The sequence below is a fragment of the Methylobacterium thuringiense genome, assembly GCF_022179645.1.
GTDB classification, from domain to species: Bacteria; Pseudomonadota; Alphaproteobacteria; order Rhizobiales; family Beijerinckiaceae; genus Methylobacterium; species Methylobacterium thuringiense.
In genome coordinates, this window is sequence record NZ_BPRA01000020.1 from 1 (window position 1) to 54,837 (window position 54,837).

Below are 54,837 nucleotides of genomic sequence, written 5' to 3' on the forward strand. Positions count from 1 at the left end.
GTTTTGACACAGCCAGGGTCGTAAGCCGGAGCGGAGAAATCGTCCGCTTCCATGCATTGCCGCCCCTAAGCGGACCGGAAAAATGCGCACAACCGGGTCGTTTGCCTCGATGTCCAACCGAGACACGCCGAGCCCGGCGCCGGCGCAGAACATCGCCGTCCGGCCTTGGCCCAATCCTCTCGCGTCCCGGCGGACAAGCACACCTCAATCGTGCGTCATCATCTCCCGGGCCAACTCCGATGTCGTCAACGGTGCCACCACGCGCTCGGCCGAGGATGGACCGGCAACGCTCCGGTCGATGAAAGCAGTCCGGCTGTCGATGGCAGCGGCGAAGACGGTCAAGGCGACAAACCCGGCGGCGGCGGCGAGTTGCCAGTCGCGCGCCGGCCGATGAGCCTGCAAAGACATCGTGCGCATGGCAAAAAATCCTTTTCGTTCAGTCATTCTCTACTGCGAGAGACTATGGGAAGCTGAACCGCGCGCAATTCGAGCCTCGTTTACCGAGCCTTCGCGGATGGCGAAGGCGGCGGCGGCCGAGATCGCGGCGCGCTTCCCTCGAGCGTCGTCCTGTGCACAAGGAACAGCCAAGCCTAATCGCCGGTTGAACCCGGTCGCTCGAACCCTGGCGTCCCGATCCCATCATGCCGTCGCCGTCACTTCCCCCGCCCGACCGCACCGGCGAGGCGACCTCCGTCCTGTGGACGCTGGCGCTCGGCGCAGCTCTGATCGCCGTGGCGGCGAGCCCGAGACGGTTGCAGGTGCAGAGCGACTCCGACGTCCGGCCGGAGCGGCGTGAAAAGAACGGTGGCGCGCATTCGCATGAGGGGCGGACCGCGCGTTGGGTCGCGGCGACGCAGACGGATCGCGGGCGAGGCGCCAAGGACCCGACCGAAATTCCCGCCTCCGGCTGGAAGGACATCGCCTTCCGGGTGTTTCAAGAGTTCAACAAGGACCGCGTGCTCTCGGTCGCCGCCGGGGTCACGTTCTACACGCTGCTGTCGCTGTTCCCGGCCATCGCCGCGCTCGTCACCTGCTACGGCTTGGTCTCCGATGCGAACACCATCAACGAGCATCTCGCGGCGATGCAGGGCGTGCTGCCGGACAGCGCCATCGAGATCGTCGGAGGACAGGTGAAGCGCATCGCGGCCAAGGGCGGCGGCACCCTGGGGCTGACCTTCTTCACCAGCCTGCTGCTCTCGGTGTGGAGCGCGAACGCCGCCATGAAGGCGATGTTCGATGCGCTGAACGTGGTCTACGAGGAGGAGGAGAAACGCAACATCTTCTGGCTGAACCTGCGCTCGCTGACCTTCACCATCGGCGCGCTGATGTTCGTGATCGTCGCCCTCTCCGCGATCGTCGTCCTGCCGCTGGTGTTCAACTTCTTCGGCCTGGGCGACGGCGCCTGGGCGATCGCGGCCCTGCGCTGGCCGGCGCTCCTCGTCGTCATCCTTGGCGCGCTCACCGTGCTGTATCGCTACGGCCCGAGCCGCGAGCCGGCGCGCTGGCGCTGGGTCGGCCTCGGTGGGGCGGTGGCCGGCCTGCTCTGGATCGTCGCCTCGATCCTGTTCTCCTGGTACGTCGCGAGCTTCGGTTCCTACAACGAGACCTACGGGTCGCTGGGCGCCGTCATCGCCTTCATGACCTGGATCTGGATCTCGGCGACGATCGTGTTGCTCGGCGGCGAGATCAACGCGGAGATCGAGCACCAGACCGGGCACGATTCCACGACGGGCCGCGAGCGCGCGCTGGGCGAGCGGGAGGCCCGCATGGCAGACACCGTCGGTGCGGCAGCCTGAAGCGGCCCTCGTTCGATCGGCCCAGCGACCCCATATCCCGACAACGCAAACATGGGAGGAACGGCATGCCCGAATCCGATACGATCAGCCCGCCGGAGGCACGCAGCGACGCGGAATGGCGCAAGGCCCTCAGCCCCGAACAGTACCGCGTGCTGCGCGAGCACGGGACCGAGCGCGCCGGGACGAGTTGTCTGAACGCGGAGAAGCGGGCCGGCACCTTCACCTGCGTCGGCTGCGGCGCGCCGCTCTTCGAGACCGGCACCAAGTACGAATCCGGCAGCGGCTGGCCGAGCTTCTTCGCGCCCCTCGAAGGTGCCGTCGACACGACGGTCGACCGCAGCCACGGGATGGCGCGTACCGAGGTCCATTGCGCGCGCTGCCAGGGTCATCTCGGACACGTCTTCGATGACGGGCCTGCACCGACCGGACTGCGCTACTGCATGAACGGAGTGTCCCTGCACTTCGAGCCGGCGGATTGATCCGGCCGGGGCTCGAACGGCCGTTCCATGGGGACGGCAGGGTTAATGCCTCGCCAACAAAGAGTGAACCGTCTTGATTTCGACGGCGTTTCGCTTAGCGGTGAAGGGCATAGAGACGCCGAGCGGTTTCACGTCCCGGGTTCGCGACGACGGCACGATGCCGGCGGTGCGGTCGCGGCAAACGGATCCAAGCCTGTTCGCCCGCCGCGAAAGCGACGGTCGACCGGGATCGTGATGTCGAACCGCTCGACGTCGAACCCCGCGGGGAGGTTGAGCGTATGAGTATCGTCCGGCGTTATCTGGTTGCCCCGTCGCTCGTGCGACTGATCCGAAAAGAGCGCGGCGGCGCCCGGATCACCGAGGGTTATTTCGCTCCGCAGGCTGGCCGGACGTCCTACGTCCGGATCGACGGGCAGGATTGCCACCTCGTGCTCGTCACGACGGACGGCGAGGGCCGGGCGAAGGAGGAACGTACCGAGGTCCCGCGCGCCCATGGCGACGCGCTGCTCGACGTCTGCTCCGGCAAGGCCGCCTACGAGCGGACCACCATTCCGTTGGGCGGTCGCGACGTGCAGATCGACCGCTACGTCACACCGCCCGGCCTCGATATCGCCAGCGTCACCTTCGACGACGAAGCCGGTGCGAAGGCTTTCCTCGCCCCGGCCTGGTTCAGTACCGACGTCTCGACCGAGGCGGGCTACGACCGCCACGCCGTCGCGATCAAGGGCGTGCCGGCCTCGCCGGAAATCGGGCTGAACAACGCGGCTCTCAACGCCGTGCTCGACCTGATCGAGCCGCGCTTCGGCTTCGGCAACACCGTGCGTCGGCCGCCCGTCACCGAAGCGCCGGCAATCGCTCCGGCCCCCGCTCCCGCTCCGAGCGCGCCGGCGCCCGCACCTGTGGCGGAGGCTCCTCCTCCGGCGCCGCCCGAGCCTGTCGCCGAAACGCCGCCGGCCGCGGCCGAGCCCGCCAAGCCGTCGCCGGCTTCGGTGGAGATGAAGCCCGCCCCCGCGCCAGCCGAAGACAAGGGCGACGCGCGGATCGACGACGTGATCGAGAGCCTCTCACAGGCCCTCAGCGCGGCCATTCAACAGCCCAAGGAACCGGCCAAGGACGACGAGAACGGCAGCTCGTTCGAACGCTGGACCGTGCGGCCGCGCCGTACGAACCAGCAGACCTGATCTTTCGAGATCAGGGTCCCGTCGTCGCTCGAGAGGGGCCGGCAGCGCATGATGCGCTGACGGCCCCTCTCGCGTTCACCGAATCACGACCTGCGTGCCGCCATAGGCCTGCGTCAGAGCGTAGAGCGCCGCAGCGTTGCCCGGCGCGAGGCGGATGCAACCGTGGCTCGCCTGACGACCGAGATGCCCGACGGCATAGGTACCGTGGATCGCGTAGCCGCCCCGGAAGAACATCGAGTAAGGCATCGGTGAGTTGTGGTACTTCCTCGAGTAGTGCATCCGCGCCATGTGACCGACGCGGTAATTGCCGCTCGGCGTGACGAAGCCCCTGCGCGCCGTGGATACGGCCCAGTCGTGTGCCAGAACGCCGTTGACGTAGACCCTCATGCGCTGGCTCGACTTGCTGATCTGGGCGACAACGCCGGCCTCGGCGGGCGCTGCGGTGACGAAGACGAGCGCGCACAGCGAGAGGGCGGCCAGAATGGCCCTGTTCAAAAAGCGCGAGAAGGTCACGGGATAACTCCGCGTTAAGCAGTCGCCGCCCTCGAAGCTCTTGTAACGACGAGAAAATCTTCGCCGCAGCGAGAAACTCGGCCGCACAAGTACTCGTGCCACCAGCACGTGTGGCGGAAAAGAGGCGCCGCCACATTCTCGACAACTTTCTTGCAAGCAGAGCGCAGTCGAACTACCGACATGCCGTTGAGCAGTAACGGCAAACCCGCTAGCGTCGGCGTAGGGCCCATCAGAGGCCGATTAGGTCTAGTGTTAACGGCGAGGAAACATGGCCCAGTCGATGACGCATGCCCCGGGCGCTGCCGCTCCCGCCGGGCACCACACCCCGTGGTATAGGGTCCTCTATATCCAGGTGCTGATCGCCATCGCGCTGGGCGTATTGCTCGGCTGGCTCCACCCCGAATGGGGCAAGTCGGTGAAGTGGATGGGCGATGCCTTCATCGCTCTCATCAAGATGATGATCGCGCCGATCATCTTCTGTACCATCGTCCACGGCATCGCCTCGATCGGTGACCTCAAGAAGGTCGGCCGCGTCGGCCTGAAGGCGCTGATCTACTTCGAGGTCGTGTCGAGCGTCGCGCTGCTGATCGGCATCCTCGTCGGTGAGATCGTCCGGCCCGGCGCCGGCTTCGGCGCCGACATCAGCAAGCTCGATGCGAAGGCCGTCGAGGGCTACGCCAGCAAGGCCGCCGCCGACTCGACCATCGCCCACCTTCTCGGCATCATCCCCAAGAGCTTCTTCGAGGCGCTCGCCGGCGGCGATCTGCTGCAGGTGCTTCTGGTCTCGATCCTCACCGGCGTCGTCCTCACCGGGATGGGCGCCAAGGGCGAGAGCATCACCCACGGCATCGACGCGGCGGGGCAGGTGTTCTTCCGCATCATCGGCATCATCGTGAAGCTCGCGCCGATCGGCGCCTTCGGCGCGATGGCCTTCACGGTCGGCCAGTACGGCATCGGCAAGGTCATCGATCTCGCCTGGCTGGTGGGCACCTTCTACACCACGTCGCTGCTGTTCATCTTCGTCGTGCTGGGCGGGATCGCGGCCTTCTCCGGCTTCTCGATCTTCAAGTTCCTCGCCTTCATCAAGGACGAGCTGCTGATCGTGCTCGGCACCTCCTCCTCCGAGACGGTGCTGCCGCACATGATGACCAAGATGAAGCGCCTCGGCGCCTCGGATTCGGTCGTCGGGCTCGTCATCCCGACGGGCTATTCGTTCAATCTCGACGGCACCAACATCTACATGACGCTCACCACGCTGTTCCTGGCGCAAGCCGTGGGTGCGGACCTGACCTTCGGCCAGTATGCGACGATCTTCCTCGTCGCGATGCTGACCTCGAAGGGTGCCTCGGGCGTCACCGGCGCGGGCTTCATCACCCTGGCCGCGACGCTCGCTGCAATCCCCGGCAATCCGGTGCCGGTCGCGGCGATGACCCTGGTGCTCGGCGTCGACAAGTTCATGTCGGAGTGCCGCGCGCTGACAAACCTCATCGGCAACGGCGTCGCCACGGTGGTGGTGTCGCGCTGGGAGGGCGAACTCGACCGCGAAAAGCTGCGTCAGGTGATGGCGCACCCGATCGCCATCGGCACCGACATCTCGGACCACTCGCCGGATGCCCCCTCGCAGGTCGGCACCGACGGGCCGCGGATCGTCGCCGCCCAGTAGCCACGCCGCCATGGAGCGGGTGCGCATCGGCATCGATTTCGGCGGCACAAAGATCGCCGGGATCGTGCTGGCGGCGGATGGGCGGACGCTTGCCGCGCGCCGCATCCCGACGCCGCGCGGCGACTATGCCGGGTCGCTCGGCGCCATCGCCGGCCTGGTGGCCAGCCTCGAAACCGAGGCGGGGATCGCCGGCGGCAGTGTCGGCATCGGCATGCCCGGCGCGGTCTCGCCGGCCACGGGTCTCATCAAGAACGCCAACTCGACCTGGCTGATCGGCACGCCATTCGAGGCCGACCTGACGCAAGCGCTTGGTCGGCCGGTGCGGATCGAGAACGACGCGAACTGCCTCGCCGTCTCCGAAGCCAATGACGGGGCCGGCGCCGGCGCGCATCTCGTCTGGGCCGCGATCCTTGGGACCGGCATCGGCTCGGGCATCGCCATCGACGGGCGTCCGCTCTCCGGCCGAGGGAGGGTCAGCGGTGAATGGGGCCACAACCCCCTGCCCTGGCCCCGCGACGACGAGCGTCCCGGTCCCGCCTGCTATTGCGGCCGCCACGGCTGCATCGAGACTTGGCTTTCCGGTCCGGCGCTGGCCGCCGACCACAGGCGCCGCACGGCGCAAGCCCTGACCGGGGAGGCGATCGTCGCGGCGATGCGCACCGGTGATCCCGATGCGAAAGGCACCTTCGCGGTCCTGCTCGACCGGATGGGCCGGGGCATCGCCCATGTCGTGAACATCCTCGATCCGGACGTGATCGTGCTTGGCGGCGGCCTCTCGACGGTGCCGGAGCTCGTCGCCGGCCTGCCCGCGGCGATCGGTCCGCACGTCTTCTCCGACGTGTTCGACACGCCGGTCCGGGCGAGCCTGCACGGCGACGCCTCGGGCGTGCGCGGTGCGGCCTGGCTCTGGGACGCGCCCATCTGAGGGCTGCATGGGAGCGTTCCATGTGCGCTCCCTACACAGGGAGGCCGGCCGCTTGTATGGGGGAGCCCGATCCCGCCCCTTAGCCTTCTCGCGTTCGAGGTATCGATGACGACGCTCACCAGCCTGGATTCCGACGCGCTGCGCAGCCTGCACGACACGACGCGCGCCGAGTACGAGGCCTTCAAGGCGCGCGGGCTCAAGCTCGACATGACCCGCGGAAAACCCTCGCCCGAGCAGCTCGACCTCTCGAACCCGATGCTGACCCTGCCCGGCAACGGCGACTTCTTCGCCGAGGGCAACGTCGACGCCCGCAATTACGGCGGCCTGCAGGGCCTGCCCGAGACCCGCGCGCTGTTCTCGCAGATGGTGCAGGCGCCGGCCGAGCAGATCGTCGTCGGCGACAATTCGAGCCTCGCGCTCATGCACGGCACCATCGCCTCGGCCATGCTGAAGGGCGTGCCGGGCTCGACGGCGCCCTGGGGCCAGGGTGCTCCGACCTTCCTCTGCCCCGTCCCCGGCTACGACCGCCACTTCGCGATCTGCGAAGAGTTCGGCATTCGCATGATCCCGGTGCCGATGACCGGCCACGGACCTGACATGGACGCGGTCGAGCGCCTTGTCGCCGATCCGGCCGTGAAGGGCATCTGGTGCGTGCCGAAATACTCGAACCCGTCGGGCGAGACCTATTCGGAGGAGACCTCGCGCCGTCTCGCCGCGATGGAGACCGCCGCGCCGGACTTCCGGATCATGTGGGACAACGCCTATTCGGTCCATCACCTCACCCAGGACCACCACACCGTCCCCGATATCCTGGCGCTCTGCACTGATGCCGGAAACCCGGACCGGGCCTTCATCTTCGCCTCGACCTCGAAGGTGACGCTCGCCGGCGCGGGCCTCGCCTTCTTCGCGAGCTCGCCCGAGAACGTGCGCTGGTACCTGGAGCGCGCCGCCTTCCGCACGATCGGCCCGGACAAGCTCAACCAGCTCCGCCACGTCCGCTTCCTCAAGGACAATGCCGGACTCGAGAAGCACATGGCGGCGCAGGCCGCGATCATCGCGCCGAAATTCGAGGCGTTGCTCGAGACTCTCGAGGCGAAACTCGGTGGCACGGGCGCCGCCGAATGGCTGCGCCCGGAAGGCGGCTACTTCGTCACCGTCGACGCCGTCGAGGGTACGGCCAAGCGGATCGTGACGCTCGCCAAGGATGCCGGCATCGCCCTGACGCCGGCCGGCGCGACCTCGCCTTATGGTCGCGATCCGCACGACCGGACGTTGCGCCTCGCGCCGACCTTCCCATCCCTGTCGGACGTGCGCGCCGCCTCGGAGGGCATCGCGCTCTGCATCCTGCTCGCGGCAATCGAGAAGCGGGCGGGCGATGCGCCCGGCGCGAGCCGCTAAATCCGAGGCGGACCAAGCCGGCTCGGCACGCTCCCGGCAACCGAGCCTCGCTTGCATCGCCTGCGGCGCACCTTAAACGGGTATCATCGGGGCGGCACGGACGGGTCTTCGCATGCGCAGCTTTCGGCCTGCGGCGACGTCCTCGTGCGGCGCGGTCCTCGTGCTGCTGTGCGTGCAGGCCTCACCGGCCGCGGCACAATGCGACCGGTCCGCGTTCCGGATCGTCCTGGACGTCGGCCACAGCCCCGAATCGCCCGGCGCCACGAGTGCCCGCGGCGTCGACGAGTACCGCTTCAATCTGAGCCTCGCCGGGGTGATCGAGACGCACCTCGTCCGGCAGGGCTACGCCGAGACAACGCGGATGCTGTCCGACGGTGGTAGGGCGGGGCTTGGAATGCGGGCGGCCAAGGCGAACGCGCTCGCGCCCAGCCTCTTTCTCTCGGTGCACCACGATTCCGTGCAGAAGGCCTATTTGAAGACCTGGATGGTCGAGGGTACCGAGCGAAAGTTCAGTGACCGCTTCAAGGGGTGGTCGCTGTTCGTGTCGCAGGCCAACGGACGTTTCCGCGAGAGCGCTGCTTTCGCGCAGATGCTCGCGGACCGGCTGCTCGCCGCCGGCCTGCCCTTCACCCGCCATCACGCGGAAAAGCTCCGTGGCGAGAGCCGTCCCTTTCTGGACGCCGAGCGCGGAATCTACCGCTTCGACGAGCTCGCCGTGCTGAAGGCGACGGAAGCGCCAGCCGTGTTGATGGAAGCCGGCCTCATCATCAACCGCGACGAAGAGCTGTTGCTTTCAGCTCCAGAGCGCCAGGACCGGATCGCTGCGGCCATCACCGCTGCCGTCGATGACTTCTGTTCGGCGCAGGCCGGACCGTAATGACGGCTCAGAGACCGGACCAGAAAGCGCTTGCCAACGGTTCGCGTCGAACATAAAGATATCTTTATGTCTAACACGGGCCAGGATACGATTGCGTCGATCCCGTTCGCGGAAGCGGTCGGCATGCTGCGCGCCGTCGCCGAAGAGACGCGGCTGCGGATCCTTGCCCTGCTCGCCGACGGCGAATTGTCGGTCACCGACCTCACCGATATCCTGGGCCAGTCCCAGCCGCGCATCTCGCGCCATCTGAAGCTTCTCGTCGAGGCCGGGCTGGTCGAGCGCCATCGCGAGGGCGCCTGGGCGTTCTTCCGGTTGCGCGAGGGCCGTGCCGGCCTGATCGACCCGATGATCGCCGGACTCGATCGCAAGAATGCTCCACTTTCCGAGGACCGGGCTCGGCTGGAGGCCGTCCGCGAACAGCGCGCCGAGTCGGCGCAGGCCTTCTTCGCGCGGCTCGCTCCAAAATGGGACCGTCTGCGCTCGCTCCACGTGCCCGAGGCGACGGTGGAGGCCGCTGTGCGCGATGCGCTCGGTGATCGCCCGATCCGCAGCCTCGTCGATCTCGGCACCGGGACCGGCCGCATGCTCGGGCTGCTCGCGCCGCTGGCGACGCGCGCGACCGGGCTGGATTCCAGTCATGCGATGCTCTCGGTGGCGCGGGCCAACCTGGAGCAGGCGGGTCTCGCCAAGGTCGACCTGCGCCAGGGCGACATCCATGCGCCGCCGTTCGGCCGCGGCGGGTTCGATCTCGTCGTCGTGCATCAGGTGCTGCACTACCTCGACGATCCGGCGCGCGCGCTCCGCGAAGCCGTGCGGCTCGTGGCACCGGGCGGGCGCCTGCTCGTGGTCGATTTCGCGCCGCACGGCCTCGAACATCTGCGCGAGGCTCAAGCCCACCGCCGCCTCGGCTTCGCGGCCGACCAAGTCACCAACTGGCTCGTCGAGTCCGGCCTCGACCGTGTCGAGCACCGCGACATCGCGCCGACCGACGGCACCGAGCACCCGCTGACCGTGACCCTCTGGCTCGCCGAGGACACGGCCGTCACCGCACTCAATTCCGAACGCGCCGTCGCCTGAAAGGGCGAGCCTGCGCTATCCTTCCCGCCTCGTCTGAACCAGAGACATAGAGGACGATACGATGCCCGACGCCAACTCCCACCGCGCCAGCCGCGACGGCTTCCGCCCGATCCGCGTCTCGATCGAGTTCTTCCCGCCGAAGACCGACGAGATGGAAAAGATTCTGTGGTCGTCGATCGAGCGGCTCGCGCCGCTGCAGCCGAAATTCGTCTCGGTCACCTACGGTGCCGGCGGCTCGACGCGCGAGCGCACGCACAACACCGTCGCGCGCATGGTCAAGGAGACCAGCCTCAAGCCGGCCGCGCACCTCACCTGCGTCAACGCCACCAAGGAAGAGATCGACGAGGTCGTGCAGTCCTATTGGGATGCCGGCGTCCGCCACATCGTGGCGCTCCGCGGCGATCCGGCCGACGGCGTCGGCGCGACCTACAAGCCGCATCCGGGCGGATACGCCCAATCCTGCGATCTCGTCGCCGGCATCAAGAAGATCGGCGACTTCAAGGTCGCGGTCTCGGCCTATCCCGAGATGCACCCAGAGGCCGCCTCGATGGACGCGGACATCGACGCGCTGAAGGCGAAGGTCGATGCCGGCGCCGACCAGGCCATCACCCAGTTCTTCTTCGAGAACGACATCTACCTGCGCTACCTCGACAAGGTCCGTGCGGCCGGGATCACGATTCCGATCATCCCGGGCATCCTGCCGGTGCAGAACTTCAAGCAGGCCGCGAATTTCGCCCGCCGCACCGGCGCGTCGGTGCCCTACTGGCTCGCCGCCCGCTTCGAAGGCCTCGAGAACGATCCCGATACCCGCCGCCTCGTCGCGGCCGCCGTCGCGGCCGAGCAGGTCGTCGACCTCGTCGACCAGGGCATCAACGACTTCCACTTCTACTCGATGAACCGCTCCGACCTCGTCTATGCGATCTGCCATATCCTGGGCCTGCGCTCGCAGGGGACCAAGGTGGCGGAGCGGAAGGCGGCGGCTTAAGTCGCGCTGAATTTCCTTCCTGACCCTTCGAGGCCGCCGCTTCCTGCCGGCGCCTCAGGGTGAGGTGGTTTGATGGGACTTGGCGTCCCCGAGGATACGCAATGACAGAACTCCGCCCCGTCGACGGCACCGAGATCGAAGCCGCGCTCCGTCAGCGCGCCAGCGAAAAAATCCTCGTGCTCGACGGCGCGATGGGCACGGTGATCCAGCGGCTCGGCTACGGCGAGGCGGACTTTCGCGGTTCGCGGTTCATGGATCACTCCCATGATCAGAAGGGCAACAACGACCTTCTGATCCTGACGCAGCCCGATGCGATCCGGCAGATCCATCTCGACTACTTCCTCGCCGGCGCCGACGTCTGCGAGACCAACACCTTTTCCGGCACGACGATCGCCCAGGCCGATTACGGCATGGAATCGATCATCCACGAGTTGAACAGCGAGGGCGCGCGGCTGGCCCGCGAGGCGGCCAAGCTCGCCGAGGAGCAGGATGGCCGCCGCCGCTTCGTCGCCGGTGCCATCGGCCCGACCAACCGCACGCTCTCGATCTCGCCGGACGTGAACAACCCCGGCTACCGCGCCGTGACCTTCGATCAGGTCAAGGAGGCCTATGCCGAGCAGGTCCGCGGCCTGATGGATGGCGGCGCCGAGCTGATCCTGATCGAGACGATCTTCGACACGCTCAACGCCAAGGCCGCCATCGCCGCCACCTGGCAGGTCTTCGACGAGCGCGGCGTCAAGCTGCCGATCCAGATCTCCGGCACCATCACCGACCTCTCCGGCCGCACCCTCTCGGGCCAGACGCCCGAGGCGTTCTGGAACGCGCTGCGCCACTGCGCGCCGATGACTTTCGGCCTCAACTGCGCGCTCGGCGCCAAGGAGATGCGCGGCCATATCAGCGAGCTCTCGCGCATCTGCGACACGCTGGTCTGCGCCTATCCGAATGCCGGCTTGCCGAACGAGTTCGGGCTCTACGACGAGAGCCCCGAGGCGATGGGCAAGCTCGTCGGCGAATTCGCGGCGTCCGGCATCGTCAACATGGTCGGCGGCTGCTGCGGCACGACGCCGGACCACATCCGCGCCATCGCGGAGGCCGTCGCCGACAAGAAGCCACGCGCCATTCCGGACGTGCCGCGCCTGATGCGCCTGTCGGGCCTGGAGCCCTTCACGCTCGCGAAGGAGATCCCCTTCGTGAACGTCGGCGAGCGCACGAACGTCACCGGCTCGGCCAAGTTCCGCAAGCTCATCAAGAACGGCGATTTTTCTGCCGCCCTCGACGTCGCCCGCGATCAGGTCGCGGCCGGCGCGCAGATCATCGACATCAACATGGACGAGGGCCTACTCGACTCGCAGAAAGCGATGGTCGAGTTCCTCAACCTCGTCGCCGCCGAGCCCGACATCGCCCGCGTGCCGGTGATGGTCGATTCCTCGAAGTTCGAGGTGATCGAAGCCGGCCTGAAGTGCATCCAGGGCAAGCCGATCGTGAACTCGATCTCCATGAAGGAGGGCGAGGAGAAGTTCATCGAAGCCGCCAAGATCTGCCGGTCCTATGGCGCGGCCATCGTGGTCATGGCCTTCGACGAGGAGGGCCAGGCCGACACGCTGGAGCGCAAGGTCGAGATCTGCACCCGCGCCTACAAGATCCTGACCGAGGAGATCGGCTTCCCGCCGGAAGACATCATCTTCGATCCGAACGTGTTTGCGGTCGCCACCGGCATCGAGGAGCACAACGGCTACGGCGTCGCCTTCATCGAGGCGACCCGGATCATCCGCGAGACCCTGCCCCACACCCACATCTCGGGCGGCATCTCGAACCTCAGCTTCGCCTTCCGCGGCAACGAGCCGGTGCGCGAGGCGATGCACGCGGTGTTCCTGTACCACGCCATCCAGGTCGGCATGGACATGGGCATCGTCAACGCCGGCCAGCTCGCGGTCTACGACGAGTTGCCGCCCGAGCTGCGCGAGCTCTGCGAGGACGTCGTCCTCAACCGGCGCGACGATTCCACCGAGCGGCTTCTCGACGCCGCGGAGCGCTTCAAGAGCGGCGGCGAGGCCAAGGCCAAGACCACCGATCTGCGCTGGCGCGAGGCCCCGGTCGAGAAGCGGATCGAACACGCGCTCGTCAACGGCATCACCGAATACATCCTCGCCGACACGGAAGAGGCCCGCCAGGGCGTCGAGCGCCCGCTCCACGTCATCGAGGGCCCGCTGATGGCCGGCATGAACGTGGTCGGCGACCTGTTCGGCTCCGGAAAGATGTTCCTGCCGCAGGTGGTGAAGTCGGCCCGCGTGATGAAGCAGGCGGTCGCCTATCTCGAGCCGTACATGGAGGCCGAAAAGCTCGCCAACGGCGGCGACGGCAAGCGGCGCGCCGCCGGCAAGGTGCTGATGGCCACCGTGAAGGGCGACGTCCACGACATCGGCAAGAACATTGTCGGCGTCGTGCTCGCCTGCAACAACTACGAGATCATCGATCTCGGCGTGATGGTGCCGGCCGCCAAGATCCTCGACATCGCTAAGAAGGAGGAGGTCGACATCATCGGCCTCTCCGGCCTGATCACGCCATCCCTCGACGAGATGGTCCACGTCGCCGCCGAGATGGAGCGCGAGGGTTTTTCCGTTCCTCTGCTGATCGGCGGGGCGACGACGAGCCGCGTGCATACAGCCGTGAAGATCGACCCGGCCTACAATCGCGGCCAGACGATCTACGTCACCGATGCCAGCCGTGCGGTCGGCGTCGTGTCGAGCCTGATCTCGAAGGAGACCCGCGGCGGCGTCATCGAGAAGATCCAGGCGGAGTACCGCAAGGTCGCCGAGGCCCATGCCCGCTCGGAGATGGACAAGACCCGGCTGCCGCTGGCCAAGGCCCGCGCCAACCCCTTCAAGATCGACTGGTCCGGCTACGCGCCGAAGAAGCCCTCGTTCACCGACGCCCGCGTGTTCGGCTCCTACGAGGTCGCCGATCTCGTGCCGTATATCGACTGGACGCCGTTCCTGCAGACCTACGAGTTCAAGGGTCGCTACCCCGCGATCTTCGAGGATCCCGAGCAGGGGCCGGCGGCCAAGGCGCTGTTCGACGACGCGCAGGAGATGCTGAAGCAGATCGTCGCGGAGCGCTGGTTCAACCCGAAGGGCATCATCGGTTTCTGGCCCGCCAACAGCGTCGGCGACGACATCCAGCTCTATACCGGCGAGAGCCGGACCGACGTGCTCGCGACCTTCCACGGCCTGCGCCAGCAGCTCTCGAAGCGCGACGGGCGGGCGAACACCTGCATCTCCGACTTCGTCGCGCCGAAGGACAGCGGGATCGGCGACTATGTCGGCGGGTTCGTCGTGACGGCGGGCTTGGAAGAGGTGAGAATCGCCGAGCGCTTCGAGCGGGCGAACGACGATTACCGCTCGATCCTGGTCAAGGCGCTCGCCGACCGCATCGCCGAGGCCTTTGCCGAACGCATGCACGAGCGGGTCCGGCGCGAGTTCTGGGGCTACGCGCCCGACGAAACCATCGCAACCGAGGAACTCGTCCACGAGAAGTACGACGGCATCCGCCCGGCCGCCGGCTATCCGGCTCAGCCCGATCACACCGAGAAGGTCACGCTGTTCGACCTGCTCAAGGCCGAGCGCCGCATCGGCGTGAAGCTGACCGAGTCCTACGCGATGTGGCCGGGCTCCTCGGTCTCGGGTCTCTACATCGCCCACCCGCAGTCGCACTATTTCGGCGTCGCGAAGGTCGAACGCGACCAGGTCGAGGATTACGCCGGGCGCAAGGGCATGGACATCCGGGAGACCGAGCGCTGGCTCGGGCCGATCCTGAACTACGACCCGAAGAGCTACCTCGTCGCGGCGGAGTAGCCGGGGCGTCTGCCGGACCGACCACCGTCATCGCGAGCGCAGCGAAGCGATGACGGAAGGGGCACCCAGGCCCATCCAGCTTCGAACTTATATAAAGACATCTTTATGTCTTGATTGATTCCTATCCCGGCGCCTGCTAGGGACGCCGTCGAACACCGACACAGCAAGAGGACACACACATGGCTGCCGCCAACGACTACATCGTCAAGGACATCGCGCTCGCCGAGTACGGCCGCAAAGAGATCTCGATCGCCGAGACCGAGATGCCGGGCCTGATGGCCACCCGCGAGGAATACGGCGCGTCGCAGCCGCTCAAGGGCGCGAAGATCGCCGGCTCGCTGCACATGACGATCCAGACCGCGGTGCTGATCGAGACGCTCAAGGCTCTCGGCGCCGACATCCGCTGGGTCTCGTGCAACATCTATTCGACCCAGGACCACGCCGCCGCCGCGATCGCCGCCGCCGGCATCCCCGTCTTCGCCATCAAGGGCGAGACGCTCGAGGATTACTGGAACTACACCGCCCGCCTGTTCGACTGGCATGACGGCTCCATGCCGAACATGATTTTGGACGACGGCGGCGATGCGACGATGTTCGTCCATCTCGGCCTCCGCGCCGAGAACGGCGACACGGCATTCCTCGACAAGCCCGAGTCCGAGGAGGAAGAAATCTTCTTCGCGCTTCTCAAGAAGAAGCTGCAGGAGAAGCCGAAGGGCTGGTTCGCCGGCCTCGCCGACTCCATCAAGGGCGTCTCGGAAGAGACCACCACCGGCGTTCACCGCCTCTACAACCTCGCCAAGGAGGGCAAGCTGCTCTTCCCGGCGATCAACGTGAACGACGCCGTCACCAAGTCCAAGTTCGACAACCTCTACGGCTGTCGCGAGTCCCTGGTCGACGGCATCCGCCGCGGCACCGACGTGATGATGGCCGGCAAGGTCGCCATGGTTGCGGGCTTCGGCGACGTCGGCAAGGGCTCGGCTTCCTCGCTGCGCCACGCCGGCTGCCGCGTGCTGGTCTCGGAGGTCGATCCGATCTGCGCGCTTCAGGCCGCGATGGAAGGCTACGAGGTCGTGACGATGGAAGACGCGGCACCCCGCGCCGACATCTTCGTCACCGCTACCGGCAACAAGGACATCATCACGATCGAGCACATGCGGGCCATGAAGGACCGCGCGATCGTGTGCAACATCGGCCACTTCGACAACGAGATCCAGGTCGCCGGCCTGAAGAACCTCCGCTGGTCGAACATCAAGCCGCAGGTCGACGAGATCACCTTCGCCGACGGCCATCGCATCATCCTGTTGTCGGAAGGCCGCCTGGTGAACCTCGGCAATGCCACCGGCCATCCGTCCTTCGTGATGTCTGCATCCTTCACCAATCAGACGCTCGCCCAGATCGAACTCTGGACGAACCCCGGCAAGTACGAGAAGCAGGTCTACACACTGCCGAAGGCCCTCGACGAGAAGGTGGCCATGCTTCATCTCGAGAAGATCGGCGTAAAGTTGTCGAAGCTTCGGCCCGATCAGGCGGCCTATATCGGCGTCAGCGAGAACGGCCCGTTCAAGCCCGATCACTACCGCTACTGAGCTTTCGCCTCCGGCGCAGCGACGCCGGAGACTTCATCGAGACTGAAAAGCCCGGCCTTGCGCCGGGCTTTTCCTGTTTCGTTCTCAGTCCAAAAACGATCCACCGGCTTGAGCTGAAGTCAAGACCGGTTTTTCGAACTGTGGCTTTTCTGCGCTCGATCGCGGTGGCGTGCATTTCACCCCGATTTCCCCCTTCCGGCGCGATTCCACGCCGCGATATGGTGAACTGATTCCTCAGGTGAGGTTGCTCCGCGCCCGGCGTTTTCCGGGTTCGGGACCGGCAGAATACGCCGGACGGGACCGCTCGATCGAGCGCCCCGGCGGCACCTCGTCGGCGGTGCGTCGGCGACTCGTGAAGGCGGTGGGGACATGGGGGTCGAAAGGGCGGTGCGTGGCCTGACACGCGCCGGCACGCTCTGCGTGGTCTTCGCCTGCGCGCCCGATGCGGCGATGGCGCAGGATATCGGAACACCGACCGGGCGGCCGTTGATGCACGCCATGCCCGCTCACAACGTCACCGTGCTCGCCGTCGTCATTGGGCTCATCGTCTTCGCCACGATCCTGTCGCTGCTGTACCTGCACGAGCGCTCCGGCTGGAGCCGCCGCGAGCGGGGCCTGCAGGCGGCGCTCGCGGACTTGCAGGGTGCGCATGACAGGGCCGAACTGCTGCTCCATGCGGACAGCCAGGTCATCGTCTCGTGGGCCGGACGCGGCGAACCCATGATCGAGGGCGATGCCGGCTTCGCTCTCGACGGCACCCCGCTCGGGGCCGTCGCGGGCGGCCTCGGCGGCACTCGCCGGATCCTCGCCTTCGGCAGCTGGCTGACACCGGGGGACGCGACGGCCCTCGAGGACGAGATCGACTCCCTGCGCCGGCGCGGCGCCGGGTTCCGCCGCACGCTGCGAACGCCTTCGGGCCGCTTCGTCGAGGCACAGGGTCAGGCGGTGAGCGGCCGGGCGTTGCTGCGCCTTCGCGAGACCACCGGCGAGCACCGCGCGCTGATCGAGGCCCGCGCCGGCATCGAGGCCGCGGCCGACGAGATCCTCGCCCTTCACAGCCTGCTCGACGCGATCCCGCAGCCGGTCTGGCACCGCGACCGCGGCGGCGCGCTGGCCTTCGTCAACACGGCCTACGTTTCCGCCGTCGAGGGCGGCAGCCGCGACGGCGTCCTGCGCGCCGGCACCGAACTGCTCGACAGGAGCGCCAGAGATCGCGTGGCACGCGAGGAGACCGGCCTCAACGGTTCGCCGCAGGCCCTGCGCCTGTCGGGCGTGGTCGCGGGAGCGCGGCGCATTCTCGACGTCAGCGAGAGCACGGCCGAAGGCGGCCGGGTCGGCATTGCCGTGGACGTCACCGATCTCGAGAGCGTGAAGGCCGACCACCAGCGCCAGATGGCGGCCCATGTCCGCACCCTCGACCAGTTGCCGACGGCCGTGGCGATGTTCGACCAGGGCCAGCGCCTGATCTTCCACAACGCCGCCTACCAGAAGCTCTGGGACCTCGACACGGCCTTCCTCGACAGCCGGCCGCTCGACGGCGAGATTCTCGATCGGCTCCGGGTCATGCGCAAGCTCCCCGAGCAGGCCGACTTCCGCAGCTGGAAGGCCGAGGTCCTCGCCGCCTACCGCGCCGTCGAGGCGACGGACGGCCCCTGGTACCTGCCCGACGGCCGCACGCTCAACGTCGTCGCCGACCCCAACCCGCAGGGTGGCCTGACCTACCTGTTCCAGGACCTCTCCGAAAACCTGAAGCTCGAATCCCGCTATTCGGCGGCGATGAAGGAGCAGGCCGAGACCCTCGACACCCTCAAGGAGCCGGTGGCGCTGTTCGGTGCCGACGGCCGGCTGCGCCTCGCCAACCAGGCCTTCCAGGCGGTCTGGCGGATCAACGAAGCGAGCGTGAAGGACCATCCGCGCATCGATGCGGTGATCGCGGCCTGCCGCACGATCTCGCCGGACCCGGAACCGTGGATGGACATCCGCGGGATGGTCACGGGCCTGAGCGAGACGCGCTCCGACCTGTCCTGCCGTCTCGAGGTGCTGGACGGCAGCGTGCTCGACTGTACCGCCCGGCCGCTCAACGCAGGCGCGACCCTGCTGACCTTCATCGACGTGACGGCCAGCGTGAACGTCGAGCGCGCGCTGACCGAGAAGAACGATGCCCTGGAGCGCGCCGCGCAGCTGCGCGACACCTTCGTCCACCACGTCTCCTACGAGCTGCGCTCGCCGCTCACCAACATCATCGGCTTCACCGAGCTGTTGGGCGACGAGACGGTGGGCGCCCTCAACGAGCGCCAGCGCGAGTACTCGGACCACATCAAGGGCTCGTCCTCGGCGCTGCTCGCCATCATCAACGACATCCTCGACCTCGCCTCCATCGACGCGCATTCGCTGGCCCTGCAGCGCGAGACCGTCGACGTGCGCTCGACCATCGAGGCGGCGGCGCGCGGCGTCGAGGACCGGCTGAAGGAGTCGAGCATCGCCCTCGATCTCGACGTGCCCGGCAATGTCGGCAGCTTCCCCGCGGACGCCAAACGCATCCGGCAGATCCTGTTCAACCTGCTCTCCAATGCCGTGGGCTTCTCGAAGGCGGGCCAGCGCGTGCGGGTCGAGGCCCGGCGAACCGCGGAGGAACTCGTGCTCAAGGTGGTCGACCACGGCCGCGGCATCCCGCAGGACGTGATCACGCGGGTCTTCGAGCGGTTCGAGAGCCACACCCTCGGCACCAAGCATCGCGGCGTCGGACTCGGCCTCTCGATCGTTCGGTCCTTCGTCGAGCTGCATGGCGGCCGGGTCACGATCGAGTCGGCGCTCGGAGCCGGCACCAGCGTCACCTGCAGCTTTCCGCTGGAGACGGCGGACGGCAACCGCGAAGCCGCGGAGTAGCGGCGGCAGCCCCGTCCGGCGGGATGCGGGCGGGACAATCCGGAAGGGTTCGTGCCGGGGGCTCACGGAACGCGGAGTTTTCGGTTTAAGGTAACGACCAGAAACGTTTGATCCTCGCGCATGGCCGATCCACGCGAGGATCCGGGGGCGGAGGAGATCGCGGTGAACGAGGATCGGGAGACCATCCACGACGAGGCGGAGCCGGGCGACGAGGCGGAGGCCGTGAACGAGGCCGCCGAGCAGAAACCGTGGGAGATCGTGCTGCCGGAAGAGGGCGCCACCGAAGATCTCGGGGCCTTCCTCGCCGGCATGCTCGTGCCCGGCGACCTCGTCGCTTTGTCGGGCGGCCTCGGCGGCGGCAAGACCGTGCTCGCCCGCGCGATGGTCCGCGAACTGACCGGCGACCCCGATCTCGAGGTGCCGAGTCCGACCTTCACGCTGATGCAGCCTTATGACGGCAAGTCCCGCGACGGGCAGCCCGGCCCGGCCATCGTGCATGCCGACCTCTACCGCCTGCGCGGGCCGGACGAGCTGATCGAGCTCGGCTTCGACGAGATCACCGGGACGGCGATCACCCTGGTGGAGTGGCCGGAGCGGATGGAGCCATGCGCCACGCCGATCCTCACGGTGGAGCTGTCGCTGCGTCCCGAGTTCGGTGAGGGCTCGCGCTTCGTGCGCATCGATGGCCTCAACGGCATGCGCGCGCGCCTCGACCGGGCCCGCGCCATCCGCGCGCTGCTCGGGCGCAGCGGCTGGGACGAGGCCGAGCGCCATTTCATGCAGGGCGACGCCTCGGCGCGGGCCTATGAGCGCCTGGTGAAGCCGGACGGCGCCAACGCCGTGCTGATGATCTCCCCTGCCCGCTCCGACGGGCCGCCGGTGCGGGACGGCAAGCCGTACAGCGCCATCGTCAAGCTCGCCGAAAACGTCGACGCCTTCGTCGCCATGGATCGGGGGCTGCGGGCTCTCGGCTTCTCGGCCCCGAAGATCTACGCCGAGGATCGGGCGCAGGGTCTGCTCATCATCGAGGATCTCGGCCGAGAGCCGGTGATCGAGAACGGCGCACCGCGTCCCGAGCGCTACACGGAGGCCGTGCGGCTGCTCGCCAGGCTCCATGCCACGGAGCTGCCGGGCGTGCTGCCGGTGGCCGACGGCATCGACCACGCGCTGCCGCATTACGACCTCGAAGCCCTTCTGTTCGAGGCCGAACTGCTGCCCGAGTGGTATACCGTTCATAAGGGCACGCATCTCGACGCGGCCGCCCGCGCCGAGTTCGTGGCGGTCTGGACCGAGGCCCTCGGAGATCTGCTAACCGAGCCCACTACCTGGACCCTGCGCGACTATCATTCGCCGAACCTGATCTGGCTGCCCGATCGCGACGGGCTGGAGCGGGTCGGCGTGATCGACTTTCAGGACGCGGTGCTCGGCCATCCGGCCTACGACCTCGCCTCGCTGCTACAGGATGCCCGCGTCGACGCGAGCGCCGATTTCGAGCTGCGTCTGCTCGGCCTCTACATCCGCGAGCGCCGCGCCCGCGACCAAGACTTCGACATGCAGGCCTTCGCCCGCGCCTACGCGGTGCTGGCCGCGCAGCGCGCCACGAAGATCCTCGGCATCTTCGCACGGCTGGACAAGCGCGACGGCAAGCCGGGCTACCTCGCCCACCTGCCGCGGATCGAGGGCTATCTCGCCCGCAACCTCACGCATCCCGGCCTCGACCGGCTGCGGACCTGGCACGAGCGCCACCTGCCGAGCCTCGTCGCCAAGCCGCCGAACGGATGAGCCGGCCATGCAGCCGCGCCTGACGCTCGTCACCCTCGGCACCACCGACCTGCCGCGTGCCGTCCGCTTCTACGAGGCGCTCGGCTGGACCCGATCGGTGCGCGCCGCCGACGGCGTGGCCTTCTTCCAGCTCGGCGGCATGGCCCTCTCGCTGTTTCCCCGCGAAAACCTCGCGGCGGATGCGGGCGTGCCGGCCGAGGGCTCGGGCTTTCGCGGTTTTTCGCTGGCCTACAACACGGCGAGCAAGGACGAGACCGACGCCGTCCTCGCCCAGGCGGTCGAAGCCGGTGCGACCCTCGTGAAGCCGGCTCACGACGTCTTCTGGGGCGGCTATTCGGGGTACTTCGCCGATCCCGACGGCACCCTCTGGGAAGTGGCCTGGAACCCCGGCTTCTCCCTGTTGCCCGACGGCAGCATGGTGCTTCCGGACTGACGCGCAGCCCGCATCCCCGCTTGACGGACGGCGGCCCGTGAACACGATGCCGCTGCACGGCGGGTAGCCGGTGCCCACGAGAAAGCCGGCCGGTATGAGCGACGCCCCCGACCCGACCGCGATCACACGCGCCTTCGTCCTCGCGGCCGGCCTCGGCAAGCGCATGCGGCCGATCACCGCGACGGTGCCGAAACCCCTGGTCGAGGTCGCCGGCAAGGCGCTGATCGACCATGCCCTCGATCGGGCGGCGGAGGGCGGCATCACGGAGGCCGTCGTCAACATCCACTGGCTCGCCGACCAGATGGAAGGCCACCTCCTGCGCCGCACCGAGCTGCCCGCGATCACCATATCGGACGAGCGCGAGGCCCTGTTGGAGACCGGCGGCGGGGTGAAGAAGGCTCTGGCCCAGTTCGGCAGCGAACCCTTCGTGGTCTTCAACTCCGATTCGTTCTGGCTCGAAGGCCCCAAGCCCAACCTCTCCCGCCTGATCGCCGGCTGGAACGCGGAGGCGATGGACATGCTGCTCCTCGTCGCCCCCACCGCGACGAGCCTCGGCTATGACGGCGCCGGCGACTTCTTCATGGATTCCGGCAGCCGCCTCGCCTGGCGCGGCGAGCGCGAGGTCGCCCCCTTCATCTACGCGGGCGTCGCGATCCTGAAGCCCGAGCTTTTCGCGGACACGCCGGACGGCTCGTTCTCCCTCACCACGCTGTTCGCCCGCGCGATCGAGCGCGAGCGCTGCTACGGCCTGCGCCTCGACGGTCAGTGGCTTCACGTCGGCACGCCCGAGGCGATCGCCGCTGCCGAGACGCGGGTGAAGGAGAGCGCGAGCGCGCCGTGAGGCAGCGGCCGCCCGATCGGTGATAGAAGACGCGGGTCATGCACACGTCGCACATCTTCACCATCCCGCCCGGCGCGCCGTTCCTGCCGACGCTCGCCGATGCGCTCGTCTCCGGCCGGCTCGTCGGCGATGTCGGCGGCGATCCGATCGCGCTGGCCGCGGTGACGATCTACCTGCCGACGCAGCGGGCGGTGCCGGCACTCTCGGCGATCCTGTCCGCGCGGCTCGGCGGGGCGACGCTGCTGCCGCGAATGATTCCGCTCGGCGAGGCCGACGAGGCAGAGCTCGATCTCGCGGCGAGCCCGTTGCTGGAGACGGCCGCGCAGGCGCTGAACCCGGCGATGCCGGCGCTGGAGCGGCGGCTGATCCTGGCGCGTCTCGTGCAGCGATGGGGCAAGGCGGTCGACCGTGCCCTGCTCCAGATCAGCGACGACGTGCCGTTCCGCGTGCCGTCCTCGCCAGCCGACGCCGTCTGTCTCGCGGCCGATCTCGAACGCCTGATGGACGCGCTCACCGTCGAGGGTCTGCCCTGGGACGATATCGGTGCGGCGGTCGAGGTCGAGTACTCGCGCTATTTCGGTCTGACCCTCGACTTCCTAAAGATCGCCGCCGAGAGTTGGCCCGGCATCCTGGCGGAGCGTGGCCTGAGCGACCCGGTGGTGCGCTCGCGCCTGCTCGTGCTCGCCGAGGCCGACCGGCTGATCCGTGAAAGGCCGGCCGACCCGGTCATCGTCGCCGGCTCGACCGGCTCGGTCCCGGCGACGGCAAAACTCATCGCCGCCGTCGCCGGGCTGCCCCGCGGCGCCGTGGTGCTGCCGGGCCTCGACCAGACCCTCGACACTGACGGTTGGGACGCGATCGAGACGGAGGACGAGATCGCCCACGGCCATCCGCAGGCGATCCTGCACCGGCTGCTCGGGCCGTTCGGCCTGAACCGCGACCGCGCGGATGTGATCCCGCTCGGCACCCCCTCCCCAGAGGCGACGGCGCGGCAAGACATGCTCTCGCAGGCGCTGCGGCCGGCAGAGACCACCGATGCCTGGGCGCGGATCGAGCCGGCCGCGCGGATCGACACCGCCCGGCGCGGGCTCGACGGCATCGCCGTGGCCGAATGCCTCGACGAACGCGAGGAGGCCTTGGTGATCGCGCTGGCTTTGCGCGAGACGCTCGAGACGCCCGGCGCCACCGCCGCCCTCGTCACGCCCGACCGGACGCTGGCCATGCGCGTTTCCGCCGATCTGGCGCGCTGGGGCATCGCGGCGGAGGATTCGGCTGGTGCGAGCCTCGCCCGCGCCCCCGCCGGCCGCTTCGCCCGGCTCGTGGCGGAGCTCGCCGTAGACGTTGGGCCAGCGCGAGTCGTCGCCCTGCTCGCGCATCCCTTCGTGCGGCTCGGGCTGACGCGCGGCGACGTCGTGCGGGGCGCGGCCGCCCTGGAAATCGGAGCCCTTCGGGGCCCTGCGCCGCGTGATGGCTTCGACGGACTGCGCGAGGCGCTTCGAAGCAACCGCGCCGCCACCGGCCGCGTGCCGCGCGCACGCCGCCGCCTCCGGCCGGTCGACTGGGAACTGGCCGAAGCCGTCGTGGAACGACTCGAGAAGGCCTTCGCCGGTTTCGCCGGCGGCGCGGACGACGTAGGCAACCTCGTCACCGTCGCCGAGCACCACCGAGCGACCTGCGAAGAGCTGATGCGATGCGTGGCGGGCGACGCGGCCGGTGCGCCCGACGATCCCTCGCTCGACACGCTCGACGGGCTGTTCGACGATCTCGGCTTCGCGTCCGGCGAGGAGTTGCCCGGATACCCGCGCGACTACCCCGCCTTCTTCACCGCGCTCGCCCGCGAACGCACCATCGTCGCAACGCCGCGGGCCGCGCATCCGCGCCTGCGCATCCTCGGCCTTCTCGAAGCGCGGCTGCTCCATGTCGATCGCATCGTGCTCGGTGGGCTCGACGAGGGCGTCTGGCCGATGCGCACCACCACCGACGCCTTCCTCAACCGGCCGATGCGCATCCGTGTCGGCCTGAACCCGCCGGAGCGGCGCATCGGCCAGAGTGCGCACGACTTCATGCAGGCCCTCGGCTGCCATGACGCCGTGATCACCCGCGCAGCCAAGCGCGAGGGCACGCCGACGGTGCCCTCGCGCTTCCTGCAGCGGTTGGGGGCGTTTTCCGGTGGTGAGGCTTGGCAGGGCGCGATCACGGCCGGGCAGCAACTGCGCAGCTACGCCACCGCCCTCGACAGCAGCGGCAACCTCCGCACGCCGCGCCTGACGCGGCCGGCGCCGAAGCCGGACCCGGCGCTGTTTCCGCGCCGTCTCAGCGTCACGCGGATCGAGCGGCTTGTCCGCGACCCGTATTCGATCTTCGCAGAGTACGTGTTGGGGCTGGAGGCGCTCGATTCCCTGGCCGTGCCGCCGGGCGCGAGCGAGCGCGGGACCCTCGTCCATGACGTGATGGCGAAGTTCGTCGAGCATTTTCCGGATGCGATCGCGAACCCGGCGCAGGCCGAGGCGCAGCTGAGGGAACTCGCGACGACGGGCTTCGCCAGGATCCGGCAAGACCATCCCGCGCTCTATGCCGAGTGGTTTCCACGTTTCGAGCGGATGGCCGCGAGCTTCCTCGCCTGGGAACGCGCGCGCCGGCCCGACATCGCGCAGATCCGGCCGGAGATCTCGGGCAAATGGGCGATCCCGCTCGGCTCTGAGACCTTTACCCTCTCGGGTCAGGCCGACCGGATCGAAGCGCGGCGCGACGGGACCTTCTGCATTATCGACTTCAAGACCGGCGTGCCGCCGAGCAACAAGACGGTGTTTGCCGGATTCTCGCCGCAGCTCACGCTGGAAGCCGCGATGCTGATGCACGGGGCCTTCGACGGGTTGAAGGCGAACAGCGTGCCGGAGCTGCTCTACGTCCATGCCTCGGGCGGGCGCGAGCCGTTCCGGCCGGTCCCGGTGAAGCCACCGCAGGGCGAGGCGCGCACCGTGGACGGGATCGTCGAGGAGCATGTCGCGCGGCTGCGCGGGCTGATCGCGCGCTTCCTCACCGGCGAGGCGGCCTATGTCTCGCGGCCCTACCCGCAATATGCGCGCGCCTACAACGAGTACGACCACCTCGCCCGCGTGCTGGAATGGTCGCTCGCCGGAGAGGAGCCATCAGGCCCGTCGTAGCCTGACGCCGCAGGCGGCCAGCACCGCGGCAAGCGTTCCGCCATAGGCGATGGCGCCCGCGGTGCCGAGCACGGCGAGCACCGCGATCTCGCGCAGATGCGGCAGCGCCGGCACGACGCTGTCGGCGAAGGGCAGTCCATAGACCGCGAGCAACGCCAGGACGATGCAGGCGATCGTCACGCCGAGCACGGTCACGCCGAGGGTTCGCCCCGGTGCAGTCCAGCCGCGCCTCAAGGCAAGGCCGTAGAGCAGCACGAGATTGATCCACTGGCCGACCGCCGTTGCCAGCGCCAGGCCGGTGACGCCGTAGGGGCCGGTGAGGACGAGCTTCAGCAGCACGTTGACGGCGATGCCGGTGAGCGAGGCGACGAGCGGCGTCACCGTGTCCTGGCGCGCGTAGAAGCTTGCCACGGCGCTGCGCACCAGCACCACCGCCGGCAGCGCGAGGCCGTAGGCGGCGAGCACGGAGGCCGAGCGCGCGGCGTCTTCCGCAGAGAAGGCGCCACGCTGGAACAAAGCGGCCATGATCAGCCCCGGCAGCGTCAGGAAGGCCACCGTGAACGGCGCCGAGAGCGCCAGCGAGAACCCGGCCGCACGGTTCTGTGCCGCATGCGCGCCGACGGCGTCTCCAGCAGCGAGCCGGCGGCTCATCTCGGGGAGCAGCACCGTGCCGGCCGCGATGGCGATGACGCCGAAGGGCAGCTGGTAGAGCCTGTCCGCATAGTACAGCGCCGAGACCGCGCCGACGGGCAGAAAACTCGCGATGATGGTGTCGGCGAAGGAGGCGATCTGGAAGCCTGCCGAGCCGATCACGGCGGGCCCGAGCACCTTGAAGAACCGCCGCATGTCGGGATCGCGCAGGGTCGGGCGCGTCGGGCCGGGTGCGAAACCGCCCCGCCGGCAGGCCCACCAGACCAGCGCGAATTGCAGCACGCCGGAAACTGTCACGCCCCAGGCGGCGGCATAGGCGGCGTTCGGAAACAGGAAGGCCAGCGCCAGCGCGACCAGCATGGCGAGATTCAAGAGAACCGGCGCGCCGGCCGCCACGGCGAAGCGGCGATGCGCGTTCAGGACGCCGGAGAACAGCGTCACCAGCGTCATGAACAGCAGGTAGGGGAAAGTGATCCGCGTCAGCGACACGGCGAGGTCGAACCGGGCGGGATCGTCCGAAAAGCCCGGCGCTAGGGCCTTCACCACCCACGGCATCGCCGGCCAGGCCAGCGCCAGCAGGAGCACCTGCACGATCAGCATCAGTGTGAACACGCGGTCGGCGAACGCTTTCGCAGCACCCGCCGCGCCGGCCTCTTCCAGCCGCGCATAGGCCGGGACGAAGGCGGTGTTGAAGGCGCCCTCGCCGAAGATCGCGCGAAAATGGTTCGGCAGACGGAAGGCGACGACGAAGGCGTCGGCGATCGGTCCGGCACCCATGATCGCAGCCATCACCACGTCGCGAGCGAAGCCGGTGACCCGCGAAACCAGCGTCCAGCCGCCGACGGAGAGGATCGCGCGGATCATATTTTGCGACAGACGCAGGGCGAGAGGGAGGGTTCGGTGCGCACGTGCCGTCTCACCTTCACCGTCCTGGTTCCCAACACGGACCCTCATCTTGAGGTGGGTTGGTTGGACGAACCACCGCGTGCTGATCAGGCGAAGGTCTAAGCTCGGCAAGGCGCCGTGCGCAAGCCGAGCGATCCGCCGACAAAAACGAAAGAAGCCGCACCTCCGAAGAGGAGCGGCTTCATTGGCAACCCGCCGAAAAGTCGGAGAGGAGCCGGCTTACTTGGCTTCGCCGTAAAGCTTCTCGACGTATTCCCAGTTCACCAGGTTCTCGACGAAGGCCTTGAGGTAGTCGGGGCGGCGGTTGCGGTAGTCGATGTAGTAGGAGTGCTCCCAGACATCGACGCCGAGGATCGGCTTGGCGCCGTGGACGAGCGGGTTCTCGCCGTTCGGGGTCTTCTGGATGACGAGCTTGCCGTCCTTGACCGCGAGCCACGCCCAGCCGGAGCCGAACTGGCCGATGCCGGCTTGGATGAAGTCGGCCTTGAACTTCTCGTAGCCGCCGAGGTCCTCGTCGATCTTCTTCGCGATCTCGGCCGGGGGCTGTCCGCCGCCGTTGGGCTTCAGCCAGTTCCAGAAATGGAGGTGGTTGAAGTGCTGCGCCGCGTTGTTGAACAACGGCTGGTTCGAGCCGTGCGAGGCCTTGACGATCTCCTCGAGGCTCTTGCTTTCGAGTTCGCTGCCCTCGAGCAGCTTGTTGGCCGTGTCGACATAGGTCTTGTGGTGCTTGTCGTGGTGAAACTCGAGAGTCTCCTTCGACATGTACGGACCCAGCGCGTCGTAGGCGTAGGGAAGCTCGGGAAGGGTCAGGGTCATTCAGATCACTCCGTGTCGGTTGAGCCCCGGGGCGGAGAGCGGTCGGCGCGCATCGGATAGGCGCGCGGCCTCTCGGGGCGACGAATGTGTAGGTAAGTCACGCATCCGTCTCGGCAACGCCGCCATGCGGCATAAGCGTCGCGCCGCCCTCTCTCGGACGGACTGATGGCTGTGCGCAAGCGCACCGTTCGATTTTGAAAAAGCAGGTCGGGGCTTTATCGTCGCCTCAGTCATGCTGCGGCCGTCGCCGCCGTCGTATCCGAGTATCCCATGGTCATCGCGCTGTTCGCGCTCAGTCTCGTCATGATCGTCGGCGGCGCCGCCGCGGTGGTGCAGGGCTTCCCCTACGTCCGCCTCGAAAGCGGACTCGCCATGGTCATCGGCGGCACCACGGCCGCCTCGGCAGGTGCGGTACTGCTCGGCATCGCCGCCGCGATCCTGCAGATGAAGAGGCTCGCCGGCGCCCTCGGGCATCGCGGCGACGCGACGACCGGCGAGGTCGCGTTCGTCCCGCCCCCCGGCAAGGCCGGTCCGGCTCCCTCCGTCCCGGAGTTCCGGGCGCCGGCCTTCGAGGCGACCGCTCCCGTCGCCACCGAACCGGCGACGGCCACGGCCGGCGCGGCGGGTCTCGCGGGCATCAGCCTCGGCGGCATGCGCGATCTCCTCGGCAGCGGGGACGACCGCTCGACGGCCGATCCCCAGCAGGGCCGCTCCATGGAGATCGAGCCTCCGCTACCGAACCTGCTGCCCCCGGCCGCTTCCGGCGAGTCAATCTCGCCCGACGAAGACCTGTTCGCCTCGCCCGGCGATCGTCCCGGCCACGGCCCGAGGGCGGCGGCCGACGCGTTGCCGGAAAATCTCGCCGACGCATCGCCCGACGACGCGCGGGAGACCGATCCGGCCCAGGAGGAACTCGCTTTGAGGCCGTCCCTCGACGGGCCTTCCGCTTCCTCCGAACCCGAGGTCGAGCCCCCCGCAGTGGAACTACCGCCTGCCCCGCTCGAAGAGCCGGCGGAACAGGCGGACGAGCCGAAATCCGAAGCGCTGCAGGTCGTCGGCACCTACGCGTCGGGCGCCAACACCTATGTGATGTTCGCCAACGGCACGATCCAGGCGGACACGCCGCGCGGACAGTTCACCTTCCAGTCCCTCGACGAGCTCAAGCAGTTCGTGGATTCCGGCGGCGAGGCCAACGCGCGCGGAGCGGCTTGAGAGGCGGCAAAGTCCGGCCATGTCGGTCGGCACTCCCCTTTCTCGGACGCCCATAGCGTGAGTGGAAGGCGATCCAGGGAGAAAGAGTGCCGCGACGGCGCCTCGATAGGACGGCGTCGAGACTTCGACTTTTGCGCGGGGCCCCGGTTCGGGTTCCGCTGACGCTTCACCCATTCCGGGATGGGCCTTAGTCCGACGAAGGGCTCGGCTGAATCCTTCAAACCAGCGGGTTGAGCGCCGCGTTTCGGGCCGGCAGCGGCGCCAGCATGGAGAGGCGAAATCCCTCGGGAGCGTATTCGCTGCGGACTTCGGCCTGGACCTGGGTGGTCAGCACCCGCTGCAGCAGACGGGAGCCGAAGCCCTGGCGCGACGGGACGGAGACCGGCGGCCCCTCGCTCTCGCACCACGCGAACTGCAGGATGCCGGCTTCGCCCCCGGGGACGATCGACCAGCTGACCGTGATGCGGCCCTGGCGGGTCGAGAGCGCGCCGTACTTGGCGGCGTTGGTGGTGAGCTCGTGGATCGCCATACCGATCGGCACCGCGATGTCCGAGGGCAGGTCGACCACCGGGCCAATGAGGGAAACACGCGATTCGAGGCTGCCGTCCTCCTCGGTCTCGATGTAGGGCGTGAGCTCGTTCACCAGCAGGCCGTGCAGCTTCGCCGTCTGCCAAGTGTCCTCGGTGAGCACCGAATGCGTGTGCGACAGCGATTTGATGCGGCCGACGAAGGCCTCGTAGAAGTTGTCGATGCTGCTTGCCGTCCGCGCCGTCGAGCCGACGATCGCCTGCACCGTCGCGAGCGTATTCTTCACGCGGTGATGCAGTTCGCGGATCAGCAGGGTCTGGCGCTCCTGAGCCTGGAGGCGGTCGGTGACGTCAGCCACGACCCCGATCAAGCGCCGCGGCAGCCGGTCCGGCTCGTCGCGCTCGAAGCGGCCGGCCATCTCGATGCTCCGCCATGCGCCGGTGCCGAAATGCCGGATCCGGCCCGAGACCTTCAGGATGCCGTCCTCGCGCAGCGCCTTGGTGATCGCGCGGCGGACATGGGGGCGGTCCTCGGGGTGCAGGAAGCGGTTGAGGAACTCGCCCTTTCCGACGCCGCCCTCCTCCGCCCGGCGGCCGAAGATCTCGAACATGCGTTCGTTCTCCCAGACCGCAGCATCATCGAGCAGGTGCCATTCGAAGATGCCGAGCGACGCAAGGGACGTCGCGACGCGCAGGCGCTGCTCGCGCTCGCGCAGCAGCTTCTGCGCCTCGATGCGCCTGGTCACGTTGCGGACGATGCCGACCATGCCGGTGAGCGTGTCGTCGGCGCCGTAGGTCGGCGCGCCGCGCACACCCACCGCGACCTCCATGCCGTCGTTGCCGCGGGTGAAGCGGCTCTCGAACTCCCAGGGCTCACGTCGCGCGAGTGCCGCCGCCACGATTCCGTGGATGCGCTCGTGATCCTCGGAGACGAATCCCGTCTGCATCGTCGACCAGCGCGCCGAGCGGCCTGCGGGATAGCCTAGGATCCGGCCGGCGCGGCGCGAGAGCGAGACCTGTCCGCTGGTCGCCTCCCAGCGCCATTCGCCGAGGCCGGCGGCGACGAGGGCGTCGCGGTTCTGCTCGGCACGAACCAGTTCGTCCGCGTCCACCGGCTCGACCACGGCGACGAGGTCGGCATCGCCGCGGCCGTCATGGGGCGCAGGCGTGATGGTCAGGCGCAGATCGACGCCGTTACCGTCGGCACGGCGCCAGCGGCGGATGCCGGGCGCAAGCACCGGCGTGCGGTCGGTCAGGAGGTTGGTGACGGGCGCGCCGGCAAGGCTGCCGGGCATGTAGCCGAGCAGACGGCAGAGGAAAGGGTTGACGTCGCGCAGGGTTCTCCCATCCGCGGCGATCAGCGCCAAGCCTATGGACGCTCCCGCGAAAACCGCCTCGTGCAGACCGGGGGCACGGAGGTCCGCCCCTCGGTCGTCCTCGCCGCTATTGTCCAAGACGCAACCTCGTTCGGCGGGCTTCCGACCGTGCCGTGGCGCGGAAGATGGGATGCTCGCAGGCCCTGTCCAGCGGGGCGGGCGCACCATGAACGCCGGGACGGGCCACGGCAAGGCTTCGCCCGCCGCGGCTCCAAGACCGACGGCCGCAAGCTCGGATTCTTCAAGCCGTCGGCACGCGCGAATGCGCATCGCCGCGCGCAGTCGGATGTCTGCAGACTGTGCATACTTGTCTGCATGCGACGGCAGCTCGGAAGGCGTCGGACGGAAGGGCCACTGCTATCAAGCCCCGCTCCCGGCGCGCAGAAGGCGCGGCGTCGCGCTGGCCAGCATCCGTCCGGCCCGCAGGACGGCAACCGCCTCCCCCGGGGAACGACGCGCCAGAGCATGCAGGATCCGGATCGGCATCTGCCCGAGGAAGGCGCCCGCCAGCACGGCGAGAGCCGCGACCCGCCCATGGTGCTTTGCCGTAAACAGCACCTGCGAACGCAGAAAGTAGAACAGGCGCCGGTCCCTGACCTGTCCGGTGGTGCCCTGGCCGCGATGCAGCACTACGGCGTCGGCCGCATGGTTCACGCTGCGGCCGCTCGCCAGCACGCGGACGCAGAGGTCGGTATCCTCGAAATAGACGAAGAAGCGCTCGTCGAAGCCGCCGAGGCCCTCGAAGAGCGGACGCGGCATCATCAGGAACGCGCCCATCACAGCGTCGACCGGGCGGCTGTCGGCATGGTCCCACTCGGTCATGAAGTGCTGGCGCACGAGCCGCGGCAGCAGCCGGTCGAGCATTGCTGCATTCGCGACGAGGCCGCAGGCCGTGGGCGTGCGGGCGCAGGTGCGGTGGGTCGTGCCATCCTCGTCCACGAGCCGGGCGCCGACGATCCCCGCGTCGGGGCGAGAACGGAAGGCGGCGAGCGCCGCCGGGATGCCGTCGCGCGTCGCCTCGGTGTCGGGGTTGAGAAACAGGATCGTGCCGCTCCGGCCGAGGGCAGCGCCCTGGTTGCAGGCCTTGCCGAAGCCGAGATTGTCCGGGTTGGACAGGACGGTGAGGGCGAGGCGCTCGGCGTCGAGGCCCTCGGCCGAGCCGTCGGAGGAGGCGTTGTCGACCACGACGACGTGCAGGTCAGCGGCGTTGGCGCTGGCGGCGAGGCTCCGGATGCAGGTGCGCAGCTGGTCGCCGGCATTCCAGTTGACGATGACGACGTCGATGCGGCGCGGATCGTCTCCCGCGATCGTCATGGCGCGCCGGCCGGACGGCCGAGACGTCCGCGGAATCCGTTCGCAGCGGCCCGCAGCAACCGTCCGAGAACGGCGGGCTTGTAACCGGAATCCGACCAGTACAGCACGGTCTGGAGGGGCAGGTAGGCCATCTGCGTCAGCTTCCAGCGTCGCGGCACATGCGCGAGCCGCCAGCCATAGACCGTGTTGCGGATGTAGGTTTCCATCCGGAAGAGAGGCTGGCGCGCGATCGCGACCGGCAGCCAGCGCGCGCGGATGACCCCGCTGCCGACGCATTGCGCCATCGGCGTCGCACGGTCGACCCAGCAGGAATGCCCAGCCGCCCAAGCGCGAAAGCACCATTCGAGGTCGATCGCGTCGATGAAATAATCTTCGCGAAAGGGGCCGATGCGGGCGAAGGCGGCGAGGTCGAGGAGGGAGCCGGAGGTCGCCATGAATTCTACCGGATCGAGGCCGGGCAAGGCCGGCACACCCCGGCGCAGTGGATAGCGCGGCGTCTTGCGGCCCTCGACCGGCCGCTGGACCGGGCCGACCATCGCCGGTCCCTGCATCGGGGAGAGCCGGGCCATGGCAGCCCTGAGGCCGAGGATCAGTTCGGGGGACGGCTCGCCGTCCTGGTCGAGCAGCAGGAGGTAGCGGGCACCAGCGGCGGTCGCCGCCTCGGCCATCCGGTTCAGCGCCGCCCCGACGCCGACATTGTCGCCGGTGCCGATCACCCGGACGCCGTCGCTGCGGTCGAGCACGGCCCGGGTCTCGAGCGATACCCCGCCGTTGTCGTAAGCGAAGACGTGCGGGACAGGCACCGAGAAGGCCGCGACGAGGGCTGCGACGTGCTCGGGCCGGGGATGGAACAGCGTGACCCCAGCGGCGATGTCCGCGAGCGGGCTGCGTGTCTGCGCCGGCCCGGTCATTCGCCGACGAGCTTGTAGCCCTGGCCCGGCTTCACTGCGGCGCCGCGCTCCAGGCCGTTCAGCACTAGGAAGCGGTCGAGCGCACGGTCCGGCGCGACCATGCGGGCGGCGAGCGCATCCGCCGTGTCGCCAGCTGATGCCGTGACGATGCGCAGGTGCAGGGGCTTCAACGCGCGTGCCTCGTCGGGGTCGACGCTCGACAGGCTGTCGACCCAGCGCCGGAACGCGGCGTCGGGATCTGCCGAGCCCTTGGCCGCCATGATCATGCGGTAGGTGTTCTCGCCCACCCGGATCGCGGCGAGGCGGAAGGTCCAGTCCTTGCCCTTCGAGACCGCGAATACGGCGGGCCGGCCCTCGACGATGCGGTTCTCGATGGTGCCCGGGTCGATGCCGTCGTTCCAGGTGGCCTTGAGCACGTCTTCGAGGCTGCGCCCCGTGCTGCTCTCGACCTGATCGAACAGAATCCGCCGAGTTCCGTCCCGTGTGGTCCCGAGCACGGCGTTGCGGGTGTTCTCGATGGCGATACCGTCCGGCACTTCGAAGGCGATGCCGAGGCTCGGATGTAAGAAGCGCGTGCCGCGCACCATGCCATCCCCGGGGTTGTCGCCGTAGGCGATGCCGTCGATCGCCGCGAGGAAACGCGCGCGCTCGTCGACGCCGAGCCCGGGCGCGCCAATGCGCCGGGCGGCGCGGGTCACCAGGGTGATGCGCTCGACGGTGCCCGGATGGGTCGCGAGCATGTCGGGCTCGCCGTTCGATCCCGTGCCGGTCTTCAGCGCGAGCGTGCGGTTGAGGGCGGTGAGGAAGCGGGCGGCGCCGAACGGGTCGAAGCCGGCGCCGGCCAGCGTCTTCACGCCGGCGGCGTCCGCCTCGAGCTCTTGGTCGCGCGAGAATCGGGCCAGCGTGACCTTGGACTGGCTCTCCATCTGCGCGCCGGTGGCCGGATCGTTCAGGACGTCGGCGACGACGCGGCTGACGAGCTGCGAGCGCAGGGCCATCTCGGTGCGGGCGGTCGCATGGCGCAGGGTGACATGCGCGATCTCGTGGGCGAGCACGGCCGCCACCTCCGACGAATCCGAGGCGAGCGCCACGAGGCCGCGAGTGACGTAGAGCCGGCCACTCGGCAGGGCGAAGGCATTGACGACGGGCGAGTCGAGCAGAGTGACCGCGTAGGGCTCCTCCGGCCGCTCGCTGGCGCGCACCAGCCGGTCGGTGATCTCGGTGAGCAGGCGCAGAGTCGCGGGTGCGCGGTATTCGCCGCCGAAGGAGGCGACGAGCTTGGCGTGGTCGGCCTCGTCGGCGACGCGCCGGCCGGTGGTGCGGGGAGCCTGCGCCGGCACGGAGATCGCGGCCGGCGTCAAAATGGTGCCGGTCTGGTCGCCGGCGCACCCACCGAGCACGGCAGCAAGCCCCGCCAGCGCCATCAGGCGCCGTGCGAGCCGTGTCCGTGCCGTATGCCGCAGAGCCCCAGCCATCACAATTCAGCGCGTCAGCGCCCGCTCTCCTTCCGGCACCTCGATCATGTCCGCGCTGACGATGTCCAGGGTCGGACCTCTCCGGACCTCGACCCTGCCGCGAACCCGCGCGAGGCGCCCCCTCAGCGTGGCGGCAGTCAAACCACGCTCCTGCATGATCCGCCAAGTGCGTTTCATCACGATTACGGTCAAGCCTGCCGCGGAGTTTCGGACGAAGTCCAGATAGGTGCGATCGGCCCGTTCGCCGACGCCGACGATGCGTCCTTCCGCGACGACGAACCGGCCGGCCAGCGCTCCGAGCGCCGGTCCGTCCCGGGCGTCGAGCACGGCTGCGCCCCAGACCCCACGCCGGGCGGAGCGGGGTTCGGCCTCCAGCGCGATCAGGTCGCCGCGGCACAGGATGTCGCTCTCGCCGGCATCCGCATGCGCCAGACCAGCCGCGACGAGGCCGGCGGCGAGATCAACGGGCTCGTCGGCGTCGGAGGCCGGCTCGGCCACGGCCTCGATCCGGGCGCGGCCCCAGCGATCGTCCCCGCCCCTGGCGCTCACGGCCAGGGGCCGGCCGCGAAAGCCCATCAGGTAGGACGCGGCCTGCGTCGCCTCTGGCTCGGTCTCCGGCCAGTGCAAATCGGCTAGGATGGCGCGGGCGCCGGAGGCCATGACGAGCTCCCCGCGCGGGCCGAGGCTGTCGATGCTTTCGTCGCGCAAAGCCGAGGCCCGGCACGATTCGGGTTCGGCGCGCGGCACGGCCGCTGCCGGATTCGCGAAGACCGCGAAGGCGCAAACCAAACAAGGAGCGAGGCGGACGGACATACGGAACACGGGAAATCGGACCGCGATGGGCGGGGCGACGGGGCCCCGTCGCTTCTAACTCCACATGATCCGTCGCCGAAATCTGCGGCGGATCTTCGGTCGGGCGTGCCGGCGAGGCCGCAACGATCGCTTTTGCGGACGGTGCGGCCATGAGGCCACAGCGCTCCTCGCGGAGTCCCTGTTGGCGGCAATCCGCCGCGATGCTATGGCAGCTTCGGTTGTCTCCGTAGCTCAGCTGGACAGAGCACAGGTTTCCTAGAAAAATTGGGCGTCGCGAGGGGAAACCGCGCGGCGGATCCGCTCAAAGTCGGGGAAAGCTCACAGCGCTCGTCAGGGCGCCTGCCGATCCCGAGCCAAGCCCGCCTCACCGCGGGAAGGTGTAGAGACTAGACGGGCGGCACCTAAAGGCTTCACTCCGAGGCTCATGGTGAAGGGATAGTCCAGGCCACGAACATCTTAAGGACACCCTTAAGGATGGCGGCGAAAGCCGAAGTGGTATGAAACCTGGGGTCGCAGGTTCGAGCCCTGCCGGGGACGCCAACGTTTTTCGAATGCATAATTTGCTTATTAATTATCTTTTGTTGTGATTTTAGACCTTGCGCAACGCCGGATTTCGCCGGAATGATCCGGCAAAACGGCAATGCTGCGCAGGACGCGACATGGCGGGTCAGAAGACCGACGAGCGGGACATCCACCTGGGCCTTCGTATGGCGGAAGAGCGCAAGCGCTCGCATCTGACACAGCGCAAGGTGGCACAGAGCTTCGGCATGTCCGCGGCCCAGCTTCAGAAATACGAGAAGGGCGTGAACCGCATCAGTGCGGTCCACCTCGAAATCCTGAGCCGGATGACGGGCGTGCCGATCGGCGATTTCTTCGAGGGCATCCCCCATCTCGACGACGTGCCCGACCGCGGCTTCTCGGATGCCGAGCAGCATGCCTTCGTGCCGGAGGGCCTCTGGGCCGGCCTCGCCCTGGTCATGGCCAAGCACGTCGTCAACACCTTCGACGAGCCGAACCGGCGGGACTTCGCCAGCGCGGTCGATACGCTGCAGCGCGAGTTGAGCCGCTAGGATCCGACGCCGCGAAGTCTCTTTGGGATCGTTCGATATAACGGACGATTTCGTTGCATCGGGTTGACCGGTCGGAATACGGGTGCAAGAACCGCGGCTTTCCGGGTCAAGCGCCGCGATAGGTCTGGCGCGCCCGTAGCCGGGGGTGCGTCGCATGCCGCGTTCAGATTACCTGTTCACGAGTGAATCCGTCTCCGAGGGCCACCCCGACAAGGTGAGCGACCGGATCTCCGACACCGTCGTCGACGCCTATCTCGCCGCGATGCCGGAGGCCCGCCTCGGCGTCGAGACGCTGACCACGACCAACCGCGTCGTGATCGCCGGCGAGGTCCGCGGCCCCGATTCCGTGACCTTCAAGGACCTGGAGGAGCTCTCCCGCGAGGCCGTGCGCGACATCGGCTACGAGCAGGCCGGCTTCCACTGGAAGAACAACGACGTCCAGATCTACCTGCACGCCCAGTCCGCCGACATCGCGCAGGGCGTGGACGCCGCCGGCAACAAGGACGAGGGCGCGGGCGACCAGGGCATCATGTTCGGCTACGCCGCCGACGAGACCCCGGACCTGATGCCGGCGCCGATCTACTACGCCCACAAGATCCTCAAGGACCTCGCCGACGCCCGCAAGGCCAAGCAGGGCGATGCGGCCAAGCTCGGCCCCGACGCCAAGAGCCAGGTCACCGTACGCTACGTCAACGGCCGCCCGGTCGAGGCGACCCAGATCGTGCTCTCCACCCAGCATCTCGACGAGTCCCTCGACTCGGCCGACGTGCGCGCCATCGTCGAGCCCTATATCCGCGCGGCACTGCCGAAGGATTGGATCACCGAAGGCACGGTCTGGCACATCAACCCGACCGGCAAGTTCGTGATTGGCGGCCCCGACGGCGATGCCGGCCTCACCGGCCGCAAGATCATCGTCGACACCTATGGCGGCGCGGCGCCCCATGGCGGCGGCGCCTTCTCCGGCAAGGACCCGACCAAGGTCGACCGCTCGGCCGCCTACGCCGCCCGCTACCTCGCCAAGAACGTCGTCGCCGCCGGCCTCGCCTCGCGCGCCACGATCCAGCTCGCCTACGCCATCGGCGTGTCGAAGCCCCTCTCGATCTATGTCGACCTGCACGGCACCGGCAATGTCGACGAGGCCCGCCTCGAAGGCGTGCTGATGGACGCCCTCGACCTCTCGCCCCGCGGCATTCGCACGGCGCTGCAGCTCAACAAGCCGATCTACGCCCGCACCTCGGCCTACGGCCATTTCGGCCGCAAGCCCGACGCCGACGGCGGCTTCTCCTGGGAGAAGACCGACCTCGCCGACAAGCTCAAGTCCGCCCTGAGCTGAGCCAAAAAACCCTCCCCCCTCTGCGGGGGAGGGTGCCTCGCGGATGCGAGGCGGGAGAGGGGAAAGCCCTTTCCGGATAAGGCGCTCCCCTCTCCCGACCCGCTTCGCGGGCCACCCTCTCCCGCAGGGGGGAGAGGGTTTTTCGCGTTCAGCACGAGGCCACGTCCATTCAACCCGAATCCCCAGAGCGCGCCTTCTTCGGCCGCCGCAAGGGCAAGCGCCTGCGCCCCGGCCAGGAGGACCGCCTCGCCGCGCTGCTGCCGTCGCTCCGCATCGTGCTGCCCGAGAACGACGGCCGCCTCGATCCGCCGGCCCTCTTCCCGAACCCCGTGGACGAGGTCTGGCTCGAGATCGGCTTCGGCGGGGGCGAGCACCTCGCCGACAACGCCGAAAAACATCCCGGCACGGGCCTCATCGGCTGCGAGCCCTTCGTGAACGGCGTCGTCAAGCTCTTGGGCGAGATCGACGAACGCGGCCTCACCAACGTGCGCATCCGCGACGAGGACGCGACGCAGCTGCTTGCCGCCCTGCCCGATGCCAGCCTGGCCCGGGTCTACCTGCTCTATCCCGATCCCTGGCCGAAGCGCCGCCAGCGCAAGCGCCGCTTCGTCTCCGACGCCTCGCTCGCCGAGATCGCCCGCGTGCTCAGGCCCGGCGGCCTGTTTCGCTTCGCCACCGACATCGACGACTACGCGGGCTGGACCCTGGTGCGCGCCGCGCGCTGCGCGTCCTTACGCTGGACGGCCGCGCGCGCAGCGGACTGGCTCACCCCGTTCCCCGGCTGGCCCGGCACCCGCTACGAGGCCAAGGCCAAGGGGGCCGGCCGCCGGCCGAGCTACCTCACGTTCGAGCGGATCTGAGCGCGGCCCGCTTGCCGGCCGCTCGCGGCACGGGACGAAGCGCGTCTGCGACATAAACGGACGCTTTCGGACAAAGCCCTCTCCGGCGGGAACATGGGTCGGCACCGGGGGCTACCCCTCTGCGCACCTCGCGCGAGGACCAGCCCCATGTTCATGCGAATCGACAAGCTCCAGGCCGAGCTTCCCTTGCCGAAGCGGCCCGATCCGAACGCGGCGGCGGCCTTGCAGGAGCTGCTCGGCGGCAAGTACGGCGAGATGTCGACGCTCGGAAACTACATGTTCCAGAGCTTCAACTTCCGCAACAAGACCAAGCTGCGGCCGTTCTACAGCCTCGTCTCGAGCATCTTCGCCGAAGAGCTCGGCCACGTCGAACTCGTTTCGACCGGCGTGGCGATGCTGAACAACGGCCCCGGCGACGACACCGAGAACGTCGACATCTCCAAGGCGCCCTTCGAGGACATGAAGGACATCCGGCTCGCCGGCAGCTTCCTGTCGAACGGCGGCGGCGCCATGCCGATGAACTCCAACGCCGCGTCCTGGAACATGGACATGGTCACGACGACCGGTAACCTGATCATCGATCTGCTGCACAACTTCCATCTCGAATGCGGCGCCCGCCTGCACAAGCTGCGCGTCTACGAGACCCTGACGGACCCGACCGGCCGCGAGGTCTGCGGCTACCTCTTGGTGCGTGGCTCGGTCCACGCCCACGCCTACGCGCTCGCGCTGAAGAAGCTCACCGGCGTCGAGATCGAAAAGATGCTGCCGACCCCCAACATCGTCCTCGACAAGATTCCCGAGTGTCAGAAATACCTGCAGGAGGGCAGCCACCGCCGCCTCTACAGCTTCAGCCCGGATGATTACGCCGAGGCTGCCGGGGTCTGGTCCAACGACGAAGTCGCGCTGCCGGGCGATCCGCCGGGCCAGCTCGAGATCGTCGACGGCCACCCCGAGGGCGGCAAGATCCCCGAACTCGACGGCAATTACGGCGCCTTCGCCCCCGATTACGCCCCGCAGGAAATCTTCGAGATCGCGAGCAAGCTCTACAAGAAGAGCCGCTGAGGACACGCCCCAAATCCGGGTCCCAGTTCGCGGACATAGGAGGAGCGCCTCGCACAAATCGTGCGGGGCGCTTTTTCGTGAGCCGATCCTGGCGCCCGCGACGATGCCGACGCCATGCCATGTCGATCGAAGCAGGCTCCGCGCATCCCTTCTCCCCGCTCGCGGGGAGAAGGCTTCGGCGACCTCGTCGTCGCCGAAGCGAGGCGGCAGCCGAAGGTGAGGGGGCTTCGACGGAAGAGTCTCGTCCGGCACCGCCCCCTCACCGCCGCTTCGGCTTCGCCTCCGCTTCCTTCATGGACGACAGGGTCCATGAAGGCCTCTCCCCACCCGAAGTCGGGCCTGCCCGACTTCGGCGTATGAAGCAGATCTCGGGCAGGCCCGAGATCTGTGCGGGGAGAGGAGACTGCGCACGACCAAATCGATCAGCCGGAGACGGTACCGACCGTCACTGCGAGGCAAAGCCGAAGCCATCCACGGCCAACGCCCCGACGTCGGCATGTTGGCCATGGATGGCTTCGCCGCGCGCGCAAAGACGGCCGAGGCACGGAAGACCGCATCCCCGGACCCGCGATCGTTCGACCGAACGGAATTCGGGACGATCGTCCCGCCTGTCCCAGGCCGTCCCACGGCCGCCCTTCGAGTCTCGCGCCGACCCATGCGCGACCGACCCCGAGCCGAAGCGAAAATCTTGACATCCGGCACGTTCTATGACACGATTCCTATATGTGGGGAAGTGTACTCAGATTGTCGGCGGCGCTCCCGGAGGAGCCGAGGCCTTCGCCGGCGCGGGGACGGCCGAATGATCCGGCGGCGTTGGCCGAGGTGCGGCGGCTGATCGAGACGAGCGCCCTGTCCTACCGGGCCATCGCGAAAGTCACCGGCGTGCCGCGCACGACCATCTCGCGCCACGTGCTGGAGGGCGGCTGGATCCGGCCGAAGGGCGCAGACGCACCGCCCCAGAGCGCGGAGGGCGAGCGCCGCATGCGGCGCGGTCTCCTGGCGGAGCGGGTGCTGCGCGCGGCCGAGGATCTGGTCCAACGGGTAGAACTGGACCCGACCGCCACCCCCGCCGCCTTCGCCCGCGCTGTCCGGGTTCTTGCGCTGGCGCAGCGGCTGGATCGGCCCGGTAACGCGCGCTCGCGGGTGTCGCGGGCGCAGAGGGTAAGGGTGAGGTGAACTGGATGGTGAGCCAATCTGGCGGTACTAACATTGCTTAGTTTCTTTAAAGCGAATCAGGCTGCGGCTACTGTAGCCGGCGCCTGAGGCAGGTCTGGAAGCTCCTCATTGTTGAAGAACTGCCACATAGTACGGACAATGTTTTTCAGCATATTACTTTCGCGCCCTTGTTCTTTTGCACGAAAAAGCATCTGATAGACGACTTCTGGAATTTTTTGTGTATCTTTGTTCGGGTGAATACCAAAAGGCTCGCAAGCGGCGGCAAGACACTCGCCATGAACATCCGGAGTTAGATCTTCCATCAGCTTATGCTCTAAGCATTTTCCAAAATGCCCGTAGCACGTGCCAATATTATCGCTGATTGGTGCCGAAGCGATCTCGTTATCTTGGTTTGCCAGCTTGCTTAAAGCAAGATCTATTGTTGGAGATCGCTTGCCAACAGGCAAATGTTGATCACAATCCCAAATTATAAACGTCGGTATACCTAGCTCGCGAAAGATCACAAAGGGGCGGTCGAGATTGGCCTTTCCTTCAGCAGACAGGATGGCGATACCGGCGGCCTCGAAATTCACACCGAGCATCCGCGCAACGGCAGTAAGCGCTGCTCTGTCACTGCGACCTTCGACGAGAATGACGCCACGGGCGAAAAAGCCTTCGGCCAATTCTGCACCTAGGATATGCAGTCTAGGCATCAATGCTTGCCCGCTGAAAGTACCCTCTTCTTTACCCCAAGCTTTTTCAAGCTTGCTTGCGATATTACCGAGATCTAGCGTTAGAAGGTTGCATTGCTTGAATTCACTATCCGAACAAGGTGCGCGCCGCGTGATCCTGATCTCGTCGGCCCTTCCCATGGAAATGAACATTGGGGAATGCGAGCCAAATATAACCTGCGTATGCCCCTGCACGCCCGGGAGCGTACCACTACTTAGGCCTCTCAGCACTTCGGCGAAATGGCGTTGCTTGGTAGGATGCTGATATAACTCAGGCTCTTCAATCGCTAGAATCAGCGTTGGTGCCTGCGCGACGATTGCGGCGGCAGTGGGCGGATCATCGGCTGTACCTGCCTCGGTTTCGACAACGCCGGCCTCCGGCACCGCAGTTCGAGCAAGATGCTGAAGTAGAGTAAAAATAAAGGCGCGTTGTAGACCATGACCTTGCCGATCTACTGGTGCACCAAAACCATCGTCCTTCAGGAATACGTCAGCCATCGGCAGAGGGATTGGCATCTCTCCGCTGTCCCGCCAGTTTAATGAAACTTCGGCGTCTCGGTACAATCCCCGAAGATCGGTTGTAAGGGTTTCAGCAAGCGCGGCGAGTTCAGGCATGTTGTCTGCGGAAACAAGCGCCTGATAGGCCTCGCTCATTTGTTTTTTAAAAGCTTGCACATCAGGTCTTTTAAGAATTTGACTTCGCACCAGAAGCTCAAGGAGCTTTCCAATGACGCTTGTCTTGCCATCCGCGGCATCCGCCGAAGCCTCGCGTACTGCTGGGATAAACACGAAACTCGTATGTCGCTGCAATTTGCCCCGGCTGTTATTTTGGAAACCGAAGAATTGACCGTCGTCGAGCAAAAGCACGAGATGATCGGGATGATCATTCTCCCAGTTAACAAGCGCTTGATCGACGGCTGCCGCACTGCCTGCATTGGGTAAAGCAGCGTAGAGCGGATTACTCTCCCGTAGGTTATTGTAGGCAGCGCGTTTCGCCGTTGCGGTGGTATGCGATCGAATGCCTACAAACTCAGGAACCTGCGGAACGACGCCGTGATAGCGGCCGCTAGATGCACTTCCGTCGAAGATGCGGGTAACGACTAGCTTGCCATCACGCACCCGATCCTCGAAATCTAAAGCCTCCTGCTCACTAAGTTGATGAAATGTTAATTCGATTTCAATTGGCTGTACCTGGTTTCGCCCAAAGAAATCATCAGCATCACAGATCTTCGAAGTCGAATAAAATTTTTCGATTGCTTTCAAAATTGACGACTTACCCGCACCGTTTCCACCAATCAGCGCGGTATGGGCGCCAAAATGGACATCTATATCACGAAGAGACCGAAAGTTCTTGATACGCGCGCGCTGCAGCTGCATTTCCACTCCCCTCAGAGAGCAACATTATCAGACGACAGGCAGCAGAATTGCAAGGACTAATCGTTTTAGCTAGGAAAGTAAATCTGAATTTGGCTGATCACGGCTTCGTCTGAATATTTTGCTATAGAATTGGTCGATTAACTATTTGGAAGTGGGCGTAAGCTGCATAACGATGTTTACAACGAGATAAAAAGCACTGGATAACCGCAGAAGCCCACCCGATCTTGCCTCACGGATGCCGCACAGTCGGTCCCATACGGGGAAAGCCGAACGTGCGGGCAACGCTGCCGATCAGCACGCTCAATGTGGCAGGACGCACGAAGGGCCGTCGGCGCACGCGTCGGGTGCCGGACAGGGGATCCCAGGGTCATGATGTGGGACGATAAGACAAGCGAGAGCGGCGCGGCCGAAGCCGCCGTCCCGTCCGGGCGCCAACCCATTCTGCTGAACCGCCGGTCCTTCCTCGGCGGCACGGCCGTCGGTCTCGGGGCGCTCGGGCTCGCCGGGTGTTCGACCACCGATACCCTGCTGCTCGCCGAGGCGCGGCAGGTCTACGGGCCGATGCCGGACGAGAAATTTCCGATTCCGGCCGCCGACATCAGCAAGATGGATCCGAAATACTATCGGCGGGTCGTGCCCTACGCGTCCACGGAAGCGCCCGGCACGATCGTCGTCGATCCGGCCAGGTTCCACGTCTACCGTATCGAGGGCGACGGGGCGGCCACCCGCTACGGCGCCAATGTCGGCCGGGACGGGTTCCTGTGGCACGGCGACGCCTATGTCGGCCGCAAGTCCGAATGGGCGACCTGGACGCCGCCCAAGGAGATGATCAAGCGCCAGCCCGAGGCCGCCAAATACGCCCGCGGCATGCCGGGCGGGCTCGACAACCCGCTGGGCGCCCGCACGCTGCATCTCTACCAGAACGGCGCCTACACGCTCTACACGATCTACGCCTCGAGCGACCCCGAGACGATCGGCAGCGGCATCACCAGCGGCTGCGTCGGCCTGCTGAGCCAGGACATGATCCACCTCTATGCCCGCACGCCGGTGAAGACGAAGGTGGTCGTGCTCCCGGCTTGAGATCGGGCTGTCGCGCGGCGCGCGCTCACGCCGCCGCGAGCGACATCGACATCGATTCCTTCTTCATCAGCTCGCGATAAAAACCCTCCTTGTGGGTGAGCATCTCGGGCGAGCCGTCCTGGGCGATGCGGCCGTCGTCGAGGACGACGATGCGGTCGAAGTCCTTGAGGGTCGAGAGCCGGTGGGCGATGGCGATCACCGTGCGGCCCTGCATCAGGTTGGCGAGCGCGTGGCGGATCGCCTCCTCGGATTCGGCGTCCAGCGCCGAGGTCGCCTCGTCGAGGAGCAGGATCGGCGAGTCCTTCAGGATGGCGCGGGCGATGGCGATGCGCTGGCGCTGGCCGCCGGAGAGCTTGACACCGCGGTCGCCGACGATGGTGTCGAAGCCCTCGGGCAGCGCCTCGATGAAGTCGGTGCAATGGGCGGCGGCGGCGGCCTTCCAGACGTCCTCGTCCGACGCGTCCGGCCGGCCGTAGCGGATGTTTTCGCGCAAGGTGCGGTGGAACATCGAGACGTCCTGGGGGACGACGGTGATCGCCTCGCGCAGGCTCTCCTGCGTCACGAGGGTGATGTCGTGGCCGTTGATCAGGATCTTGCCGCCGACGGGCTCGTAGAAGCGCTGGATCAGCGAAAAGAGTGTCGACTTGCCCCCGCCGGAGCGGCCGACGAGGCCGACGCTCTGGCCCGGCTGGATCGTCAGGTTGAGATCCGAGAAGACCGAGCGGCCGTCGGGATACTTGAAGGCGACGTGGTCGAAGGTCATCTCCGCGCCGGTCGTGCCCTTCAGCGCCACGGCCTCGGGGTGGTCGACGAGGTCGTGCGGCTGCAGCAGGGTGTGCAGCGCCTCGGAGAGGCGGGCGGTGTGCTGGGTGGCGTCCACCAGCGCCACGGCGAGGTCGCGGGTGGCGGCGAGGATGCGGATGCCGAGCGTCGTCACCAGCACGACCTGACCGTTGGTGGCGTCGCCCGCCTCCCACATCTTGATGACCCAGTAGAGCAGGCCGAGGATCGAGACGACGGTGAGGAAGGCGTGCGTGATGCGCAGCTTTTCCAGGTAGAGCAGCGAGGAGCGGCGCGAGCGCATCTCGGTGCCGATGGTGCCCTCGAAGCGGTGCTGCTCGCGGCGGAAGGCGGAGAAGGCGCGGACCAGGCTCATGTTGCCGACGAGGTCGACCATCTCACCGTCGACCGATGCGGCTTTCGAGGCGAAGTCGTGGTGCAGCGGCTTGCCGGCCGAGGCCATCTTGAACATCAGCAGCACGACGGCGCCGAAGATGCCGGCGAGCACCAGCGCCATGGTGAGGTTCACGGTGCCGATGAAGAAGATCGACAGGGTCGCGGCGACGCAAGGCGGCATCACGTTGAAGGTCGCCATGTTCTCGACGGTGAAGATCGCGTTCGAGGTGGCGGTGATGCGCGAGGCCAGCGTGCCGGGCTGGCGGTCGGCGAAGAACGAGGGCGAGTGCCCGGTGAGATGGCGAAACAGGTCGCGGCGGATGTCGCCGGTGACGCCGACGAAGGTGAAGGCGCCGACGAGGGCCGCCACGCGCCAGAGCAGGTTGTCGGCGGCGATGAAGGCGATCAGCACGATCAGCGCGGTCCAGACGTAGCCCGACGCCGGGCCCTTGCTCAGCGAATCCACCACGCCCTTCAGCGCCCAGTCGGTCGAGACCGAGAAGCTGACGGCGCCGAGCACCGAGAACAGGATCACCAGATGCGGCAGGAGGCGCCGCCGGAGATAGCGCCCGACGAAGGCGAACGGCCTGTTCGCGTAGTGGTGGAGTTCTTCCATCGCGATCGTTCGTCCCGATTTCGATCGATTGCGTCAGCGCTGGAGGAGAACGGCCCCCGACGCAAGGGGGCCCCCTGAACGCAACGCGAAGCGTCACCCGATGTTTCGACCGGCCAGAGATTCTGCCAGCATAAAGCCGGAACCTGAACCCGAGTTGAGCACGTCGTCCGCCGCAGCGTGATTTTTTCGCGGCGGTCAGGCCGCGGGCCGGCGGGTCTCAGGCATGACCAGTGCCACGAGGACGGTGCCGAGCGCGCCGACGATGGCGAGGCCGAGGAAGGCGGTGTGGCTGCCGAGGCTGTCGGCCATGTAGCCGCCGAGCGAGGTCGAGAGCGCGGCCCCGAGCCCCATCGCCGTGCCCACCGCGCCGAGGGCGAGGTTGAAGCGGCCGGTCTTGCGGGTGACGTCGGAGACGATGAGCGGCACCATCACCCCGAGCACCGAGGCCGAGACGCCGTCGAAAACCTGGATGGCGACGAGCCAGTACGGGTTGTCGACATAGGCGAAGAGCAGCCCGCGGATCGGCAGCGCCGCGAAGCCGATCAGCAGCAGCGGCTTGCGGCCCCAGCTCTGGGCGAGGCGGCCGGCGAGCGGCGCGGTCAGCGCCAGCACCGCCTGCGGGACCATGATGCAGGCGGCGACCAGCGCCGTGGCGGTCTCGCTGGCGCGCAGCGTCAGCACGCTGCCGACGAGCGGCATCATCGCGGCGTTGGCGAGGAAGAACAGCACCATGCAGGCGGCGAAGCACAGCAGCGCCCTGTTGGTGAGCAGCGCCTTCACCGAGCCGGAGCCCTCGGTGTCGTCGGCACCGGCCTCCGGCTGCGAGACTTCGGCCACGGCCCGCGCCGGAATGAAGGACAGGGCGAACAGGGCCGGCACCACCAGGGCGCCCGCGAAATAAAACACCGCGTCGTTGGTGAGGTAGTAGCCGATCGCACCCATGGAGGCCGCGCCGAGCGCGTTGCCGATGGCGGAAAAACTCGCGTTGCGGCCGAGCCGCGTGCCGGCCCGGGCATGGCCGACCATGCCGATGCCGATGGCGGCGATGGCAGGCGTCAGCACGCAGCTCGCGGCCGAGTGGATCGCCATGGCGAGCAGCACGACGAGGTAGCTCGGAAACGCCGCGAGCATCACGGCGCTGGCCCCGACGAAGATCGCGGAGAAGGCGGCGGCGAAGCGCTTCGAGCGCGAGGCGTCGACGAAGGCGCCGCCGGGCACCTGGCCCAGCAGGCTGACGAGGCCGCCGACGGTGAGCGCGAGGCCGATATCGGACTGCGTCCACTTCTGCTGGGTGAAGTAGACGGCGAGGAACGGGCCGAAGCCGGTCTGCAGGTTCGCGATGAAGAAGGTGAAGGCGTCGAGCCCCCGGCCGCTGGACTTCGACGGCGCCGGCGCCTCCGGGATCGGCCCGCCCACCGAGGCGTCGCGGCGCAGCGCCGGGCGGGAGCCGCGTCCGCGCGGTTCCGGCCGGGCCGTGTCGCGCGTTCCGATGGCGCGTCTCTCCAGGGGGCGGTTCGCCATCATCTATCCGGCGCCTTCTCCGGCTTCTCGACCGCCTTGTCGGGGGTGCCGGGCTTGTCGGCCACGGCCGCCTTGTCCTGAGGCGACGCGGCGGCGGGCGGATCGCCCTCGGCCTGCGGCGCGCTCACACCCGAGGCGCCGAGCACGACGATCGGCTCGCCGGTCTTGTATTCGGGCGAGACGCGAACCTGGTTGCGGTTGAGCGCCAGGGTGATGCGGCCGACCTTGCCCTCGGTGACGAATTTCAGCACGCGCCAATCCACGGCGATCTTGCGCGAGCCGACGCCGAGGAAGCCGCCGAAATCGATGATCGCGGCGCGCGGGCGGCCGTCCCGGTCGATGATCACGTCGATGATCCGGCCGAGGTCGTCGCCGTTCTGGGCGCGCACGCTCTTCCCGAGCAGGCCTTCGTAATCCTCGGTGTCGAGGACCAGCGCGGGGGTCCCCTTGCTCGGCGCCGTCGCCGTGCCTGCAGGAGGAGCGGCAACAGGAGGAGCGGCAACCGGGGGCGCGATCGGCGTCGCGGCAGGCGCGGAGCCGGTGGGCTGCGGGACGGAGGGCGGCGCGGCGGGGGGTTGTGCGGCGGGCGACTGCTGGGCCTGCGGGGTCGCGGGCGTGCTGGCGGGCGTCTCGGGCCGGCCCGCGGCACCGGTCTCTCCGGCATTCGCCGTCGTCGCCAGGGAACCGAGGGCGATCGTCAGCGATGCGATCGTCCGGATCAGTCTCAGCACCCGTCTACCTCGATCTTCGCCCCACCCACGCCAACGTCGACACGCTGCTGAGGTTCGGCCGGCTTCGTTAACGGTGGGTTAACCCTGCGACGATGCGCTGACCACCCGAACCTGCTTCATCCGTGCCGACCTGGGCGAAGATATGGACCGGCGGCAGCCGGACGATGGCGGGCCGGCCGTCCGCCCGATGGCCGAATCGGACCGCGCGCCGCGGTGGCGCAACGATGCAACGCCCGTGCAAAACCGTACGGACGCCCCGCAAAACGCAGCGGACAATCCCGGGAAGGCCCTCGGCCGGCAGCACAATGTCTGTTTTTCGCCCAATCCTGGTCTTAGAGGTGCCCGGAACACGGTCTAGCCCGCCGGATACGCAGGTGGCTTCTTCGAGGATCCTTCAGCCCATGTCCCTTCCGTCGAGACTTTGCGCCGTGGCGCTCCTCGCCGCCGCGCTCGGCGGCTGCAACGCCATCGGCAGCGCGCTTGGCGGCAACAGCGGCGTGATGCCGGAGAGCGAAGTCGGTCCTCCGCCCTCCATGCGCGGTTCGATCAAGACCGCCCGCGAGCGCACCACCACTGCCGTCGACGACGACGGCAACCCCGTCTCCACCGCGCCGACCCGGCAGCTCGCCCTCCCCAAGACCGTGAAGGGCGAGACGCGCAGCGCCGATTCCGGCCCGCGCCGCATCAACCGCGAAGACCTCGAGGGCGCCGACACCAACCGCCGCAGCGGCGGTGGCGGCGGCATGACCCCGGCCATGACCGGCGGCGGCGTCGGCCTCGGCGGCAAGTTCTGATTTTTTCGGAGTGACCGCCGGCACGGCTCTGCCCGAGCCGGCGTCCGGTTGATCCGTTCGCTGCCGTCTTTGCGGACACAGGCGGGCGACCGCCGCCGCAGGCCTACAGCGCCGGTGCCTTTCGCCCTCCGTAGTGACCGTCCAGCTGCTCGCCATAGGCCGGATCCGAAAACGGGTCCTCGCCCGGCCCGTGCGTCGGCGCGCCGTCCAGGGTTTCACGGTCGATGTCGACGACGTAGCCACCGAGCTCCACCGAGTAGGTCAACGCCTTCCAGGGCAGCGGGTGGTAGGCTTCTCCGATCCCGAGAAAGCCACCGAAGGACAGCACCGCGTAGGCGACCTGTCCCGAGACCTTGTCGACCATGAAGTTGTAGACGGAGCCCAGGCGCTTGCCTGCTCCGTCGAAGACCGGCGTGCCCTCGACCTTGCTCGAGGCGATCAGGCGACCGGTTTCATCGATTGCCACGCCCTCACCGGAGGATGGGTCGAGCTCCAGGCTGCCCGGCTGCTTGAGCCGGCGTTCGTTCGGAAACTCGGTCGGCAAGTCGGTCGGCATCGGCTGTTCCCTGGTGACGGATCACGAGGGCGGGCAAAGCGCGGGGGCGGCGATGGGTTCCCCGGCCACCGGCTCATGGAGGCCCCGGACATTGCAGCGAAATGTCGCCGAGGCGACAAAAGCTCCAAGGCAATGGCCCCGCGTGTCACCCGGACTATAATCAACCCAAGATCGTGCACCGAGACGTCATCGTTGTACGGGGGAGACCGACCGTTGGACGCGGACCGTGATGACACCGATCATGACACCGAGGCCTTGTGCAGCCAGGCACGCGAACTGCTCGGGACGGCAGCATCGTTTCGCGTGCGCGTGCTGCTCGACATGATCCTGATCGAACTGGCGCGTGATGCCGCCACCCGGATCAGCGCTCCTCGATCTGACTCACCAGACGAATCCTGAGCGGCGTCTCGCCGGCTTCGTCGCGCACGGTGAGCACCAATGTAGTCTCCTTCGAGTCGGAAGCCTCCGCGGCGAGGAGCTTGATGGCCACGCTCAGGGCCTCTTCCCGGACGGCAGCCCTGTCCGCCAACTCGCGGCCGACCTCGTCGTGAATGTCGACGCCGTCGTGCACATCAAAAAAGAAGCGAGGCACTTACAACTCCCGATAGGCGCGGCGGGAGCAGGATAAACTCACGATCGCAGGATCCGCAGCCCGAAAACTGCGATTGTGCGCAATCTACTGGCCACCAATCCAATGGCAAGTGTGTCCCTTCGGTTCAGACTGCCGAGCTCGTTTCAGGATTCTGTTTTGCGTTCGGCTTCTGCCTGCCGCAGGTCGAGCCGTCGGCGCAGGCTCCGGCTCGCCAGGAGCATCTCGACGCCGAAGAGCGTGAGCGCGCCGAGCGTGCAGAGGATGCCGAGGCCGAACAATGCGAACAGCACGTCGGCTACCGTCGCGTCGCGGAGCGCGCCGACGAACAGCGTGAGCACCGCACCGCAGACCGCGACACCGCCGAGCGTGCAGAGGATCACCGCCGCATCGAGGATCAGGGAGCGCAGCCGCAGGGACTCGATTCGCAGCAGCATGCGGTCGCGCTCGGATCGGGGGGCCGAGCCGATCCGGTCGGACAAGTCATGCGCCTGGTCGGCGACGCGGGCGAGCCGGTTGCCGAACACGTTGAGCAGGGTCGCGATGCCGCCGAGCAGGAAGACGGGGGTCAGCGCGACCTGGATGACATGGGCGACGGTATCGAGGGAGGTCGGCAGGTCGGTCGGGGACATGGCCGGGAGATAGAGGGCTTTCGGGCAAAATGGGTACCCGGCGCGTCGCCGGAGGGCGCGGCATGCGCGGCGGGGGACTCCCGCATCTCGAAGACGTGCTTGGATGCGACAGGCTCGAATGGGACTGGCGTGGGTTAGAATCCGGACCGGCCACGCCGTCCTGCGCCCCGTGGGGGCCGGCCTTGCGGGCATGCCGCGACGACCGGGGATGGGTCGGGTCATCGACCTGAGGCAGCGAAACGCACCGTCAGGTTGCCGAAATCGAGAAAAATCCAACCGATCCAAGGGGAAGCCGGCCATTTCGGCTTGACCTCGCCGGGTGGGACGCGGAACAGCTTTCGGCCGGTGACGACTTCCCCCCTCCGAGAGCGGCGAGACGATCTCCCGAACGGACCCGCACCTGTGGATGGCACAGGCGCGGACGCATTCCGCTCTTGGAACGACGGCGTCACCGTCTAGTTGTTGCTGCTACGCGCCTTCGGGGCGGGCCCGTCAGGATGTCCGCGCTGTAAGCGCCGAACGGAGGGAATCCATGGCTAAGACACCGACCAAGGCCGCTGCGCCGAAGGCTGAGACCGCAAAGAAGGTCGCGGCGCCCAAGGCTGCCGCCAAGCCGAACGCGCTTCAGCAGCCGCTCAAGCCTTCGCCCGAACTCGCCGCCATCGTCGGCGACAAGCCGCTGGCCCGCGGCGAAGTCGTCAGCAAGGTCTGGGAGCACATCAAGAAGCACAATCTCCAGAACCCGGAGAACAAGCGCGAGATCGTCGCCGACGAAAAGCTGAAGAAGGTCTTCGGCAAGGACAAGTGCTCGATGTTCGAGATGAACAAGCACCTCGCCGCGCACCTGAAGGCCTGATCCAGGCCGGGGAAACCCTCCTGCGGAGCAGCGCCGGCCCGCATGCGGCCGGCGCGCTCCTCAGTGTCGCGGCACCCGTTGGCCTGGCTCGTCAGGCGATGCCGCGCAGCACGCCGCCGTCGACCCTCAGGGCCGCGCCCGTCGTCGCGCTGGCGGCGGGGGTGCAGAGATAGGCGACCATGCTCGCGACCTCTTCCGGCCGCGCGAGCCGCTTGATCAGCGAGGTCGGCCGGTTCTCGGCAATGAAGCTTTTTCCGGTCTCCTCGAGATCGGCGCCGGCCCCGCCCATGGACTTCAGGAAATCGGCGACGCCCTCGGTCAGGGTCGGCCCGGGCAGGACGCTGTTCACGGTGACGCCGCTGCCGCCGACCGTCTCGGCGAGGCCGCGACTGACCGCGAGCTGGGCCGTCTTCGTCATCCCGTAATGGACCATCTCGGACGGGATGTTGATCGCCGACTCACTCGCGATGAAGACGACGCGGCCCCAGCCACGCTCGACCATGCCGGGCGCATAGGCCCGCGACAGCCGCACGCCGCTCATCACGTTGACGTCGAAGAAGCGCTGCCAGTCGCCGTCCTCGATCTCGAAGAACGGCTTGGGCTCGAAGATTCCGGCATTGTTGATGAGGATGTCGACCTTGGGCAGTCCGGCCACCAAATCGGCGACGCCCTCGGCCGAACTCACGCTGCCGACACCGGCGATGAACTGGCCGCCCGCGACCTCTTCCTTGAGCTGCGCGATCGCCGCGTCGACGCGCTCGGCGGTCCGCCCGTTGACGGCGACGTAGGCGCCGAGCTTGGCCAGCTCCTTCGCCACCGCATAGCCGATGCCGCCGGTCGATCCGGTGACGAGGGCGCTCTTGCCGGTCAGATCGATATCCATGGATGCAACTCTAAGTTAGATCAGGATGCCCGCTCGAAACGGCAACGCACGAAACCGCGCCGGGGTGCATCGCAACATCCGGACAGCAGCCAGGGCGGTGGCGGCTTTGGCCATGGCCGGCGTTCGGCCGCCGACGACGCCGTTCCCGGTGCGTATCCCGGCGAATACCGGGACTGTCGGCGTCAGCATGACGAGAGCGGTGTGACAGTCATGACTTTCACGAAGGTCTCCGGCCCCGCGCCGTACCGGCCGGCGCCCTATCTCCCGGTCGCGGCCCGCCCGCGCTCGCCCTCCGGAGTCCCGATGCGCCTCGCCTCGACCCTCGCCCTGCTCGCCCTTCTCGCTCCCTCCGCACCCGGCGCGCAGGACGGCCCCGTGGCGGCGGCGGACACGCCGCTCGGCATCGCGCTCGAAGGCTTCGCCTATCCGTATCCGGTCGGCTACCTGCCCCTGACCCGCGACGGCGAGGCCCAGCGCCTCGCCTACATGGACGTGCCGGCAGCCGGAAACGCCAACGGGCGCAGCGTCTTGCTGCTGCACGGGCGCAATTTCCCATCGAGCTACTGGCTCCCGGTGATCCAGGCCCTGACGACGGCCGGATACCGGGTGATCGTGCCCGACCAGCTCGGCTTCGGAAAATCCTCCAAGCCCGTCGGCGCCTTCACCTTCGACGCCATGGCGGCCGACACGGTGGCCCTGCTCGACCGGCTCGGCCTGAACCGCGTCGACGTCATCGGGCACTCCATGGGCGGCATGCTCGCGGTGCGGATCGCGCGCAGCTACCCGGCGCGCGTCAACAGCCTGGTGCTGGAGGCGCCGATCGGTCTTGAGGACTACCGCATCCCGGTCCCGCCGGTCTCCGACGCGATGCTGCTCAAGCGCGAGGGCGATCTCACCGCCGACGCCTACCGCCAGCAGCTCAAGACCAGCTACGCGCTCTCGCTGCCGGATTCGGCGATCGAGCCGTTCGTCTCGACCCGCGAACGGGTGAAGGGCTCAGGCGAGTATCCGCGCTGGCTGCAGTCCTTCGTGAATTCCTACCAGATGATCTGGGGCCAGCCGGTGGTGCACGAGATCCCCTACATCGCCGCGCCGACCCTCTTCATCATGGGCGCCAACGACCACAACGCCCCGGGCAAGCCCTACGCGCCGCCAGAATTGCGGGCCGCGATGGGCGAGAACGCGATGCACGCGAAGGAACTCGCGAAAAAAATGGGCAACGGCCGCGCCGAGGTCATCGAAGGCGTCGGCCACCTCGTTCACATGGAGGCGACCGAGCGCTTCGACGCGCTGGCCGTCGATTTCCTCAACACGCATTGACGGATAGGCGAAACATGGACGTCGGATTTCTCGGGCTCGGCCGCATGGGCCGCGCCATGGCCGCGAACCTCGTCAAGGCGGGCCACAATGTGCGCGTCTGGAACCGCTCGTCTGAGGCCGCCCAGGGCATCGCGGGGGCAACGCCGGTCGCAACGCCAGCCGAAGCCTTCCGGGGCGACGCGGCCATCACCATGCTCGCCGACGACGCGGCGCTCCGCTCCGTGATCGTCGAGGGCGGCCTGCTCGACGCCCCCGAGAGGCCAATGGTGCATGTCAGCATGTCGACGATCGCGGTGGCGCTCGCGCAGGAACTCGCGCCGATCCACGAACGGGCCGGCGTGGCCTACGTCGCCGCCCCCGTCTTCGGCCGGCCCGATGCCGCCGCGGCCGCGGCGCTCAACATCGTCGCGGCCGGCGACGAGGCCGCCATCGCCAAGGTGCAGCCGCTACTCGACGCCATGGGCACCAAGACCTGGCGCTTCGGCCCCGAGCCCTACCGCGCCAACGCCGTGAAACTCGCCGGCAACTTCATGCTGATCTCGGCGATCGAGGCCATGGGCGAGGCCGCGGCCTTCGCCGAGGGGCACGGCGTCTCGGCGGCCTCCCTCCTCGACCTCCTGACCAACACGCTGTTCGCCTCGCCGGTCTACAAGGGCTACGGCGCGCTGATCGCCGAACACCGCTACGAGCCGCCGGGCTTCACCATGCGCCTCGGCGCCAAGGACGTCCGCCTCGTCCTCGCCGCCGCCGAAGCCGCCGGCGTGCCGATGCCCTTCGCCGGCATCCTGCGCGACAACTTCATCGACGCGATCAGCCACGGCGACGGCGACAAGGACTTTGCGGCGCTGGCGACGGTGGCGGCGCGGCGGAGCGGGCAATCGTAGGGGGTTGGGCGAACGGGTGAACGGCGGGGTTCGGGAGATTCGAAGGTGCGATACGCCGAAGTACTGCCCCAACTGTCGTCTGTGGGTGGCTTTCCGTTTGTTCGCCTCAAGGCGGCAATGCATGGAGGCGGACGTGTTCTCCGTTCCTGCTCTCGACCCTGGCTGTGTCAAAA

General features: G+C 67.7%; 45 protein-coding genes. 28 read left to right on the forward strand and 17 right to left on the reverse strand.

The features are described 5' to 3' along the window. Positions 1–204: 204 nt before the first annotated feature. Positions 205–417: a hypothetical protein gene (locus MFF07_RS18970; RefSeq protein WP_147819322.1), complete on the reverse strand. Its 213-nt coding sequence runs from the start codon at positions 415–417 to the stop codon at positions 205–207. 224 nt (positions 418–641) lie between these two features. Between MFF07_RS18970 and MFF07_RS18975 the strand changes: the two genes are divergently transcribed. The 3 genes from MFF07_RS18975 (at position 642) to MFF07_RS18985 (ending at position 3,456) form a co-directional block, all read left to right on the forward strand. Beyond that, positions 642–1,796 carry a YihY/virulence factor BrkB family protein gene (locus MFF07_RS18975; RefSeq protein WP_238232621.1) on the forward strand — a complete coding sequence of 385 codons (1,155 nt, stop codon included), beginning with the start codon at positions 642–644 and terminating at the stop codon, positions 1,794–1,796. A 65-nt stretch (positions 1,797–1,861) separates the two neighbouring features. Next, positions 1,862–2,275: a peptide-methionine (R)-S-oxide reductase MsrB gene (msrB, locus tag MFF07_RS18980; protein ID WP_147819318.1), complete on the forward strand. Its 414-nt coding sequence runs from the start codon at positions 1,862–1,864 to the stop codon at positions 2,273–2,275. Between the two features lie 278 nt (positions 2,276–2,553). Next, positions 2,554–3,456 (forward strand): CYTH domain-containing protein, encoded by a 903-nt coding sequence (locus MFF07_RS18985; protein ID WP_238232622.1) that lies wholly within the window; start codon positions 2,554–2,556, stop codon positions 3,454–3,456. Between the two features lie 75 nt (positions 3,457–3,531). Here MFF07_RS18985 and MFF07_RS18990 read toward each other — a convergent pair whose 3' ends face one another. After that, complete coding sequence (locus MFF07_RS18990; protein WP_238232623.1) at positions 3,532–3,969, reverse strand: L,D-transpeptidase; 438 nt, start codon at positions 3,967–3,969, stop codon at positions 3,532–3,534. A gap of 268 nt (positions 3,970–4,237) precedes the next feature. On the opposite strand from MFF07_RS18990, the gene MFF07_RS18995 reads away from it, so the two are divergent. From MFF07_RS18995 to addB, 13 genes are all read left to right on the forward strand, one after another. Then, positions 4,238–5,632: a dicarboxylate/amino acid:cation symporter gene (locus MFF07_RS18995; protein WP_147817249.1), complete on the forward strand. Its 1,395-nt coding sequence runs from the start codon at positions 4,238–4,240 to the stop codon at positions 5,630–5,632. 10 nt (positions 5,633–5,642) lie between these two features. Continuing rightward, positions 5,643–6,557, forward strand: coding sequence for an ROK family protein (locus MFF07_RS19000; RefSeq protein ID WP_238232640.1), 915 nt, complete (start codon positions 5,643–5,645; stop codon positions 6,555–6,557). A 105-nt stretch (positions 6,558–6,662) separates the two neighbouring features. Then, positions 6,663–7,955 (forward strand): aspartate aminotransferase type Ic, encoded by a 1,293-nt coding sequence (locus tag MFF07_RS19005; RefSeq protein WP_147817247.1) that lies wholly within the window; start codon positions 6,663–6,665, stop codon positions 7,953–7,955. Between the two features lie 112 nt (positions 7,956–8,067). Further along, the gene (locus MFF07_RS19010; protein ID WP_147817246.1) at positions 8,068–8,832 is read left to right on the forward strand and encodes an N-acetylmuramoyl-L-alanine amidase family protein; all 765 of its coding nucleotides are present in this window, start codon (positions 8,068–8,070) and stop codon (positions 8,830–8,832) included. 66 nt (positions 8,833–8,898) lie between these two features. Next, on the forward strand, positions 8,899–9,909 hold the full coding sequence (locus tag MFF07_RS19015; RefSeq protein ID WP_147817245.1) for an ArsR/SmtB family transcription factor: 1,011 nt from the start codon (positions 8,899–8,901) through the stop codon (positions 9,907–9,909). A gap of 61 nt (positions 9,910–9,970) precedes the next feature. Continuing rightward, complete coding sequence (gene metF / locus MFF07_RS19020; RefSeq protein ID WP_147817244.1) at positions 9,971–10,894, forward strand: methylenetetrahydrofolate reductase [NAD(P)H]; 924 nt, start codon at positions 9,971–9,973, stop codon at positions 10,892–10,894. 101 nt (positions 10,895–10,995) lie between these two features. Further along, on the forward strand, positions 10,996–14,745 hold the full coding sequence (metH, locus tag MFF07_RS19025; protein WP_147817243.1) for a methionine synthase: 3,750 nt from the start codon (positions 10,996–10,998) through the stop codon (positions 14,743–14,745). 179 nt (positions 14,746–14,924) lie between these two features. Next, positions 14,925–16,331, forward strand: a complete 1,407-nt coding sequence (ahcY, locus tag MFF07_RS19030; RefSeq protein WP_147817242.1) for an adenosylhomocysteinase — start codon at positions 14,925–14,927, stop codon at positions 16,329–16,331. A 369-nt stretch (positions 16,332–16,700) separates the two neighbouring features. After that, positions 16,701–19,217, forward strand: coding sequence for a sensor histidine kinase (locus MFF07_RS19035; protein ID WP_147817241.1), 2,517 nt, complete (start codon positions 16,701–16,703; stop codon positions 19,215–19,217). 120 nt (positions 19,218–19,337) lie between these two features. Further along, positions 19,338–20,999 (forward strand): tRNA (adenosine(37)-N6)-threonylcarbamoyltransferase complex ATPase subunit type 1 TsaE, encoded by a 1,662-nt coding sequence (gene tsaE / locus MFF07_RS19040; RefSeq protein ID WP_147817240.1) that lies wholly within the window; start codon positions 19,338–19,340, stop codon positions 20,997–20,999. A 7-nt stretch (positions 21,000–21,006) separates the two neighbouring features. Further along, positions 21,007–21,432, forward strand: coding sequence for a VOC family protein (locus tag MFF07_RS19045; protein ID WP_147817239.1), 426 nt, complete (start codon positions 21,007–21,009; stop codon positions 21,430–21,432). A 94-nt stretch (positions 21,433–21,526) separates the two neighbouring features. Beyond that, positions 21,527–22,273 carry a nucleotidyltransferase family protein gene (locus MFF07_RS19050; protein WP_147817238.1) on the forward strand — a complete coding sequence of 249 codons (747 nt, stop codon included), beginning with the start codon at positions 21,527–21,529 and terminating at the stop codon, positions 22,271–22,273. A 38-nt stretch (positions 22,274–22,311) separates the two neighbouring features. Continuing rightward, on the forward strand, positions 22,312–25,437 hold the full coding sequence (gene addB / locus MFF07_RS19055) for a double-strand break repair protein AddB (RefSeq protein ID WP_238232624.1): 3,126 nt from the start codon (positions 22,312–22,314) through the stop codon (positions 25,435–25,437). Here the strand turns inward: addB and murJ are convergent. Together murJ and MFF07_RS19065 are read right to left on the reverse strand one after the other, a co-directional pair. Beyond that, entirely contained in the window at positions 25,423–26,952 is a 1,530-nt protein-coding gene (gene murJ, locus MFF07_RS19060; RefSeq protein WP_238232625.1) for a murein biosynthesis integral membrane protein MurJ, read from the reverse strand. The genes addB and murJ overlap by 15 nt on opposite strands. Positions 26,953–27,213: 261 nt before the next feature. Next, positions 27,214–27,810: a superoxide dismutase gene (locus MFF07_RS19065; RefSeq protein ID WP_147817235.1), complete on the reverse strand. Its 597-nt coding sequence runs from the start codon at positions 27,808–27,810 to the stop codon at positions 27,214–27,216. Positions 27,811–28,080: 270 nt separating this feature from the next. Here MFF07_RS19065 and MFF07_RS19070 point away from each other — a divergent pair, with 270 nt between their 5' ends. Further along, complete coding sequence (locus MFF07_RS19070; protein ID WP_238232626.1) at positions 28,081–29,022, forward strand: hypothetical protein; 942 nt, start codon at positions 28,081–28,083, stop codon at positions 29,020–29,022. Positions 29,023–29,239: 217 nt separating this feature from the next. Here MFF07_RS19070 and MFF07_RS19075 read toward each other — a convergent pair whose 3' ends face one another. The 5 genes from MFF07_RS19075 to MFF07_RS19095 all read right to left on the reverse strand — a co-directional run bounded on the left by MFF07_RS19075 (position 29,240) and on the right by MFF07_RS19095 (position 35,372). Continuing rightward, positions 29,240–31,093 carry a sensor histidine kinase gene (locus MFF07_RS19075; RefSeq protein ID WP_373322393.1) on the reverse strand — a complete coding sequence of 618 codons (1,854 nt, stop codon included), beginning with the start codon at positions 31,091–31,093 and terminating at the stop codon, positions 29,240–29,242. Between the two features lie 192 nt (positions 31,094–31,285). Then, on the reverse strand, positions 31,286–32,239 hold the full coding sequence (locus MFF07_RS19080; protein WP_238232627.1) for a glycosyltransferase family 2 protein: 954 nt from the start codon (positions 32,237–32,239) through the stop codon (positions 31,286–31,288). Further along, positions 32,236–33,150, reverse strand: coding sequence for a glycosyltransferase (locus tag MFF07_RS19085; RefSeq protein WP_238232628.1), 915 nt, complete (start codon positions 33,148–33,150; stop codon positions 32,236–32,238). Before MFF07_RS19085 ends, MFF07_RS19080 begins: the two co-directional genes overlap by 4 nt. Next, complete coding sequence (locus MFF07_RS19090) at positions 33,147–34,625, reverse strand: M48 family metalloprotease (protein ID WP_238232629.1); 1,479 nt, start codon at positions 34,623–34,625, stop codon at positions 33,147–33,149. The genes MFF07_RS19085 and MFF07_RS19090 overlap by 4 nt, the downstream gene beginning before the upstream one ends. Positions 34,626–34,631: 6 nt before the next feature. Next, the gene (locus MFF07_RS19095; protein WP_238232630.1) at positions 34,632–35,372 is read right to left on the reverse strand and encodes a DNA-binding protein; all 741 of its coding nucleotides are present in this window, start codon (positions 35,370–35,372) and stop codon (positions 34,632–34,634) included. Between the two features lie 725 nt (positions 35,373–36,097). Here MFF07_RS19095 and MFF07_RS19100 point away from each other — a divergent pair. The 5 genes from MFF07_RS19100 (at position 36,098) to MFF07_RS19120 (ending at position 40,939) form a co-directional block, all read left to right on the forward strand. Then, positions 36,098–36,508, forward strand: a complete 411-nt coding sequence (locus tag MFF07_RS19100) for a helix-turn-helix domain-containing protein (protein WP_238232631.1) — start codon at positions 36,098–36,100, stop codon at positions 36,506–36,508. Positions 36,509–36,662: 154 nt separating this feature from the next. Beyond that, on the forward strand, positions 36,663–37,841 hold the full coding sequence (gene metK / locus MFF07_RS19105; RefSeq protein ID WP_147817229.1) for a methionine adenosyltransferase: 1,179 nt from the start codon (positions 36,663–36,665) through the stop codon (positions 37,839–37,841). Positions 37,842–38,008: 167 nt separating this feature from the next. Beyond that, on the forward strand, positions 38,009–38,701 hold the full coding sequence (trmB, locus tag MFF07_RS19110; RefSeq protein WP_238232642.1) for a tRNA (guanine(46)-N(7))-methyltransferase TrmB: 693 nt from the start codon (positions 38,009–38,011) through the stop codon (positions 38,699–38,701). Between the two features lie 147 nt (positions 38,702–38,848). Beyond that, positions 38,849–39,763 carry a manganese catalase family protein gene (locus tag MFF07_RS19115; RefSeq protein ID WP_147817228.1) on the forward strand — a complete coding sequence of 305 codons (915 nt, stop codon included), beginning with the start codon at positions 38,849–38,851 and terminating at the stop codon, positions 39,761–39,763. A 744-nt stretch (positions 39,764–40,507) separates the two neighbouring features. Next, on the forward strand, positions 40,508–40,939 hold the full coding sequence (locus MFF07_RS19120) for a hypothetical protein (RefSeq protein WP_238232632.1): 432 nt from the start codon (positions 40,508–40,510) through the stop codon (positions 40,937–40,939). A gap of 56 nt (positions 40,940–40,995) precedes the next feature. Here the strand turns inward: MFF07_RS19120 and MFF07_RS19125 are convergent, their stop codons facing one another. Then, positions 40,996–43,026, reverse strand: a complete 2,031-nt coding sequence (locus MFF07_RS19125; protein ID WP_238232633.1) for an ATP-dependent nuclease — start codon at positions 43,024–43,026, stop codon at positions 40,996–40,998. Between the two features lie 369 nt (positions 43,027–43,395). Between MFF07_RS19125 and MFF07_RS19130 the strand changes: the two genes are divergently transcribed. Then, positions 43,396–44,106: a L,D-transpeptidase gene (locus MFF07_RS19130; protein WP_238232634.1), complete on the forward strand. Its 711-nt coding sequence runs from the start codon at positions 43,396–43,398 to the stop codon at positions 44,104–44,106. A 25-nt stretch (positions 44,107–44,131) separates the two neighbouring features. Here the strand turns inward: MFF07_RS19130 and MFF07_RS19135 are convergent, their stop codons facing one another. From MFF07_RS19135 to MFF07_RS19145, 3 genes are all read right to left on the reverse strand, one after another. After that, positions 44,132–45,898, reverse strand: a complete 1,767-nt coding sequence (locus MFF07_RS19135) for an ABC transporter ATP-binding protein (protein ID WP_238232635.1) — start codon at positions 45,896–45,898, stop codon at positions 44,132–44,134. Positions 45,899–46,093: 195 nt separating this feature from the next. Then, complete coding sequence (locus MFF07_RS19140; RefSeq protein ID WP_238232636.1) at positions 46,094–47,422, reverse strand: MFS transporter; 1,329 nt, start codon at positions 47,420–47,422, stop codon at positions 46,094–46,096. Beyond that, positions 47,419–48,150, reverse strand: a complete 732-nt coding sequence (locus MFF07_RS19145) for a PRC-barrel domain-containing protein (RefSeq protein ID WP_238232637.1) — start codon at positions 48,148–48,150, stop codon at positions 47,419–47,421. The genes MFF07_RS19140 and MFF07_RS19145 overlap by 4 nt, the downstream gene beginning before the upstream one ends. Before the next feature lie 401 nt (positions 48,151–48,551). Between MFF07_RS19145 and MFF07_RS19150 the strand changes: the two genes are divergently transcribed. Then, positions 48,552–48,944: a hypothetical protein gene (locus MFF07_RS19150; protein WP_147815271.1), complete on the forward strand. Its 393-nt coding sequence runs from the start codon at positions 48,552–48,554 to the stop codon at positions 48,942–48,944. A gap of 103 nt (positions 48,945–49,047) precedes the next feature. Here MFF07_RS19150 and MFF07_RS19155 read toward each other — a convergent pair whose 3' ends face one another. After that, complete coding sequence (locus MFF07_RS19155; protein WP_238232643.1) at positions 49,048–49,488, reverse strand: PRC-barrel domain-containing protein; 441 nt, start codon at positions 49,486–49,488, stop codon at positions 49,048–49,050. Between the two features lie 225 nt (positions 49,489–49,713). Here MFF07_RS19155 and MFF07_RS19160 point away from each other — a divergent pair, with 225 nt between their 5' ends. Beyond that, positions 49,714–49,899, forward strand: a complete 186-nt coding sequence (locus MFF07_RS19160) for a hypothetical protein (RefSeq protein WP_147815273.1) — start codon at positions 49,714–49,716, stop codon at positions 49,897–49,899. Here the strand turns inward: MFF07_RS19160 and MFF07_RS19165 are convergent. Beyond that, the gene (locus MFF07_RS19165) at positions 49,862–50,092 is read right to left on the reverse strand and encodes a DUF6894 family protein (protein ID WP_147815275.1); all 231 of its coding nucleotides are present in this window, start codon (positions 50,090–50,092) and stop codon (positions 49,862–49,864) included. The genes MFF07_RS19160 and MFF07_RS19165 overlap by 38 nt on opposite strands. A 143-nt stretch (positions 50,093–50,235) precedes the next feature. Beyond that, a complete protein-coding gene (locus MFF07_RS19170; protein ID WP_147815277.1) occupies positions 50,236–50,721 on the reverse strand; it encodes a DUF2721 domain-containing protein in 486 nt (161 codons plus the stop codon). Positions 50,722–51,253: 532 nt separating this feature from the next. On the opposite strand from MFF07_RS19170, the gene MFF07_RS19175 reads away from it, so the two are divergent. After that, on the forward strand, positions 51,254–51,577 hold the full coding sequence (locus MFF07_RS19175; protein ID WP_147077948.1) for an SWIB/MDM2 domain-containing protein: 324 nt from the start codon (positions 51,254–51,256) through the stop codon (positions 51,575–51,577). A 91-nt stretch (positions 51,578–51,668) separates the two neighbouring features. Here MFF07_RS19175 and MFF07_RS19180 read toward each other — a convergent pair whose 3' ends face one another. Beyond that, on the reverse strand, positions 51,669–52,460 hold the full coding sequence (locus MFF07_RS19180; RefSeq protein ID WP_238232638.1) for an SDR family NAD(P)-dependent oxidoreductase: 792 nt from the start codon (positions 52,458–52,460) through the stop codon (positions 51,669–51,671). Positions 52,461–52,763: 303 nt separating this feature from the next. Between MFF07_RS19180 and MFF07_RS19185 the strand changes: the two genes are divergently transcribed. Together MFF07_RS19185 and MFF07_RS19190 are read left to right on the forward strand one after the other, a co-directional pair. After that, positions 52,764–53,780 (forward strand): alpha/beta fold hydrolase, encoded by a 1,017-nt coding sequence (locus MFF07_RS19185; RefSeq protein ID WP_283206832.1) that lies wholly within the window; start codon positions 52,764–52,766, stop codon positions 53,778–53,780. A 14-nt stretch (positions 53,781–53,794) separates the two neighbouring features. Next, positions 53,795–54,664, forward strand: a complete 870-nt coding sequence (locus tag MFF07_RS19190; RefSeq protein WP_238232639.1) for an NAD(P)-dependent oxidoreductase — start codon at positions 53,795–53,797, stop codon at positions 54,662–54,664. Positions 54,665–54,837 lie beyond the last annotated feature (173 nt).

Excerpts from the sequence above, each read along its gene's own strand:
- MFF07_RS19050 (WP_147817238.1), top strand. The coding sequence starts at position 21,527 with ATGAGCGACGCCCCCGACCCGACCGCGATCACACGCGCCTTCGTCCTC.
- MFF07_RS19100 (WP_238232631.1), top strand. The coding sequence starts at position 36,098 with ATGGCGGGTCAGAAGACCGACGAGCGGGACATCCACCTGGGCCTTCGT.
- MFF07_RS19070 (WP_238232626.1), top strand. The coding sequence starts at position 28,081 with ATGGTCATCGCGCTGTTCGCGCTCAGTCTCGTCATGATCGTCGGCGGC.
- MFF07_RS19005 (WP_147817247.1), top strand. The coding sequence starts at position 6,663 with ATGACGACGCTCACCAGCCTGGATTCCGACGCGCTGCGCAGCCTGCAC.
- MFF07_RS19090 (WP_238232629.1), bottom strand. The coding sequence starts at position 34,625 with ATGGCTGGGGCTCTGCGGCATACGGCACGGACACGGCTCGCACGGCGC.
- MFF07_RS18970 (WP_147819322.1), bottom strand. The coding sequence starts at position 417 with ATGCGCACGATGTCTTTGCAGGCTCATCGGCCGGCGCGCGACTGGCAA.
- MFF07_RS19135 (WP_238232635.1), bottom strand. The coding sequence starts at position 45,898 with ATGGAAGAACTCCACCACTACGCGAACAGGCCGTTCGCCTTCGTCGGG.
- MFF07_RS19010 (WP_147817246.1), top strand. The coding sequence starts at position 8,068 with ATGCGCAGCTTTCGGCCTGCGGCGACGTCCTCGTGCGGCGCGGTCCTC.
- MFF07_RS19080 (WP_238232627.1), bottom strand. The coding sequence starts at position 32,239 with ATGACGATCGCGGGAGACGATCCGCGCCGCATCGACGTCGTCATCGTC.
- MFF07_RS19015 (WP_147817245.1), top strand. The coding sequence starts at position 8,899 with ATGTCTAACACGGGCCAGGATACGATTGCGTCGATCCCGTTCGCGGAA.
- MFF07_RS19035 (WP_147817241.1), top strand. The coding sequence starts at position 16,701 with ATGGGGGTCGAAAGGGCGGTGCGTGGCCTGACACGCGCCGGCACGCTC.
- metH (WP_147817243.1), top strand. The coding sequence starts at position 10,996 with ATGACAGAACTCCGCCCCGTCGACGGCACCGAGATCGAAGCCGCGCTC.
- MFF07_RS19140 (WP_238232636.1), bottom strand. The coding sequence starts at position 47,422 with ATGATGGCGAACCGCCCCCTGGAGAGACGCGCCATCGGAACGCGCGAC.
- MFF07_RS19125 (WP_238232633.1), bottom strand. The coding sequence starts at position 43,026 with ATGCAGCTGCAGCGCGCGCGTATCAAGAACTTTCGGTCTCTTCGTGAT.
- MFF07_RS19130 (WP_238232634.1), top strand. The coding sequence starts at position 43,396 with ATGATGTGGGACGATAAGACAAGCGAGAGCGGCGCGGCCGAAGCCGCC.
- MFF07_RS19190 (WP_238232639.1), top strand. The coding sequence starts at position 53,795 with ATGGACGTCGGATTTCTCGGGCTCGGCCGCATGGGCCGCGCCATGGCC.
- MFF07_RS19075 (WP_373322393.1), bottom strand. The coding sequence starts at position 31,093 with ATGGTGCGCCCGCCCCGCTGGACAGGGCCTGCGAGCATCCCATCTTCC.
- MFF07_RS19045 (WP_147817239.1), top strand. The coding sequence starts at position 21,007 with ATGCAGCCGCGCCTGACGCTCGTCACCCTCGGCACCACCGACCTGCCG.
- msrB (WP_147819318.1), top strand. The coding sequence starts at position 1,862 with ATGCCCGAATCCGATACGATCAGCCCGCCGGAGGCACGCAGCGACGCG.
- MFF07_RS18985 (WP_238232622.1), top strand. The coding sequence starts at position 2,554 with ATGAGTATCGTCCGGCGTTATCTGGTTGCCCCGTCGCTCGTGCGACTG.
- MFF07_RS19150 (WP_147815271.1), top strand. The coding sequence starts at position 48,552 with ATGTCCCTTCCGTCGAGACTTTGCGCCGTGGCGCTCCTCGCCGCCGCG.
- tsaE (WP_147817240.1), top strand. The coding sequence starts at position 19,338 with ATGGCCGATCCACGCGAGGATCCGGGGGCGGAGGAGATCGCGGTGAAC.
- murJ (WP_238232625.1), bottom strand. The coding sequence starts at position 26,952 with ATGATCCGCGCGATCCTCTCCGTCGGCGGCTGGACGCTGGTTTCGCGG.
- MFF07_RS18975 (WP_238232621.1), top strand. The coding sequence starts at position 642 with ATGCCGTCGCCGTCACTTCCCCCGCCCGACCGCACCGGCGAGGCGACC.
- MFF07_RS19085 (WP_238232628.1), bottom strand. The coding sequence starts at position 33,150 with ATGACCGGGCCGGCGCAGACACGCAGCCCGCTCGCGGACATCGCCGCT.
- MFF07_RS18995 (WP_147817249.1), top strand. The coding sequence starts at position 4,238 with ATGGCCCAGTCGATGACGCATGCCCCGGGCGCTGCCGCTCCCGCCGGG.
- MFF07_RS19185 (WP_283206832.1), top strand. The coding sequence starts at position 52,764 with ATGCGCCTCGCCTCGACCCTCGCCCTGCTCGCCCTTCTCGCTCCCTCC.
- ahcY (WP_147817242.1), top strand. The coding sequence starts at position 14,925 with ATGGCTGCCGCCAACGACTACATCGTCAAGGACATCGCGCTCGCCGAG.
- MFF07_RS19065 (WP_147817235.1), bottom strand. The coding sequence starts at position 27,810 with ATGACCCTGACCCTTCCCGAGCTTCCCTACGCCTACGACGCGCTGGGT.
- metF (WP_147817244.1), top strand. The coding sequence starts at position 9,971 with ATGCCCGACGCCAACTCCCACCGCGCCAGCCGCGACGGCTTCCGCCCG.
- addB (WP_238232624.1), top strand. The coding sequence starts at position 22,312 with ATGCACACGTCGCACATCTTCACCATCCCGCCCGGCGCGCCGTTCCTG.
- MFF07_RS19175 (WP_147077948.1), top strand. The coding sequence starts at position 51,254 with ATGGCTAAGACACCGACCAAGGCCGCTGCGCCGAAGGCTGAGACCGCA.
- MFF07_RS19170 (WP_147815277.1), bottom strand. The coding sequence starts at position 50,721 with ATGTCCCCGACCGACCTGCCGACCTCCCTCGATACCGTCGCCCATGTC.
- metK (WP_147817229.1), top strand. The coding sequence starts at position 36,663 with ATGCCGCGTTCAGATTACCTGTTCACGAGTGAATCCGTCTCCGAGGGC.
- MFF07_RS19180 (WP_238232638.1), bottom strand. The coding sequence starts at position 52,460 with ATGGATATCGATCTGACCGGCAAGAGCGCCCTCGTCACCGGATCGACC.
- MFF07_RS19000 (WP_238232640.1), top strand. The coding sequence starts at position 5,643 with ATGGAGCGGGTGCGCATCGGCATCGATTTCGGCGGCACAAAGATCGCC.
- MFF07_RS19115 (WP_147817228.1), top strand. The coding sequence starts at position 38,849 with ATGTTCATGCGAATCGACAAGCTCCAGGCCGAGCTTCCCTTGCCGAAG.